Genomic DNA, 57,276 nt, shown 5'->3' with positions numbered 1-57,276 from the left:
GCCACGCCGCCGTCAGGGCTGACGAACGTCCCCCTGGCGCGCGGCACCAACACGTCACATGGGACCATTCCGCTCCAGTTCGGCAGCGACATCGTGATGGCGCAGATCACGGTCGAGCCGGGTGGGTCCTCCGGCTGGCACTCGCATCCGGGCGGCGCGATCATCGTCGTCAAGCAGGGTTCGCTCACCGTCTACTCACCGGTCGGCAAGGACTGCGAGACCACGACGTACAGCGCGGGGCAGGCGTTCGTCGAGCGGCCTGGCGAAGTTGATCAAGTCATCAACACCGGCACGGTCCCCTACATCCTCTACGTCACGTTCCCGCGCGTGCCTCTGGGCGACTCCTCGAGGACTGACCAGGCAGACCCAGGCGTCTGCGCTGGACTCTGACGACCTCACTGACGGTTGATCGTCGCGCGATGTGTGCACCGAGTGTGTGCACACCGCGCGACATCCCTGCGGCTGGCGGTACCCGCAGGTGGCCGCGAAGCAGGGCAGAGACACACACACTCTCTAGACGGCGACACCGACAGGGTCTTCTGGGGACCAGCCACGGCTCTAGACAGCCAGTTGAAGCCGTCGCGACCCACTTCACATCCGGCCGCGGAGGTGGACTCCCCACCTCCTTCCAGAACCGAGGGGCGCTCGGCACAGCCGTCGAGGACCACTCAGTCGTCGAACCGAGTGGCGAGGTGCTCGGCGATCATGATCGTGGGCAGATGGGTGTTCGCCGACGGGATGTCGGGCATCACCGACGCGTCGACCACCGACAATCCGGACACACCATGGACCCTCCCGGTAGCGTCGACGACCGCGCCCTCTGCGGCGTCCGGCCCCATCGCGCAGGTGCCGACGGGGTGGTGGTAGGTCCACACTGCCCGCCGGATCCACTCTCGCAGTGCAGCTCGGTCGCCCCGCCGAACGTTGTGACCGGGCCGCAGCTCTACCCCGCCCGAGAGGCGGGAGATGGCTCCTTGTCGGCAGGCATCCCACGCCTGCCCGAACCCGTCCGCGAGGCGGTCGAGATCCGTCGGCTCGCGAAAGTAACCGAGGTCGATGAGCGGGGCCGTCTCGGGGTCGTCGCTGGTCAGCCGGATGCTGCCCCGCGACAGCGGCTTGAGCAGTGCCGTCCCGACGAAGAAGGCCGCCGTTCCGTCGTCGAGGTACGGCCCACCGACCATGTGCTGCAGGTCGGGTGGACCGGCCGGGTCCGCGCCGTCGCTCCGGGTCGTGGCCGCGACCTGGAAGACCGGGACCGAGTCGACGGGCCCTGGATGGCGCAGGTCTACCGACACGACCGGGTGGTCAGCCAGGTTCGCGCCGACCCCCGGCAGGTCGACTCGCGGCCGGACACCCACGGCCAGCAGCTGTTCCGCCGGACCGATCCCGGACCGCATGAGCAGCACAGGCGTGCCGTAGGTGCCACCGCAGAGCACGATCCGGTCGGCGTAGACGATCTCCCCCGACAGCAGCCTGACCCCCGCGACCCGGTCGTCCTCGAACAGCACGTCGCGTGCCTCGGCGCCGCAGGTGACGGTGAGGTTGGCCCTCTCCCCTTCGCGCGGCAGGTAGGCGATCGCCGTGCTCACGCGAACCCCGTCGACGCAGTTCGTTGGAATCCTGCCCGCGCCGACGGCCCCCGGGGCGTTGAGGTCCGGGACCTGCGCGCAGCCAAGGTCCCGCAGTGCCTCCTCTCCAGCCCACGCGACGTCGGTCAGCTCGCCGTCGCTGTATCGGCGGATCGGCACAGGCCCGCGCTCCCCGTGCCAGGACTCCGAGCCGTGGTCCGAGTCGGTCTCCAGCCGGACGAAATCGGGGAGCACGTCGGCGAACGACCATCCCGGGTTGCCCGCCAGCGCCCAGGCGTCGTAGTCGCCAGGGTGACCCCGCAGGGCGAACGTCGCGTTGGTCGACGAGCACCCGCCCAGCAGCCGTCCGCGTGGGAGGCGACGAACGGCCCCGTCGGGGCCGGGCACCTCCGTGTAGCCCCAGTCGTGCCCCATCGTCGCCCGGCGGCCGTCACGGACGTCGTCGGGCGGATCCACTCGATAGTCCGGGCCAGCCTCGAGCAGCAGCACCCGCCGGGAAGAATCTTCGCTCAGGCGACCGGCGAGCACGCATCCGGCAGCGCCGCCTCCGACGACGACCACGTCCCAGCCCACCGACACGGAGACTCACCCCGTTCCCGACGTGACCAAGCCGAAACTGCCCCGGCCCGCTCGTGGAGCCCGGTAGAGGTCGACATTCTCCGCCGAACTGGCTCGCAGCAGTCGGCCGTCGGCTGTTACCACCTCCGCCGACACCTGGTGCTCTCCGGCCGTGGCAGGACGGCGATGCCGTCCCTGCCGTAGCGCGATCCCCGCCGCAAGAGCTACCTCGCAGGTGACTGCGAGGAAGACACGTGGGTTCTCGGGGTCGACGTGGGCTCCCGGCATCGCCATGACCGCGGCGACGCCGCAGAGTGCGGCGAGGGGCAAGGCGATCAGCCACCACAGGTGGACCCACGCACCCAGGAGCGCGGCCGCGACGACCATCACAAGCAGAGCCACATTGCGAGGCTTGCATCGGCGCGCCGGTTCGTCAACGCCACGGCTCCCCGCGACCTTCAGACCCCGGGACTCGAATTCCCTGCGCCACATGGGGTTCTAGTTCCGGACTCTGCGCCCCTCAGCAGCAACGATGCGCTGTCCAGACCGCCGCGCAGAGGTCCAATTCGTGTCCACCGCAAGCCAAAAGGCCGCCTCTCCGACTTGAGAAACGGCCTGTGACCTGCAACTTCGGTGGAGCTGAGGGGATTCGAACCCCTGACCCCCTGCATGCCATGCAGGTGCGCTACCAGCTGCGCCACAGCCCCGTAGCCCGCCGTGACGGGCCACCACACCCTTGCGGGCGCTCGGAGAGTTTACGACGATCGGCCGCCCAAACGCTAATCGGCGTCAGCTAGTCGGGGTCGCGGGTCTCGGTGTCTGCGTCGTGGCCCGCGTCCGGACCGGCGTTCCAGTCGGAGGACGCGTCGGTCGGGCCGAGGTTGTAGCCGACCATCCGCCACGACGGGGCGAAGTCTCCGCGCGTCGCGACCAGCTCGGTCCAGTGCGCGTTGTGCATGCCGGCGAAGCCGTGCCAGTCCTCGGGCATCCCGAGCAGGGCACCGACCGCGGAGCTGATCGCCGAACCGTGCGAGACCACCACGAGAGTGTCGTCGGGACCCAGTGCCGCGACGTGCTCGGTGATCCCTTCGAACGTGCGCTCGGCAACCGCGGCACGGGTCTCCGCGCCGACGCCCTCGGGCTGACCGCCCGCGCGCCAGACGGCGAACTCGTCGGCCCAGTCCCGGCGCAGGTCTTCCCCCGTCAACCCCTCCCAGACGCCGAAGGATCGCTCACGCAGACGCGGGTCGACCACCAGGTCGAGGCTCGACGCGCGGGCGAGGAACGACGCCGTCTCGTGGGCGCGCGACAGGTCCGACGTGACGATCGCGGTCGGCTCGTGGCGTGCCAGGAGAAGCGCGGCGGCGGTGCGGGCCTGCCAGCGACCGACGTCGTCGAGCGGGATGTCCACCTGGCCCTGCAGCCGCGCCTGCGAGTTGTAGGCGGTGCGGCCGTGCCGGACCAGGAGCAGACGACCCGCCGTCACGCGCCGGCGCCCTCGTCGGTCCCCCGCGCGTCCGCGGGAAGGTCGATCACGGGGCAGTCCTTCCAGAGGCGCTCCAGGGCGTAGTACACCCGGTCCTCGGCGTGCTGCACGTGGACGACGACGTCGCCGAAGTCGACGAGCACCCAGCGGCCCGCAGCCTTGCCCTCGCGGCGGATCGGCTTGGCGCCGAGCTTGAAGAGCGCCTCCTCGACGGCGTCGACGATCGCGCCGACCTGACGCTCGTTGGTGCCCGAGGCGATGAGGAAGACGTCGGTGAGCACGAGCTGCTCGCTGACGTCGAGAGCGATGATCTCCTCGGCCTTGATGTCGGACGCGGCGCGAGCCGCCGCAACGGCCAGCTCGATCGCACGTTCGGTCGCAGCCACAGGTCTCCTCGGGTGTTCAGTGGGTCGTTCGGGATTGCTAGACAGAGTCGACGACGACGCTCGACACGGCGTGCGCGGCAGGAGCCGACGCCGAGTCGGCCGCGAGCCCGCCGGAGCGGCTCCACAGGAGCACGATCAGGAAGCCCAGCACGAACGCGACGAGCGCGAGTGCCAGGAAGTGGAGCCAGGTGTACGGGTGGCGGGGACGCGCGTCGTCGTCCTCGTCGTCCTCGTCGTGAGAGAGCGGTGCGGTCGCGCCGGCACCCACCGGAGCGGGGAACGCGACTCCCTCGGCACCCGGGCGCTGGGCCGGCACGGTCCCGCCGGCGGCGGGCTCGGTCGGCGACCACGACAGCGGGCCTGAGGCCGCCTGCGGGGCTGGGGTGCTCGGCGTCGGCGACCATCCCTGTCCCGGCACCGCGGCGGGAGCGTCCGGGCGGCTCGTCGCCGGTGCGTCAGGACGGCTCGTCGCTGGTGCGGTGGTGCGCGCCTGGGTCGGGTTCGACTGCCAGGAGGGCGTGGACGGCGGTGCGGGCGGGGCGTCGGACGCGGCACCCCAAGCGGTCGGGGCAGCGGCGGCCGTGCCGGCGGCGATCCAGCTCGGACCGTCGCGACGAGAGGCCGCGGCGCCACCGTCGGGAGAGGCGGTGGAGGGCTGCCCGCTGAACGAAGGCTGCTGGCCGAAGCTCGGCTGCGGCGCCGAACCCGGTCGCGGTGCCGCCGCGGGCTGGCCGGGCTGAGTGGGTGCCGGGAGCGAGCTCGTCCGCGAGGGCGTGCCCGGCTGCAGCGGGACGGAGCCCGGTCGCGCGACGGGCGGCTGACCAGGCTGGGCCTGGGCACCCGGAGCAGGACGAGCCTGACCGGCCGCCTGCGCACCCGCCGCGGACGGGGCGCTCGACGCCTGGAACGAGGTCCGCTGCGGCGTAGCCGGCGACGGGGACACCGCTGAGGGCTGCGCCGGCCGGGTCTGCGCGGTCGGGGCGGGTGCCGCTCCACGCTCGCCCCAGGCCGCCTGTGCGGAGGACTGCGGCGGAGACGGTGGCCGGCTGACGCTCGACGCCGCGGCGAGCGGCGCCGCGCTGCTCGGCGACGCCGGCCGGCTCGGGGCAGGAGTGCTGGCGGCGGGCGCGCTCGAGCTCGGCGCCGACGACCAGGGGGCCGGTCGTGTGGTCGGGACCACGGGTGCCGGCGGACGCGTGCTCGTCGGGTCGAGCGCGGTGTCGCGGATGGAACGGCGGGACCGCGAGGCCGGGTCGGCGGACGGAGCGGGGGCTACGGGCGCGCCGACGGGTCCGTCGGTCGTCGTCTGCTCGCGCAGCGCCCGGCGCGACGCAGGAGCACTTCCTGAGGCGGCCGACGGTGCGGGCGTCGTCGGAGTCGGAGTCGGAGTCGATGTAGGGGTCGGCTGCGGAGCCGCGGAGCCAGCATCGGCTGCGACACCCTCGACGGAACCCGTCTCAGGCCGGTGGAGCTCGCGACGACTGCGCCGCTCTCCGTTTTCACTCATGACAACCCTCGATACAACCTGTGCTTGGCGATGTACTGAACTACCCCGTCGGGGACGAGGTACCAGACCGGTTCCCCGGCCTTCTCACGTGCGCGGACATCCGTCGACGAGATCGCCAGGGCCGGGACCTCGAGGACCTGGACGCGATCACCGGGGAGCCCGTCCACCGACAGCGCGTGCCCGGGGCGGGTGACCGCCACGAACTGCGCCATCGCGAAGAGCTCGTCCGCATCCTTCCACGTCAAGATCTGCGTGATGGCGTCCGCGCCTGTGATGAAGAAGAGTTCGGCGTCCGGACGCGACTCCTTGAGGTCCCGGAGGGTGTCGACGGTGTATGTCACACCCTCGCGGTCCACGTCCACGCGGCTCACGGTGAACCGCGGGTTCGAGGCCGTCGCGATCACGGTCATCAGATAGCGGTGCTCCGCGAGCGTGACGGCCTGGTCGAGCTTGAACGTCGGCTGGCCCGTCGGGACGAACACGACCTCGTCGAGATCGAACCGGGCGGCAACCTCGCTCGCGGCCACCAGGTGACCGTGGTGGATGGGGTCGAACGTGCCGCCCATGACCCCGAGGCGCTGCCTCTGGACGGGCGGTTGCGTCATCGGTCGATCCCTCCGTCGAACTCGCCGCCGATCCCCACTAGGGGCCGGCTCAGTGGCGAGTCCCGACGCTCCGGAAGGCATACGCGATGAGCAGCATCGCGACGAGTCCGACGAACGCGCCGATGCCGAACACGTACGGCGGGAAGGGCAGTTCGTTCACGACCTCGGCGGCCTCTGCGGCAACGTGCACGTCAATCCTCCTGGGGTGGGGCGGGGTGGGACCAGTGTCGCACGATCAGATGTGCGGATCAGGGCCGGACATGGCCGTCGCCGTGCACGATCCACTTGGTCGTCGTCAGCTCCCCGAGCCCCATCGGACCCCGCGCGTGCAGCTTCTGCGTGGAGATCCCGATCTCCGCGCCGAGGCCCAGCTGGCCTCCGTCGGTGAACCGGGTCGAGGCGTTGACCATGACCGCGGCGGAGTCCACCTCGGCGACGAACCTCTCCGAGGACGCCAGGTCCTGGGTGATGATCGCCTCGGTGTGCCCGGAGCTCCAGGTACGGATGTGCTCGAGGGCCTCGTCCAGGGAGTCGACGACCTTGACGGCCAGGTCGAGCGACAGGTACTCGGTGGCCCAGTCCTCGTCGGTCGCCGGGACGACGTCCGCCTCCTCGGGTGCGAGTGCGAGCGTCTCCTCGCAGCCGTGGATGGTGACGCCCTCGTCGGCGAGCATCGCGATCGCGACCGGCAGGAACTCGTCGGCCACGGCCTGGTGCACCAGCAACGTCTCGGCGGCGTTGCAGACACCGACCCGCTGCGTCTTGGCGTTGAGCAGGATCGGCAGGGCCATCGCCAGGTCGGCAGTCTCGTCGACGTAGACGTGCACGTTGCCGACACCCGTCTCGACGACGGGCACCGTGGACTCGCGCACGACGGTCTGGATCAGGTCGGCTCCCCCGCGCGGGACCAGGATGTCGACGAGCCCCCTCGCGTGCATGAGAGCGACCGCGCCCTCCCGGCCGTACGCGTCGATCGACTGGACGAGAGCGCCTGGCAGCCGCTTCGAGACGAGCGCACGCGAGAGGACGTCGACGATCAGCTCGTTGCTCGCCGCAGCCGCGGAGCCGCCGCGCAGGATCACCGCGTTGCCGCTCTTGAGGGCGAGCCCGGCGGCGTCCACGGTCACGTTCGGGCGGGCCTCGTAGATCATGCCGACGACGCCCATGGGGACCCGGACCTGGCGCATGCGCAGGCCGTTCGGCAGGGTCGACCCGCGGACCACCTCGCCGACCGGGTCGGGCAGCGCGGCCAGCTCACGCAGGGCGTCGGCCATCGCGACGATCCGCTCCGGGGTGAGTGCCAGGCGGTCGAGCAGCCCGGCCGACGTGCCGTTGGCGCGCCCGCGTTCCAGGTCGACCCCGTTCGCCTCGACGAGCTGCGGGGTGGCCTCGACCAGCGCGTCCGCCATGGCCCGCAGCGCGGAGTCCTTCGTGGCGCGCGTGGCGGTGGCGAGCGTGCGGGAGGCGATCTTGGCGCGCTCCGCGACGGCATGCACCGCCGCGGTCACGTCCGTGCTGCTCGGCGCGTCGGGCGCATCCGTCAGCGGCTGGTCGAGCGACGTGGTCATCTGGTCAGGGTAGTCCTGCCGCGTCCGACGGTGGACGCCATCCTTCCTCGTCCCGGATCGAGCGCATGATCCGTCGGCTGATCTCGCGCAGCTGCCGCGCCTGAGCCTGCGTCAGCGGGTCGAGAACCAGTCGTCGCACGGTCGACACGTGCCCGGGGTCGGCCTCTGCGACCTTCTGCACCCCCAGGTCGGTGAGGATCGCCAGGGTGTACCGGCCGTCGGCAGGGTCGGTCGCGCGCCGCAGCCATCCCTTCGTCTCCAGCCGCGTCGCCGCGCGGGAGAGTCGCGACAGCGAGCTGTTGGCGTAGCCGGCCAGGACGCTCATGCGGAGCGTCCGGTCGGGCGCACCGGCGAGCGCATACAGGACGCCGAACTCGAAGTGCGTCACGTCGGCGTCGCGTTGCAGCTGGGTGTCGAGCGCGGAGGGCAGCCACACGAGCACGGTGGCCAGGGCGGCCCAGGTCTCGAGGTCCTCACCGCTGAGCGTTCCGGGTGCGCTGGTCTTCGACATGACTGCAGAGTAGGGGAGATGACTTGATCAGGAAAGTCATGCCGCCTAGTGTTCACTTGACTGAGCAAATGATTGGGCGGGTGCTCGACGACCGGGCGCCACGCGACGAGACGGGGACACATGGATCTGCAGCTGTCGGGCAAGACCGCGTTCGTGAGCGGGTCGACGCAAGGGATCGGCTACGCGATCGCCGAGGCACTGCTCCGGGAGGGGGTGTCGGTCACCGTCAACGGGCGAGACGCGGACCGGGTCAGGACCGCAACGGCGAGCCTCGAGCGGGCCGTGCCGGGCGGCGTCGTCTCGGGCATCGCCGCGGACTTCGAGGACCGCGAGCAGGTGGGGCGACTGCTGGAGTCGATGGGAGCCCCCGACATCCTGGTGAACAACGTCGGCCTGTTCGAGGTCGCGCCCTTCCAGGACATCTCGGACGACGGCTGGCAGCGCTACTTCGAGGTCAACGTCATGAGCGGTGTGCGGCTCTCGCGGCACGTGCTCCCCCACATGATCGCCAGGAACTGGGGTCGCATCCTCTTCATCGGGAGCGAGTCCGGAGTGAACGTCCCGGCGGACATGACGCACTACGGCGTCACCAAGGCAGGGATGATCGCGCTCAGCAACGGGCTGGCCAAGCTCACCCGGGGCACCGACGTCACCGTGAACACGATCCTCGGCGGCCCGACGTACTCCGACGGCGTCGCCGATGCGGTCGCCCAGATCGCTCGGGCCCAGGCGGTGCCGACGGAGGCGCTGAAGCACGCCATCATCGGCGGGAACCAGACCACGCTCCTGCAGCGGTTCATCGAACCCGCCGAGATCGCCCACCTCGCGGCCTACCTGGCGAGCCCACTCTCGTCCGCGACGAACGGCGCAGCACTCCGTGCCGACGGTGGCGTCCTCACAGCCATGCTCTGAGGCGTCACCCGGTCACAGCGGCCCCGCTGCGCCGAGCGGCGTCGCGTACGGCCACCCCCGCGTGCACCAGAGGGATGACGTTCTCGCCGAACTCGACGGCGTCCGAAAGCAGGTCGTACCCACGCAGCCCGAAGATCTCGAAGCCCACGTCGACGTAGTCGAGCAGGGCGTCGGCCACGGTCCGGTACGAGCCGACGAGGGCCGTCGCACTCGTCGGCAGCCCGCCCGCTCCCGCCACGGTCGGGGTCCAGAGCGCGCGGTCGTGCCGCTCCCCCGACGCCGCCAGCGCCTCGAGGCGCAGGTTCGCCGTGTTCTCCGGCAGCCTGCCCGGCTCGCGCGGCGCTTCCGTGAGGGTGCGGACCCTCCGCGGTCCTGCCAGCTCGTCGATGCGGGCTCGGATCGCGTGCGCCTTGGCCCACGCCTCCTCGTCGGTCGGCGCCACGATCGGCCGGAACGCGATCTGGAGCCGGGGCGTCGGGCGGCCGACGGCGAAGGCTAGCGAGCGCAGGAGCGTCACCTGGTCGGTCGTGGCAGCCAGGGGCTCGCCGAAGAACGCGAAGACGTCGGCCACCCGTGCACCCACCTCGAGCGCCCGTCGTGACGCTCCGCCTGCCGAGAGCCCCGGCCTGTGCGCGGACCGCGCGCGGAGCACGAAGTCCTCCGCCCAGTAGTACGACCCGCCGTGCGTGAACGGCTCCGCCGAGGTCCACGACCGCAGGAGCACCTGTGCGTACTCCGCGAGCCGGTCGTAGCGGGCGTCCTTGTCCAGGTCGTCACCTTCGGCGCGCTGGTCGCTCGTGAGACCGCCGGCGATGAGGTGGACCGTGACGCGGCCGCCCGAGGCGAGGTCCAGCGTGGCGAACGTCTTGGCGGCGAACGTGGGTGCCGAGACGTTCGGCCGGTGCGCGACCCGCAGCTGGATACGGTCCGTGTGCGCGGCCGCCCACGCCGCGGCCTGCGCCGGGTCGGGACCGTCGGACGCGTACGGGAACAGCACGTGGTCCCAGCCGCTCGCCTCGTGGGCACGCGCGATCTCCCGCGTGTAGCCGGGGTCCCAGACCGGTCCGACGAGCGGCGTGGTCTCGGTCGACGGGTTCCCGTACCCGGCGCCGAGGAACTCGACCGGCACCTCAGACCGTCACGAGCGCGTCGATGCCCTTGGCCCGTCCGGCGTCCTTCGGACCCCAGAGGGTGGTGGACACCTCGGCCCGGACCAGCGGGACGACCTCCTCGGCGAACCGGCGCAGCACGTCCTGCTGCTGCTCGTACGGCAGCACAGGGTTGAGCGAGACCGACTGCAGGTCGTGCTGGTAGGACGCGTGGTAGTCAAGGATCTTCTCCGCGACACGCTCCGGGGAGCCGACGAGAGCCGGACCCCGCTCGACCGCGTCCTCGATGTGGGTGAACGACGACACCTTGCCCGGCCGGGTCTCGCCGACGTTCCTTGCCGCCATCCGGGCCGCGAAGCCCTCGTAGACCGCGCGGTACTCCTCGGTCGCCTGCTCGGTGGTGTCCGCGAGGAACAGACCGCCCGAGCCCGAGCCGACGTAGCCGATCGACGGGTCGAAGCCGTTCGCCGCGAGCTGCTCGCGGTACCGGTCGATGAGCACCTTGTAGTTCTCGCGCGGCTGCAGCGCGTTGGCCGACACGATGGGGTCACCGTGCTTGGCCGCCAGATCGACCGCGATCGTGCTCGTCGCCGAACCGTGCCAGATGCGGAACGGGCCGTCGTAGGGCCGCGGGAGGGTCGTCGCGTCGGTCAGCGGCGCGTGGAACGTGCCCTGCCAGTCCACGTGCTCCCGGCTGAGCAGGAGCTTGAGGAGCTCGTAGTTCTCCTCCAGGTAGTCGTACTGGTGCGCGAGCTCGAGGCCGAACAGCGGGAAGTGCTTGTCCTCGTTGCCCTTCCCGATCACGATCTCGAGGCGCCCGCGCGAGAGCACGTCGATCGTCGCGTAGTCCTCGGCGACGCGGACCGGGTCGAGCAGGCTCAGCACGGTCACGCCCGTGCTCAGCAGGATCCGGTCGGTGGCCTGCGCGAGCGCGCCGAGCAGGACGGTCGGCGACGACGACAGGAAGTCACCGGCGTGCCGCTCCCCCACCGCGAACGCGTCGAGTCCGAGCTCCTCGGCCAGCACGGCCGTCTCGACGACACGCTCCAGGCGCGTGGACGGGTCGAGCAGCTCACCGGTCACCGGGTGCGGGCCGTGGGGGACGATGTCCAGGACCTGGAACTTCACGGTCGTGCTCCTTGCGTGATGGGGGTGGTGTCGTACCCGAAGGCGAGCAACGTCCCGCTCGGGACCGTTCGCGTCTCACGTTCGGGGAGCCGGACGAAGCCGAGGCGGTGGTAGAGCGCATGAGCGCCGGTCATCTGCGGACCGGAGTTCATGACGACGCGGTCCAGTCCTCTCTGCCGGGCGAGCGAGACGACGTGCGCGGTGAGCAGCGCGCCTATCCCGCGCCTGCGCGCGGCCGGAGACACCGCGAGCAGCCGGAAGTCGAGCTCGCCGGCCCGGCCGAGCGGGGAGATGTGCCCGCCCGGGCGTGGGGTCGCGACCGTCCCGAGCAGCTCTCCGGTCGACAGGTCCTCGGCCACCCACACCTCGTGCTCGCGTGCGCGGGCCGCCACGTCGGTCAGCGAGGCCCGGTACTCGTCGCCGATGTCGTAGTCGTGGCTGTACGCGTCGACCGAGAGCTGGGCGACGCGCTCGAGCTCGTGGGGCGCGACGAGCCGGACGATGACCCCAGTCCGCGACAGGTCGTAGCCGAACACGACCAGGCCCCCGATGCTCTCGCGCTCGACCAGCCGCTCGAACCCGAGCCGGTGGTACAGCCGCTGGGACGTCACGTTGCGTGCACCGGTGTCGAGCACCAGGGCGGCGACGCCCCAGGACCGGGCTCGCTCGATCGACGCGACCATCAGGGCGGCGCCCACACCGCTGCCGCGAGCCTGCGGCGCGGTGGTCAGCAGCCGCACCTCGGCCTCGTCGGCGTGCGCCTGGCGGTTGTAGGCGGAGCCGGGCCGCAGGAGGCTCGCCGTCCCGAGGAGCTCGCCCCCGTCGGTCGCGACGAGCAGGTCGCCGGCCGCCGCCCGGCCGGCGCTGTCCCGCAGGAGTCGCAATCGGTCCGGGTCCTTCGTGGGGCCGAACGGTCCCGTCGCGAACCCGTGCTCGGTCAGCTCGGCGACCGCGTCGTACTCGTCGGTCCGGGCGACCCGTACCTCGATGCTCACGAGAAGTACCCCTCCACGTCCAGGACGCCGCCGGCGTCCTCGAAGTCCTGCCGGACGGCCGCACGCAGGGCGGGGTCCGACAGGTAGTCCAGCGCTGTCAGCGCGAGTCCGACGGCGCCGTCGATCGCGGCCGCGTCGCCACGTGGCCCACCGGCGACCTCGGCGAACTCGCGGGTGTGCAGGGCGACGTCCGGCTCGCTGACCGCGATCATCGGGTGGATGCCGGGCAGCCGGACGCTCACGTTCCCGAAGTCCGTCGAGGCAGCCAGGATCTCGGGCACGACTCCCCCGGCGAGCACGGTGCGGCCCTGGTCCGCCTGGTGCACCGCCCACCGCTCGCCGAGCGGTCCGTTCGTCCGGACCGGGAGCGTGAACGGCGCCGCGTCCCAGACGAGCTCCGCGGTCGTTCCGGTGGCGAGCGCCGCTCCTCGCGCGATGTCCTCGAGCCTCGCGGACAGGTCCCTGAGCGTCGTCGGGCTGGCGGACCGCACGTAGTACTCGACCGTGGCCCGCTCGGGCACCACGCTCGGCCGCGTGCCCCCCTCGAGCACGACGCCGTGCACGCGGTCGCTCGGCGGGATGTGCTGCCGCAGCATCGCGACGGCCTGGTAGTTCAGCGCCACCGCGTCGAGCGCGTTGCGGCCCATGAACGGGCTCGCCGACGCGTGCGCGGCGACGCCCTGGTAGGTCACGCGCAGCTGCCGCCGGCCCAGGAACGGGTGGTCGACGACGTCGAACCCGAACGGGTGGACCATGATCGCCGCGTCGACCCCCGCGAAGAACCCGTTGCGCGCCAGGATCTCCTTGCCCGAGCTGCCCTCCTCGGCCGGGGTCCCCAGGAGCAGCACACGGCCCGGCAGGACGAGTCCGTGGGCGACCGCCCGGACCAGCGCGAGGAACGCGCCGGTCGCGGCACCGGCGATCAGGTGGTGCCCGCACGCGTGCCCCACCTCGGGAAGCGCGTCGTACTCGGCGAGGATCGCGATCGTCGGCCCCGCGTCGTCGCGTGGTGCACCGTCGTCCGGACCCCGCGCGGTCAGTCCGGCGCGGAGCGCGGTCGACAGGCCGTGCGTCCCGACGACGGCGGGAACGCCGTGCGCGCGCAGGACGTCGGCGATCGCCGCGACCGACCGGACCTCACGGAACGCCTCCTCGGGATGGGAGTGGATCGCGTGCGCGACGTCCAGGACGTCAGCCTCACCCGACTTCGCCGCGACGCGCACCCTCTCCGTCGACTCGTCGTCCGCCCCAAGGAACGCGGACGTCAGCGGGACGAACGACGCGCGACGTCGCTCGGTGAGTGCGCGCAGCTCGTCGAGGAACGCGGTGGAAGGAGAGCTCATCAGGCGGTGGGCGGCTCGGCGGGCAGGCCGGCGTCCTTCCAGGCGGGGAAGCCACCGTCGACGTGGACCACGTTGGTGAAGCCCTTGGCGCGCAGCTCGGCCGCGACGGGTCCCGAACCCCGCACGGAGCCGCAGACGACCACGATCGGCGTGTCGAGCGACACCACGGGCGCGTGCCGCGTGGCGGCGGACAGGTCGAACTCCTCGTCGAGGCCGTACCGGTCGGCCAGCGTCGCGCCGGGGATCGATCCCGTCCTGGAGCGGCCGGCCTCGCTGCGCACGTCGATCAGGAACGCCCCCTGCGCGACGCGTGACGCCGCCTCGTCGGGGCTGACCGCCGGAGCGAGCGCCGCGGCCTCCTCGATACTCAGGTGCTCGGCGGGAGCGCCCGGCCGGGTCGTGGCGTTTCTCATCGTGTCTCCTCGTGACGGCTGCCGGGCGGGCGCCCGTTCGGCGTCCGACCTGGCCAGGAGGGTCGGCGGCACGCTCGCCGATGTCAACCATCGGGACCGCCTTCTCACATCTCGGGACCCGTCGATGCCCGGCATCGCACGGCGGCCCACGCCTGCCAACGCCGGGTGTTCAGGCGAGCACGGCCACGCTCAGCGGCGCTTGCGGACCAGGACGAGGTCGTCGCGGTGGACCAGCTCGCGGTCGTAGCCGGGGCCGAGCTCGGCACGCAGGTCCTGCGTGGATCGGCCCAGGAGGCCGGGCACCTCGGCGGCGTCGTACGCGACGAGCCCGCGGCCGATGAGCGCTCCGTCGGGGCCGACGAGCTCGACGGGATCCCCTTCCTCGAAGGCCCCCTCGAACCCCGTGACACCGGCGGGCAGCAGCGACGTCCCGCGCTCGACGACCGCGCGCACGGCACCCGCGTCGAGCAGGAGCCGTCCGCGCGTGTGCGCCGCGTGGGCGAGCCAGAGCCGACGGATCGAGGTCCGACGACCGGTCGCGGTGAACCAGGTGCCGACGTCCTCACCGGCAAGCGCCTGCGCCGCCTGCGCAGCGGACGTGAGCACCACGGGGACGCCCGACTGCGTCGCGATCGCCACGGACTCCAGCTTGGTCACCATGCCACCCGTGCCGACGGCGCTCCCTCGCGAGGCGACGTCGATCCCCTCGAGGTCCTCCGCCACGACCACCGAGGCGATGCGGCGCGACCCGTCGCGCGACGGCGGCCCGGTGTACAGCGAGTCGACGTCGCTGAGCAGCATCAGCGCGTCGGCGTGCACCAGGTGCGAGACCAGGGCGGCGAGGCGGTCGTTGTCGCCGAACCGGATCTCGTCGGTGGCCACGGCGTCGTTCTCGTTGATCACGGGCACGATGCCGAGGTCGAGCAGCCGAGTCAGCGCGCGGTGCGCGTTGCGGTAGTGCACGCGACGGACGGTGTCGTCCGCGGTCAGCAGCACCTGACCCACCTGGAGCCCGTGGCGTCGGAACGCCTCGGTGTAGTGCGCGACGAGGAGGCCCTGCCCGACGGAGGCGGCGGCCTGCTGCGTCGCGAGGTCCCTCGGGCGGGCCGCGAGACCGAGCGGACCGAGGCCGGCCGCGATCGCCCCCGACGACACGAGCACGACCTGCCCACCCGCCGCGCGCCGCGCCGCGAGCACGTCGACCAAGGCGTTCAGACGCTCCGGGGCGAGCCGTCCGTCCGGCGTCGTCAATGACGACGAACCGATCTTGACGACGACGCGCGACGCCGAGACCAGCTGCTGGCGGTCCTGCAGGGCGTCGACGGTCACGAACGGCATTCTGCCCCGCTACCTGCGCAGGCCATGGTCTTTATCCGCGAGGCGGACGTCAGTCCTTCGCCGCGTCGGTCCAGATCCCGGCCTCGCGCTCGGTCCACAGCTCCTCGCGCGCCTCCGTCTTGGCGTCCATGCGCTCCTTGTACTCCTGGCGCTTCTCGCCGCGCGTGGGGCGCGAGCGGTCCTCGATGCGCAGGTCGACGCCGCGCGGGCCGCCGAGGAACTCGGCACCCGTCATGAGCGTGGGCTCCCAATCGAAGATGACGGCGTTGTGCTCGGGACCGATCCGCACCTCGTCGCCGGGGACGGCACCCGCCTTGAACAGCTGGTCCTCGACGCCGAGACGGGCGAGCCGGTCGGCGAGGTAGCCGACGGCCTCGTCGTTGGAGAAGTCGGTCTGGCGGACCCAGCGCTGCGGCTTCTCGCCCTGCACCCAGAAGTAGACTCCCTGGCCCTCGACCTCGCGCCTCGTCACGGTGAAGCCGGCGTCGTCGACGGCCTTGGGCCGCAGGACGACGCGCGTGTTCTCGGCAACGGGGGCGTCCCGACGGGCCTTGTCGACGATCTCGCCCAGCGCGTAGGTCAGCAGGCGCAGGCCCTCGTGGCTCGCCGTCGACACCTCGAACACGCGCAGGCCGCGGGCCTCGAGGTCGGGCTTGACCAGCTCGGCCAGCTCGCGCGCCTCGGGGACGTCGATCTTGTTGAGCACGACGATCTGCGGGCGCTCGGTGATCGGCACCCGGCCACCCTCGATGCTCAGGTCACCCGCGTACGTCGCGAGCTCGGCCTCGATGACGTCCAGGTCGGAGATCGGGTCGCGGTCCGGCTCGAGGGTCGCGCAGTCGAGCACGTGCACGATGACCGCGCAGCGCTCGATGTGCCGCAGGAACTCGAGGCCCAGCCCACGCCCCTCGGAGGCGCCCGGGATCAGACCGGGGACGTCCGCGACCGTGTACCGGGCCGTTCCCGCCTGGACGACGCCCAGGTTCGGCACGAGCGTCGTGAACGGGTAGTCGGCGATCTTGGGGCGGGCAGCCGAGATGGCCGCGACGAGGCTGGACTTGCCGGCGCTCGGGTAGCCGACGAGCGCCACGTCCGCGATCGTCTTGAGCTCGAGCACGACGTCCTGGGCCTCGCCGGGCTCGCCCAGCAGCGCGAACCCGGGAGCCTTGCGGCGGGCCGAGGCCAGCGCGGCGTTGCCCAGTCCCCCGCGACCGCCTGGCGCGGCGACGTACTGCGCACCCATGCCGACGAGGTCCGCGAGCACGTTGCCCTCGACGTCCTTGACGACGGTGCCGTCCGGCACACCGAGCACCAGGTCGCCGCCCGTGGAGCCCGAGCGGTGGTCGCCCATGCCCTGCGTTCCCGAGGGCGCGTGCCGGTGCGGCAGGTGGTGGTAGTCGAGCAGCGTGGTGACCTGCGGGTCGACCTCGATGATCACGGAGCCACCGTTGCCACCGTTGCCGCCGTCAGGGCCGGCGAGGGGCTTGAACTTCTCTCGGTGGATGGACGCACAGCCGTGCCCACCGTCACCGCCGGTCGCGTGCAGCACGACCCGGTCGACGAATGTCACCACGGCTGAACCTCCTACCTATTCCTTGCTCGTTACCTGCTCGACGCGTTCTTCGATAGTCACACGCGAAAGGGGCGCACCGCACCGGTGCGCCCCTCCACGAATGCTCAACGCGGACCGATGCCGCGCCGCATGAAACTCAGACCTCAGCACTTACGGTCGGTCCGATCCTGCATTCCGCTCCCGGCACGTGACGCTCCGCGCCCCGTACCGTCCGGTGCATTCCGGATCAGACCTCAGCCGCCACGACGATGTCGATGACCTTGCGGCCACGGCGACGGCCGAAGGTGACCGCACCGGCGGCCAGGGCGAACAGCGTGTCGTCGCCGCCACGGCCGACGTTCACGCCGGGGTGGAAGTGCGTGCCGCGCTGGCGGACGATGATCTCGCCGGCCTTGACGACCTGGCCACCGAAGCGCTTCACGCCCAGGCGCTGGGCGTTGGAGTCGCGACCGTTGCGCGAGGAGCTCGCGCCCTTCTTGTGTGCCATGACATTCCTGCTTTCGTGCTCAGAGTGTGGGGGGCTGCGCGTGCCTGTGGCCGTATGGCCGACGGCGCGAGATCAGGAGATGCCGGTGACCTTGAGGCGGGTCAGCTTCTGGCGGTGACCCTTGCGCACGCGGTAGCCGGTCTTGTTCTTGTACTTGAGGATGTCGATCTTGGGACCCTTCTCGTCCCGCACGACCTCCGCCGTCACCTTCACCTTGGCCAGCGCCGAGGCGTCGGTCGTGACCGTCGCACCGTCGACCAGCAGCAGGGCGGGCAGCTCGATGGTCGCGCCGGCCTGAGCGGAGAGGCGGTCGACGACGACGACGTCGCCGACAGCGACCTTCTCCTGGCGGCCGCCAGCCTTCACGATCGCGTACACCACGTTGCTGCTCATCTCTGCTCGTTGAAGTGCCTGTGTCAAAACAAGTGTCCTGTGCTGTGCACCGTCCGACGCCCGCGCCCGTCCCGCACCACCGGTGTGCACCGGTTCCCGTGGGGGTTCGCGTCGACGCCGCTCAGCGGCACGCATGACCAGCGCGCACACGCGCGCCGACGTTCTAGAGTACGGACCCCGCGCCGCAGGGTCAAACCTGGACGGCTCCCCTGCGGGCGACGTGACCTATCGCACGTCGCCGCAGGAGAGGCTCAGGACTGCTCGGGCGCCTGCTCGGGCTCGTCGCCCGACTCGTCGGCCGGCTCGTCGTCGGGTGCGTCGACCGGCTCGTCGCTCGACGCGTCCTGCGACTGGTCGAACGGCTCGTCGGCGGGCTCGTCGCCCGACTCGTCGAGCGACTCGAAGACGTCGGCCGGGACCTGCGTCAGCTCGAGCTCCTCCGCGGGCGCGTCGGGCTGCTCGTCGGACCGCTCGTCGGACGGGACGTCAACCTGCTCGACGTCCCCGGCGGGCGCCGCACCGGGGTGCGAGGCTGCGAGCTCGGCGAACACGTCGAACGCCGGGGCAGGCGGCGAGACCTGCTCGGTCTCCACCTCGGACACCTCGAGGACGGGAGCCTCCTGGTCCGTCACCACCGGTGCGTCGTGCTCGTGCTCGTGCGCGTGGGCCGCGGCCGCCGCGATCGTCGCGAGGGTCGCCTTGACGGCCTCCCGCGCCTCGGGCAGGACGGGCACACCCGCGTGGGGCACGTGCGAGACGGGCTCCTTGGCGCCTCCGCGCTTGCGACGGGACCTCGTGGCCGAGCCGTCACCGTTGGCGGGCACCTGCTGCTCACCGGCGTCGGGACGCTGGTTGTTCTTCTCGATCGGCTCCTCGTGCACGATGAAGCCGCGCCCGTGGCAGTGCTCGCACGTCTCGCTGAACGCCTCGACGAGGCCCTGCCCGACGCGCTTGCGGGTCATCTGCACGAGGCCGAGCGAGGTGACCTCGGCGACCTGGTGCTTGGTGCGGTCACGCCCGAGGCACTCGACCAGGCGGCGCAGGACGAGGTCGCGGTTCGACTCGAGCACCATGTCGATGAAGTCGATGACGATGATCCCGCCGATGTCCCGCAGCCGGAGCTGGCGGACGATCTCCTCGGCGGCCTCGAGGTTGTTGCGCGTCACGGTCTCCTCGAGCGTGCCGCCCGAGCCCGTGAACTTGCCCGTGTTGACGTCGACCACGGTCATGGCCTCGGTGCGGTCGATCACGAGCGAGCCGCCCGACGGGAGCCAGACCTTGCGGTCCATGCCCTTGGCGAGCTGCTCGTCGATGCGGTGCACGGCGAAGACGTCGGTCTGCGAGGTCCAGCGCTCGACCTTCTGCGCCAGGTCCGGCGCCAGCTCGTCGATGTACGACGAGATCGTCGACCAGGCGTCGCCGCCCTCGACCACGAGCTTGCTGAAGTCGTCGTTGAAGATGTCGCGGACCACGCGGATCGCCATGTCCGGCTCGCCCTGCAGGAGCGCGGGAGCGGAGGCGGTCTTCGACTTCTTCTCGATCGCCTCCCACTGGCCCTGCAGCCGGGCGATGTCCGCACGCAGCTCGTCCTCGGAGGCGCCCTCGGCCGCGGTGCGCACGATGACGCCCGCGGTCTCGGGGACGATCTCGCGCAGGATGCGCTTCAGGCGGTTGCGCTCGGTGTCGGGCAGCTTGCGGCTGATGCCGGTCATGCCGCCGCCGGGCACGTAGACGAGGTACCGGCCGGCGAGCGTGACCTGCGAGGTCAGGCGCGCACCCTTGTGACCGATCGGGTCCTTGGTCACCTGCACGAGCACCGGGTCGCCGGACTTGAGCGCCTGCTCGATGCGGCGGGCGGACCCGCCCTCGAGGCCGGCGGCGTCCCAGTTGACCTCACCGGCGTACAGCACCGCGTTGCGGCCCTTGCCGACGTCGACGAACGCGGCCTCCATGCTCGGCAGCACGTTCTGCACGCGGCCGAGGTAGACGTTGCCGACCATCGAGGTCTGCGCCTGGTTGGACACGTAGTGCTCGACCAGCACGCCGTCCTCGAGCACCGCGATCTGCGTGCGCGCGTTCTTCTCGCGGACGATCATCGTGCGCTCGACCGACTCGCGGCGGGCCAGGAACTCGGACTCGGTGATGATCTGGCGACGACGACCGGCGTCGCGGCCGTCCCGACGGCGCTGGCGCTTGGCCTCGAGCCGGGTCGATCCCCGCAGCGCGGTGACCTCGTCGCTGGGCGTGCGCGTGCGGGGTGCACGGGCCTCGCCGCCACCGTCGCCCGAACCGCCCGAGGATCCGCGACGACGACGGCGACGACGACGGCTCGAACCGGCCTCGTCGTTCCCGTTCTCGTCGGAGTCGTCGTCGGCGCCCTCGGCGTCGTCGGCACCCGTGGCGGGCTCGTCACCCTCGGCCTCGTCGTCCTGCGACGCGCTCGATCCCGCTGGCGAGTCCGAGCGGCTGCGACGCCCCCGACCGCCGCGACGACGGCGACGACGCGGTGCGCCGTTGCCGGTCGCGGAGTCGTCGGTCTCGTCCTCGTCGTCGTCGGACTCGTCGTCAGTCTGGTCCTGGGCGTCCTCGTCGGAGCGGTCCTCGGACTGCGCGAGATCCTGCGCGAGGTCGCGTGCGAATGCCGCCTCGAGGTCGTCGACGGCTTCCTCGTCCTGGGCCTCGTCCTGAGCCTCGTCAGAACCGGCGCCCGCGCCCGCTCCCCCACCGCTGCGACCGCGGCGACCGCGGCGGCGCGAGTTGCGCGACGACGTGCCGGTCTCGCTCGGGGCAGCATCGATCTCGGTCGTCTCCGCCGCCGGTGCGTCGACCGCGAGCGCCGCAGGGGCGTCGTCGTCGGCGCGGTGAGCGGACTCGGAGATCTCCTCGGGCGAGCCCGTGCTCGCCTGGGCACGCCGACGGCGCGGGCGGGTGGCGCTCGGGTCCGGCGCCTGGAACAGGAGCGCGGTCGTCGCGAACCGGGGACCGGTCGCGGTGGTGCTCGTCGTGGTCGGCAGTGCAGGCTCAGCAGGCTGATCCGGCTCCGCCGGCACGGTCGAGGCGAACTCGGCGAGCACGTCGAGCGCGGGCGTCACGGCCTCGGGCTCGTCCACCGGCTCGTCCTCGGCCACGACCTCGGCGACCGGCTCCGGTGTCGCGACCGGACGCGAGCTCGCCCGACGGCGGCGCGGCGCCTTCGCGGGCGGCGCATCCTCGACGGGCGCCTCGACAGCGGCCTCGGCCGGGGCTGCGACCGGCTCGACGACAGGCTCGACAACCGGCGCCGCGGGCGCTGCGGGCGCGTCGGCACTCACCGGGACGACGGTGCGAGTGACCCGGCGGGACTTCTTCTTCACGGGCGCGGCAGCCTCCGGGGCGGCGTCCGCGGTGTCGCCGGCGAGCTCGACGGTCGGCTCGGCGACGGGCGCAGTCTCAGCAGCGGCGGCGGGCAGCGTCGTGACGGGCTCGACCGGGGCTTCGTTGCTGGGCGCGGCGGTCACGCGGGTGGCTCGACGGCGGCGCGGGGCGGCGGGCGGTGCCTCACCCCCGGCCGTTGCGGCTGCGTCTTCGATGGTGGGGGTGTTCTCGTCGGTCACGCGAAGTGCTCCTGGGTACCGAGCATCGCCACCCACACATCAGGCGGTACTCGGCAGGTCGGTCGTCGCACGCGTTCTGCGCGGCGACGGAAAGTCGGCGGTCGTGGCTGCTGCACCGAGTCGGCGCCATCGCCTGCGAGGCCTGGCCGGCGTTCCCGATCTGGGACGTCCGGCTGGCAGGGCGGCGGCTGGCGCGCACGACAAGCTGATGCTGCGAGCTCAAGGGTCCCGTGACGGTGTGGTCGCCCAGGGAGCCGCGGCCAGTATCGCACAGCGACCCCCTGCGTCGCGTCCCGCGCCACGAAGACGCGCCGGAGGCGCTTAGCGAATCTGACACAACGTCCGCATGTGCCGAAGGTCCCTGTACGCGGAAGCCCCTGGTGGGGGCAGGATGGGCCACGACCGCTGCACCCATGACGGAGGGCAACCGTGGACCCGCTCGACCTGGCCCGCCTGCAGTTCGGGGCGACCACCGTCTACCACTTCATCTTCGTGCCGCTCACGATCGGGCTCGCTCCCCTGGTCGCGATCATGCAGACCATCTGGGTCCGCACGGGCAACGAGCGCTGGCTCCGGCTGACCAAGTTCTTCGGCAAGCTGCTGCTGATCAACTTCGCCATCGGCGTCGCGACGGGCATCGTGCAGGAGTTCCAGTTCGGGATGAACTGGTCCGAGTACTCACGGTTCGTCGGCGACGTCTTCGGTGCACCGCTGGCCATGGAGGCCCTCGCCGCGTTCTTCGTCGAGTCCACGTTCCTGGGCCTGTGGATCTTCGGCTGGGACAAGCTGCCGAAGAAGATCCACCTGGCCACCATCTGGGCCGTGGCCCTCTCCACGAACCTGTCGGCGTTCTTCATCCTCGCGGCGAACTCGTGGATGCAGCACCCCGTCGGCGCCGTCTGGAACGAGGCGACCGGCCGCGCGGAGATGAACGACATCGGCGCGGTGCTCACCAACTCGACGCTCTGGGCCGCGTTCCCGCACACCATCACGGCTGCGTTCGTCACCGCGGGCACGTTCGTCGCGGGCATCGCCGCGTGGTGGATGGTCCGCCTGGTGCGCGCGGGGCAGGTGGACAAGGCCCGCGACGTCTACCGTCCGGCCGTCGTGCTCGGCGTGGTCGTCGTGTTCATCGCCGGGATCGGCGTCGCGCTGACAGGTGACCAGCAGGCCAAGCTCATGTTCCAGCAGCAGCCGATGAAGATGTCGTCGGCCGAGGCTCTGTGCGAGACGGTCGACGGTGCCTCGTTCTCGCTGCTGGCCATCGGCGACCTGAGCAACTCGTGCGAGGGCGTCAGCCACATCATCGAGATCCCGGGCCTGACCAGCTTCCTGGCGAGCGGCGACTGGAACGCCCCGCTGCCCGGCGTCGAGGACCTGCAGACGCAGTACGAGGAGAAGTACGGGTTCACGGACGACTCCGGCCAGCCGATCTCGTACCAGCCGAACCTGCTCATCACGTACTGGTCGTTCCGGCTCATGATCGGCTTCGGCCTGGGCTCGGCTGCGCTCGCGGTGTTCGCCTTCTGGGTGACGCGGCGCGGTCGGGTGAGCGGCAACAAGTGGATCAGCCGACTGGCGCTCGTCGCTCTCGCGACGCCCTTCCTCGCCTCGGCGTTCGGCTGGATCTTCACCGAGATGGGTCGCCAGCCCTGGGTCGTCGCGCCCAACCCCACGGGGGTCGACGGCGTCTGGATGCTCACGGAGAGAGGTGTGTCGACCGTCGTCGGAACCGGCACCGTCGTCACCTCGCTCGTGGCGTTCACGCTGCTCTACGGGGTGCTGGCCGTGTTCTGGTTCCGCCTGATGCACCGGTACGCGATCGAGGGCGTCGCCGACAGCGAGCGTGACCCGAGCCCGGACAACCCCGACAACCGCATCGACCCGGACGACCCGGACGCCGCCCAGCGCCCGCTGTCGTTCGCCTACTGAGGGGGCCCAGCCATGGATCTGACCGTCGTCTGGTTCCTGCTCATCGCGGTCCTGTGGACCGGCTACCTCGTGCTCGAGGGCTTCGACTTCGGCGTCGGCATGCTGCTCGGGCTCCTCGCCCGCGGCGACAGGGCCTCCCGCGACCGCGACCGCCGCGTCATGATCAACACGATCGGCCCGACGTGGGACGGCAACGAGGTGTGGCTGCTCACCGCGGGCGGCGCCACGTTCGCGGCCTTCCCCGAGTGGTACGCCACGATGTTCAGCGGCTTCTACCTCGCGCTCCTGCTCATCCTGCTCGCCCTGATCGTGCGCGTCGTGGCGTTCGAGTGGCGCGGCAAGATCAACGACGACCGGTGGCGCGCGCTCGCCGACGGTGCGCTGATGATCGGCTCCTGGGTGCCCTCGCTGCTCTGGGGCGTCGCGTTCGCCAACCTCGTCCGAGGTGTCGAGCTCGATGCCGACCACCAGTACGTCGGCGGCTTCTGGGCCCTGCTCAACCCGTTCGCGCTGCTCGGGGGCGCGACGACCCTGCTCCTGTTCCTGTCGCACGGCGCGGTCTTCCTCGCCCTCAAGTCCGGCGGCGACATCCGCGAGCGCGCAGGCGCGTTCGCGGCACGGTCCTCGATCCTCACGCTCGTCGTGGCCGGCTCGTGGGCGATCTGGGCACAGATCGCGTACTCGGTGGCCTGGACCTGGATCGCCGTCGCAGTTGCCGCGGTCTCGCTGATCGTCGTCGTGATGGCGGCCCGTGCTCGTCGCGAGGGCCAGGCCTTCACCGCGTCGGCGGTGGCCATCGTCGCGGCCGTGGTGCTGATCTTCGGCTCGATGTACCCCGACGTGATGCCGGCGTTCGACCCGGCCAACTCGCTCACCATCACGAACGCGTCCTCGACGCACTACACGCTCGTCGTGATGACCTGGGTGGCGGTGATCCTCACGCCCATCGTCCTGCTCTACCAGGGCTGGACGTACTGGGTGTTCCGCAAGCGGATCTCGGCCTCGAACATCCCCGGGCACACCGGCCTGACGTTCGACAAGGTTCCGCCTCTCGAACGCCAGACCACCTCGACGGAGTGAGGCCTCTCGACCCGCGCCTGCTGCGGTACGCCCGTTCTGCGCGCGGTTACGTCGTCCTGACCGCCGCGTTCGGCGTCGTGATCGCCGCGCTCGTGGTCTGCCAGGCGCTGCTGCTGGCGCACGCGCTGGGTGGCGCGGTGCACGACGGTGCCACGCTCGACGAGCTGGGTCCCACGATCGGCTGGCTCGCCGTCGTGGTCGTCGCGCGGGTCGTGGTGACCTCGGGCCAGGAACGGTTCGCCCACCGCGCGGCGACGGCGACGATCACCGAGCTGCGCGAGCAGGTGGTCGACCACGCCGTCGCGCTCGGTCCGCGCTGGCTCGCGTCGGGCGAAGGACCCGCGGTGGTCACGCTCGCCACCCGGGGGCTCGACAACCTGGCGCCGTACTTCGTCCGCTACCTGCCGCAGCTGCTGCTGACCGCGACCGTCACGCCCGCGGTCCTGCTCGTGGTCCTCGGGCTGGACTGGATCTCCGCCGCGATCCTCTTCGCCGTGCTGCCGCTCGTGCCGATCTTCATGATCCTGGTCGGCAGGCTCACGCAGGGACGCTCGGAGCGCGGTCTCGTCGCGATGCAGAGGCTCGGCGCCCAGGTCCTCGACCTGCTGGCGGGCCTACCGACGCTGCGCGCGCACGGTCGCGCTCGCGGGCAGGGCGCCCGGGTGCGTGCCCTCGGGGACGCCCACCGGGAGGCGTCCATGGGGACGCTGCGGATCGCGTTCCTGTCCGGCATGGTCCTCGAGCTGCTGACCACGCTGTCCGTCGCGCTCGTCGCCGTCGCGATCGGGCTCCGGCTGGTGAACGGCGACCTCGGTCTGACCACCGGGATCGCCGTCCTGGTCCTCGCCCCTGAGGTGTTCCTGCCGTTGCGTCAGGTAGGGGCCCAGTTCCACGCCGCGGCCGACGGGGTCGCGGCCGCGGCACAGGCGTTCGCCGTCCTCGAGACACCGGTGCCGCCGTCGGGCACGAGACCGGCGCCGGACCTGCGCACGGCCACGGTGGCACTCGCCGGCGTGAGCGTCCGCACCGCGGGCGGCCGCACCCCCGACACCCTGGACCTCGAGCTGCGTCCCGGGACCGTCGTCGCACTGCGGGGTCCCAGCGGCGTCGGCAAGACGACCGCGGTCGACGTCCTGCTCGGCCTCGTCCGTCCCGACGAGGGCGCGGTGCTGGTCGGCCCGCTCGACCTGCAGGACATCGACCTGGCCACGTTCTGGTCGCAGGTCACGTGGCTCCCCCAGCGCCCGGTCCTCGAGCCGGGAACGATCGCGTCGATCGTCGGCAGGGAGTCGGGCGAGGCTGCGTCCCTGACGGGGCTCGACGAGGTCCTCGCGACCCTGCCCGACGGCTGGCAGACGCAGATCGGGCGAGGTGGAGCGGGCCTGAGCCTCGGCCAGCGACAGCGCGTCGCGCTGACCCGTGCCCTCGTCTCCGACGCCCCGCTGGTCATCCTCGACGAACCCACGGCGCACCTCGACGCGGCAGGCGAAGCGGTCGTGCTCGAGTCGGTCCGCGTGCTGCGCGACGCCGGACGGACGGTTCTGCTCGTCGCGCACCGCCACTCCCTGCTCGCCTGCGCGGACGTCGTCGTCGAGGTCCGCAGCGGCGCGGACGACGTGGTGCCGGCGTGAGGCACGCGACGGTCGGGCCCGGAACCTTGCGGCGTGCGGTCGCCCTCCTCGACGTGGACCGACGCCGGGTCGTCCTTGCCCTCGTCCTGGGCACCCTCGCGCTCGGCTGCGCGGTCGCGCTGGCCGGGACGGCCGCGTGGTTGATCGCACGCGCCTCGCAGATGCCGCCGGTGCTCGAGCTCAGCGTCGCCACGGTCGCGGTGCGTGCGTTCGGCATCGGACGAGGAGTGCTGCGCTACCTCGAGCGGCTCGTGTCGCACGACGTCGCGCTGAGAGGCATGACGCAGCTCCGGACCACCTTGTACGAGCGGCTCGCGGTCGGCCGTCCCGACACCCTCCTGCGGCTGCGGCGGGGGGACCTGCTGGCGCGGGTCGGTGCGGACGTCGACGCGGTGGGCGACGTGGTGGTCCGCGGCCTGCTGCCGATCGGCGTCGCGGCTCTGCTGGGCGTGCTCACCTCGGTCGTGATGTGCCTCTTCTGGCCGCCGGCCGGCCTCGCCCTGGCAGCGTGCCTGGTGCTCGCCGGGGTCGTGGCCCCGTTCCTCGCGTCCCGGGGCGCCCGGATCACCGAGGAGCTGGCGGTCCAGGGACAGTCGGACATGACCGCCGCCGCGCTCGGCCTGCTCGACGACGCAGGACCGCTGCTGGTCTCCGGCCGCGTCCCGCGCGAGCTGGCCGTCCTGAAGGAGGCCGACGGACGGATCGTCGCCGCGACCGACGCGGGTGCTCCGTCCGCTGCCCTGGCCGCCGGGCTCGGTCAGCTGGCGGTCGGTCTGGCGGTGCTCGCAGCGCTCGTCACCGGGGTCCCCGCGGTGACCGCCGGGCACCTCGCCGCGGTCGACCTGGCGGTCATCGTGCTCACCCCGCTCGCGGCCTTCGAGGCGACGTCTCTGCTGCCTGCCGCGATGATCCAGGTGCACCGCTCGCGCGCCGCGGCCGCGCGCGTGCTCGCGCTGCTCGACGACGAGGCGGCGAACCCGGTGCTAGTCGACGCCGACCCGCGTCGGCCCGAACCGCTGCTGGTGGCGTCCGCCGTGACGACCGGCTGGCCGGACGGACCGCCGGTCGTCCAGGACCTCGACCTCAGGCTGCGGCCGGGACGGTCCGTCGCGATCGTCGGCCCGTCGGGCACCGGGAAGACGACGACCCTGCTCACGCTCGCGGGGCTGCTGGACCCGCGGTCGGGCACGCTGACGCTCGACGGGCTCGACCTGGGCACGTTCGGTCGCGAGGCGGTCGCGGCGACCGTCGTCGTCGGGACCGAGGATGCTCACGTGTTCGGCACGACCGTCCTGGAGAACCTGCGGGTCGGGCGCGGAGACGTGACCCGAGAGGAAGCCACCGCCGTGCTGGAGCGCGTGGCCCTCGGCGGCTGGCTCGCCGGCCTGCCCGACGGTCTGGACACCGCGATCGGCCCCGACGCACGGACGGTCTCCGGCGGCGAGCGCCGACGGCTGCTCGTGGCCCGCGCGCTGCTCTCGTCGGCACCGCTGCTGCTGCTCGACGAACCGGCGGAGCACCTCGATCCGGCCGCCGCGGATGCGCTCGTGACCGACCTGCTGCAGGATCCCCGTGGGATCGTCGTCGTGACGCACCGGCTCAGTCCCCTGGCGGCTGCGGGTGACGTGATCTGGCTCGACGCCGGTCGGGTGCGCGCCCGTGGCACGCACGCCGACCTGCGCGTCCGCGTTCCCGACTACGGTGTGGCGCTCGACCAGGAGGCCGACGGTGAGTGGTGACGGTGCGCCCGAGCCTGCTGGTGGATCGCTCACCCCGGACGCCCTCGACCACCTGCTCGACGCCATGCTGGCTGTGGCGGGCGAGCTCGACCTCGACGCGGTGCTCGAACGGTTCGTGAAGGTCAGCGCACGGCTCACGGGTGCCCGGTACGGCGCGATCGACGTGCGGGACTCGCACGGCCGGTCCATCACGTTCGTGCGGACGGGACGACCCGGCGAGCTGGCACAGGCCCTGCGGAACGGTCCGCAGCGCCCGGCCCTGCTCGACCAGCTGCCCATCGACGGCGCCCTGAGCTTCGCGGACCTGCGTCGCCATCCGACGTTCGACGGCTTCTCGGAGCTGACGGCACCCGGCTCCTTCCTGGGCGCGACCATCCACCTCGGTCAGCGCGTGTTCGGGCACCTGTACCTCTCGGACAAGCCCGAGCCGTTCACCCCTGCCGACGAGAAGGTCGCGGCCGCACTGGCGGCCGCCGCCGGCGTCGCCGTCTCCAACGCGCAGCAGTACGCCGAGGCGGAGCACCGCACGCGATGGCTGCGGGCGGAGCGGGCCATCACGACGATGCTCCTCGAGGGCGTCGGGGCCGAGGACGCCCTCGCCCACATCGCCTCGACAGCGCGCGAGGTGGGGGGTGCCGACACAGTGGCGCTCGCACTGCCGGGCGTCGACGGTGAGCTCGTCATCGAGCTGGTCGACGGCCTGGCCGGCGACGACCTGATCGGCACGACGATGGCTGCCGGCAGCCGCGCGCACGACGTCCTCACGGCCGGCAAGGGCTTGAACGTGCCGTCGCTGCAGGCCGCGCGCGAGGTGGCCGATCCGGCGCTGCGGCAGCTCGGGCCGGCCCTGTTCGCGCCGTTCCGGTCGCCCGGTCGGGGACTCGGGGTCCTGATCCTGTCCCGCCGCGTCGGCGCGCCGCGCTTCGACGACTCGGACCTTGCCACGGCGGTGTCGTTCGCGGAGCAGGCCGCTCTCGCGTTCGTGCTCGCCGAGGCCCGTACCGCTCAGGACGCCGCCACCCTGCTCGACGAGCGCGAGCGCATCGCCCGCGACCTGCACGACCTCGCGATCCAGCAGCTCTTCGCGACGGGGATGCACCTCGAGACCGTCCGGCGGCGCGCGGCACGCGGGGTGGACGCCGCCGAGCTCGCCGAGGTCGTGGACGACGCGCTCGAGAACGTCGACGGCTCGGTCCGGGAGATCCGGCACATCGTGCACGAGCTGCGTGACCCCGACGGGGGCGTCGGCGTCGTCGCGCGCCTGCTCCGTGAGGTCGACCTCGCCCGCACAGGACTCGGGTTCGACCCGAGCTTCGTCGCGACGCTCGACGGCGACGTGGTCGCCGTGGGCGACCTCGACGCCGACCGGCTGGACGAACGCGTGCACGGGTCGCTCGCCTCCGACGTCGTCGCCGTCGTCCGTGAGGCGCTCGCCAACGCCGCACGCCACGCGGAGGCGCACGCGGTCGCCGTGCGACTCACCGCCACGACGTCACAGGTGCTGCTGGAGGTCCAGGACGACGGCAGGGGCATCCGCCCGGGACCCTCCCGTCAGTCCGGGACGACGAACCTCGCCGCGCGGGCGCGCGCCCGCGGTGGGACGTTCAGCGTGGAGCCTCCCCGCGAGGGTGGGGGCACGCTGCTCTCCTGGTCGGTGCCGCTGGGCTGACCTGCGGGGGTCAGGAGGGCAGGGGGCCGACGAGCCGACCTCGACACCCTGGTCGAGCGGCTCTGGCGGGACGACCCGGCCCGGCAGAGTCCTGCTCTAGGAACCCGGCTCGCTGCGCCAGCCCGAGTGCTTGCGCGACGCGACCCAGGCGGCGACCTGCGTCCTGCGCTGCAGGCCCATTTTGGCGAGCACCGCCGTGATGTGGTTCTTCACGGTCTTCTCCACGACGCCGAGGCGGTCCGCGATCTCCCGGTTGGACAGCCCCTCGCCGATGAGGTCGACGATGCGCGCCTCGCTCGGCGTGAGCTCCTTGGTCAGGTCCGTCGCCCCCGAGTAGTGCTGGGTGACCACCTTGGCGTCGAGCAGGACCCGACCGTCCGCGACCGCACGGATGGCATCGGAGATCTCCTTGCCGCGTGCCGACTTGAGCACGTACGCGGCCGCACCTGCCTCGAGTGCGGCGTCCATCGCGTCCTCGTCGTCGAACGAGGTCAGGACGATCGCGCGCGTCTCGGGCAGCGTCTCCCGAAGGGCGTTCAGCAGGTCGATGCCCGTGCCGTCGGGTAGCTGCAGGTCCACCAGGACGACGCGCGGGCGCAGGAGCTCCGCCCGCTGCACGCCCTCCGCCACCGAGCTGGCTTCCGCCACGACCCGCATGTCACCTGCGCCGTCGACCACCTCGGCGATCCCTCGTCGCACCACCTCGTGATCGTCGACGATCAACACGGTGATGAGACCGGCCTCGGCTGCGGGAGCGCTTGTGGCGGGCACGATGGCATCGTAGCGAGGTGACCATCCTCCTGCTCCCCTCCACGATGTCCGACACCCCCGCCGTCCCGACCCACGTGCGGGTGGTGCGCTACGACGTCACCCAGCCCCTGCCGGACGACGTCCTCGACGCCGAGGCCCTCGTCATCTGGGGGAACGGGCACCGACAGCTGTCCGACGCGGCCCGCCGGCTGACCCGGCTGCGCTGGGTGCAGACGCTCGCCGCCGGCCCCGACTCGGCGCTGGCCGCCGGCTTCGCTCCCGACGTCGTCCTCACCTCCGGCCGCGGGCTGCACGACGTGCCGGTCGCCGAGCACACGCTCGCGCTGCTGCTCGCGCTCGCCCGCCGGCTGCCCGACTGCGTGCGCGCGCAGGACGAGCACCGCTGGGCGGACGACCTCGGCGGCATGCAGGACTTCCGGCCCGGGCTCGAGTTCCGCAGCCTGGCCGACGCGCGCGTGCTCATCTGGGGCTTCGGCTCGATCGCTGCGCGGCTGTCTCCGATGCTCAGCGCACTGGGTGCCGACGTGCGTGGCGTCGCCCAGACCGCGGGGATCCGGCACGGCTACCCGGTGATCTCGGCGTTCGACCTGCCCGAGGCGCTCCCCCGCACCGACGTGCTGGTCTCGCTCCTGCCCGCGACCCCGCAGACGGCCCGTGTGATCGACGAGGCGGTGTTCGACCTGCTCCCCGCACACGCCTTCGTGGTCAACGTCGGACGCGGCTCGGTGCTCGACGAGGTCGCGCTGCTCGACGCCGTGCGCTCCGGTCGCATCGCCGGTGCCGCCCTCGACGTGTTCGAGACGGAGCCGCTGCCGGCCGACTCGCCGCTGTGGGACGAGCCGCGCATCCTCCTCACACCGCACGCCGCGGGCGGGCGGCCGCTCGGCGCGGGCGAGCTCGTGGCCCAGAACCTGCTCGCCTTCCTGTCAGGCGGCGAGCTGACGAACGTGGTGCACCGCCCCGGGCACAGCTAGAAGCGCCCGTTGCGTGGCCGCGGCTGGCAGTGGGGGCAGCTGTACGACGAGCGGTTCATGAACTGGTCGCGACGGATGGCCGTGCCGCACCGGGCGCAGGGCCGGCCCTCCTGTCCGTACACCTTGAGCGACCGGTCGAAGTAGCCCGAGCTGCCGTTGACGTTCACGTACAGGGCGTCGAAGCTCGTCCCGCCCTGCTCCAGCGCCTCGGTCATGACCTCGCAGGCGCCGTCCAGGGCACGTTCGACCTCGGCGACCCGCAGGGTCTCGGTGGGGCGCGCGTAGTGCAGCTGCGCACGCCAGAGGCCCTCGTCGGCATAGATGTTCCCGATGCCGGACACGAGGGACTGGTCGAGCAGCGCCCGCTTGAGGCCGGTCTTCCTGCGCCGGACGGCCCTGACCAGGGCGTCCCGGTCCAACGCGGGGTCGAGCAGGTCGCGGGCGATGTGGGCCACGGGCTCGGGTACGACGTGCCGGTCCGAGCCGAGGCCCCCCGGCAGGTCGTCACCGGTCGGCACCAGGTCCGGCACGCTGAGGTGCCCGAACGTGCGCTGGTCGACGAAGTCCAGGTAGCCGTCGTCGAGCGTGAGCCGTACCCGCAGGTGGGGGTGGTCGACGGGCTCGGTGCGGACCAGGAGCTGGCCGCTCATCCCGAGGTGGGCCATGAGGGCGTCGTCCTCGTCGTCCAGCAGCAGCCAGAGGAACTTGCCGCGGCGGACGGCAGCGTCCAGCCGGCGGCCCGTGAGACGCCCCGCGAAGTCGAGCGGTCCGCCCTCGTGGCGCCGCACGCTGTAGTCGCGGCTGACCGCTACGGACGTGATCGTCCGGCCCAGCACGTGCCGCGCCAGGCCGTCCCGGACGGTCTCGACCTCGGGCAGCTCGGGCATCGTCAGGCCTCCGCCGCGCGCAACTCCTCGAGCACGCGGTATGCATCCGCGGCGGCATCCTGCTCGGCGACCTTCTTGGCACGGCCGACGCCGATGCCGCGAGGCTGACCGGCGATCACGGCACGGGCGGTGAACGTCCGCGCGTGGTCCGGACCCTCGCCGTCGACGTCGTACACCGGCGAGCCCAGGCCCATGGCCGCGGACAGCTCCTGCAGGGACGTCTTCCAGTCGAGGCCGGCACCCAGGTCCGCCGCCGCCTCCAGGGACGGGCCGACGAGGCGCTCGACCAGGCCGCGCGCCGTCTCGAGCCCGTGCGAGAGGTACACCGCGCCGAACACGGCCTCGAGGGTGTCCGACAGGATCGAGTCCTTCTGGGCTCCTCCCGTGGACAGCTCGCCCTTGCCCAGCAGCACGTAGCTGCCCAGGTCGAGGTCGCGGGCGACGACGGCCAGCGCGCGCTGCGAGACGGTGGCGGCCCGCATCTTCGCGAGCGAGCCCTCGGACAGGTCCGGGTGCGTCCGGAACAGCGCCTCGGTGACGACGAGGCCGAGCACCGTGTCGCCCAGGAACTCCAGGCGTTCGTTGGTGGGCAGCCCGCCCGCCTCGTGCGCGAACGACCGGTGCGTCAGGGCAAGCACGAGAAGCTGGTCAGCCGTGGCACTCACGCCGGTCCTCCGGTCATCGGGTGCAGCACGGCCCACAAGCGTCTGACTCAGCGAACCTCGAACTCGGTACGCACGGCCTCGGCGTACGCACGGTCCTTGTACGTGCCGCACGACGGGCAAGCCGTGTGGGGCATCTTGTTCGCCTTGCACTTCGGGCAGGTGTGGAGCGTCGTGGCAGTGGTCTTCCACTGCGACCGACGCGCACGGGTGTTGCTGCGCGACATCTTGCGCTTCGGAACAGCCACGGCTAGCTCTCTTTCGTCTCGTCGTTCGAGCTCACGAGGCCGCCCAGAGCGGCCCAGCGAGGATCAAGCGTCTCATGCGAATGGTCAGGGTCGTCCGCCAGACGTGCGCCACACTCGGAGCACAGACCTGGGCAGTCGGGGGCGCACAACGGCTGGAACGGCAGAGCCGGCACGACCGCGTCTCGCAGCGCAGGCTCGAGGTCGATCAGATCACCCTCGAGCTCACGCACGTCCTCCTCGTCGTCCCCGTCTTCCGCCGCGACGGCCGCACGCTCGGGATACACGTAGAGCTCCGTGAGCTGGACATCGACATCCTCGATGACCTCACCCAGGCAGCGCACGCACTCCCCGATCGCCCGACCACGGACGGATCCGGTGACCAGGACCCCCTCCATGACCGCCTCGAGCCGAAGATCCAGCTCGACGTCGTTCCCGGTGGGGACGCCGATCACGTCAGTACCGAGATCCTCCGGGGCAGCCACGGTGCGCTGCACGGTCCGCGTCGATCCTGGACGTCGACCGAGCTCGTGCGAATCGAGCACGAACGGCGAACGAGGATCGAGGTGAACAGGGCGCTGCACGGCCAGGGTCCCCTCGTTGATCTCGGTCCGTGCCATGAGCGGCAGAACCAACGGACAACTCTACGGCACAGGTGACGGGCCACCCAAATCCTGCGCGGGTGGCGCAAGTCTCATTCGGCGCCGTCGCGAGCCGGGCCCATGCTCACTCGGAGCCGAGCCGACCCGCCAGCTTGGCCCGCCCCGCCTGCACCTGTCCGAGCACCTTGCCCAGGTCGATCTCGAAGTCGGCGAGCCGGCGGTCGCAGTAGTCGTCGGCGTCGCGCTGCAACCGCTCGACGGTCTCCTGCGCCTCGGCGAGCAGCTCGGCCGCGTGCTCGCGCGCCGCGACCACCACGGCCTCCTCGTCGACGAGCGCGGCCGCCTCGCGACGGGCGCGCGCGAGGATCTCGTCCGCACCTGCCTGGGCCTGCTCGCGAGCCGCGGCGGCGTCGGCGAGCACCTGGTCCGCGCGCGTCAGCTGGGTGGGAAGCACGTCTCGCGCCTGCTCGACCAGGTCCAGCAGCTCGGCGCGGTTGACCAGCACCGAGGAGGACATCGGCATGGCGCGGGCCCCCTCGACCACCGCCGAGATCGCGTCCAGCACGCCCGTGAGCCCCTCGGGGCGCGTCGTCGGGTCCTGCTCCGTCATGAGTCGTCCTTTCCTCGCAGCGCCTCGTGCACCGCGTCTGCGACACCCGCCGGGACGAGGTCGTCGATGGTTCCGCCGTACCGGGCCACGTCCTTGACCAGCGACGACGCGATGTGGGCCAGCGCCGGGTCACCCACCACGAACACGGTCTCGACACCGGCCAGGTGCCGGTTCATGAGCGCCATCGGCAGCTCGGCATCGAAGTCCGCCCCGCCGCGCAGGCCCTTGACCACCGCGCTCGCTCCGACCTCCTGCACGAAGTCGGCGAGCAGGCCGTCCACCGGGGCCACCCGGACACCGTCGAGCCCCTCGATCGCGCCGCGGACCAGCGCGACGCGCACCTCGACGGAGAGCAGCGAGGACTTGGCTGAGTTGGTCGCGACGCCGACGACGACCTCGTCGAACATCGACCGTGCGCGGCGGACCACGTCGAGGTGCCCGAGGGTGATCGGGTCGAACGACCCGGGACAGACGGCGATGGTCACCTCGTCAGGGTAGGCCAGCGGGTCCGTCGGGTCGCGCCCTACACGCGGCGCCTAGCATCGGGCCTCATGGGCCCAGCCGACCGTCGGGACCGCCACGTGGGCGGACTCTCCCGCCATCCGGACCGTCCTGGCCCGCGCCTATCGGGACAACCCGCTCATGGTCTGGGCGCTGCCCGACGCGGCCACGCGCGAGGACGCCTGCGCCGCGTGGCTCGGCCCGTCGGTCGACCGCTACCTCGCCGTCGGGCGCGTCCATGTCGCCCGCCACGACGGCTCGGTGATCGGCGTCGCCGCCTGGCGCCTGCCCGGCGCCCAGGCGGTGCCCGAGTCGCTCCCGTCGCCCGCAGCCGCCCTCGCGCTTCTCGTCGGCCCCGAGCGCGCCCACGACATCCTCACCGCGCTGAGCCGCGCGGCACCCTTCGCGCCCGAGGTCCCCTCGGCGTACCTGAACTACCTCGCCGTCGAACCCGCGCACCAGGGCCGAGGAACCGGACGGCTCCTGCTCGACGCCGGGGTCGCCGCGGCCCGTCGGGACGGGCTGGGGACCTACCTGGGAACGACCGACCCGCGCAACCTGCCGTTCTACGAGCGCGCGGGGTTCCGCCCGGCCGGCGTGCTGGACCTCGGCGGGCCACGCCTCACCGTGCTGCACGGCTCAGGGCTCTGAGCGCTCCGCGAACCACATGACCGTGTCGCCGTAGGCCCGGCGGTCCAGCTGCACCAGCCCGTCCGGCCACGTGGGCTCGGGCGAGCGGCGGCCTCGCTCGACCACCAGGACCCCGTGCGCGGAGAGCTGCAGGGGCGCGAGGACGGCGCTCAGGTCGGCCTCGGTGACGTCGTACGGGGGGTCGACGAGCACCAGGTCCCACGTCGCCGGACGCTGCACGAACGTGACGGCCTTCTCGGCCGCGACCGTGACGCGCTCCACCAGGCCGAGGGACGCGACGTTGCGGCGGCACGCGTCGGCCGCGTCCCGGGCGGAGTCGACGAGCGTCACGTGGCTCGCGCCCCGGCTGGCCGCCTCGATGCCGAGCGCGCCCGACCCCGCGTAGAGGTCGAGGACGCGGGCCTCGTCCACCACGTCGAGGTGCTCGAGCCGCGAGAACAGCGCCTCGCGGACACGTTCGCTGGTCGGGCGCGTCCCCGCCTTGGGCACCTCGAGGATGCGGCCACCGACCGAGCCGGCGACGATGCGCGTCACCGGACCGACCCCTCCTTGGCCTGCTCCTGAGCCTCCATCATCCGCTCCATGAGCGAGCCCTTCTTGATCGAGGACGCGATGGCCACGGCGATGGCCGACAGCGCGATCTGCGTCCCCATGAGCGGCGTGTTGACGGTGCGCAGCAGGATCGCGATCCACACGGGCAGCAGGCAGAGGACGACGAGGTCCGGCCCGCGCGCCAGGACGGTGGCGACGCCGGTCGGCAGCGCACCCATGGGGGTCGAGACCAGCGCCCCACCCCAGTCCGGCGCGGGTCGGTAGGAGGACCGGACGGCCGCGGCCGCCCAGACGGGCGTCGAGACTACCCCGAGGGCGATCCAGTCCGGCACGTTGGAGGCCCAGCGGCCCACGGCTGCGAACGCGACGACCGACCACAGCAGCATCGCCGCGGCGGGCACGATCATCCGCAGGCGTCGCACCGTCTGCGCGTCGATCGGCAGGAGCCGGTCGAGGATCGGTGCCATCTCGGCGCGGCGAGCGCCCTCACCCGTGGCGCTCATCGCGACGTACCCGGCGACGAGCACCGAGAGCAGCACCCCGAACGGGCTCGCCAGCTCCGGGACCGTGCTGACGAGAACCGGGACGAGTGCTGCCACGACCAGCTGCACCACGTGCCGGGCCGAGCGCCGCAGGACCGCGAGGTCCGCGGTGACCAGGGCGGTCGCCGGTCCCCGCGCGGTACGCAGCCGCGACGTCCACCGGCGCACGGGCGCAGCAGCACCGTCCGTCAGCGCACGACCGAGCTCACGCGAGTCCATCGAGACGACCGCGCCGGCGGCCTGTGTGGCCACGGACCCGCTCTCGCGCAGCGTCTTCTCGGGCATCCGGCCGAGCCGGGTGTCCACCAGGAACGCCAGGCCCACGACGACGAGGAGGAGGACGACGACGAGCCACCACGGCGGTCCAGGCACCCGGTCGACGGACCAGCCGAGCGAGGCGAGGACCACGGCGGCCACCGGTGCGAGGAAGAGCAGGACGTCACCGACGAAGGCGATCGCGCGCCGCGACACGCTGGCCGACTGCCCGACGGCGGCGAGCAGCACGATGCCCGCCGCGACCAGGGCCGACGCCGACGCGACGCGCGCGACCCGGGAGCCCTCGTCCGCGAGCAGCCCCGCGTCGAGCAGCGCGACGATGACCGCGCCGACGAACCCGGCGAGCAGCGGCAGACGCCGCGAGGACGGGCGCAGGAGCCCGCGCCGGTCGACCGGCAGCCCGAGCCACCAGGCGGCCTCCGCGCCCCCGGCACCGACCGGCCCGAGGCGGCCGGCGAGGGAGAGCACGGTTCCGCCCAGCGCGATGAGGATGACGACGACCAGGCTCGCCAGGCTGAGGCTCAGAGGGCTGCTGATGTCGGGCTCGGGCGGCAGCGCGACCCGCATCGCCTGCGACGCCCCGAGCGCCACGCCGATGCTGATCGCGATGCTGATGACCGCGTAGTAGACGTCACCGAGCAGCGAGCCGATCGTGGCGTCGCTGCGGGCGCTCGCGGCCTGCGCCGTGTACCGGCGGATGCTGCGCGCCCCCGGGACCGCGCCCAGCTCGTAGGGCTGGACGGCAGGCTCGTCGTCCGTGCCGTCGACCGTGCCGTCGTCCATGCCAGGGTCCGTGCTCACGGGTTCTCCCGCGAGATCAGGTCGGCCGCCTGGTCCGCGGGCAGCAGCCTGGACACCTCGTCCGAGACGTGCACCGCCCGGTCCGCGACCGCACGGAGCAGGTCCGGGTCGTGCGTCGCGACGAGCACCGCACCGCCGGACTTCTTCTCCGCGTTGATGCGGTCGGCCAGCCGGCCACGCATGGCCCGGTCGAGGCGCTGCTCGGGCTCGTCGAGCACGAGCAGCGAGCGCGGCCGCACGAACCCGGCCGCGAGCAGCAGTCGGCGGCGCTGGCCCGACGAGAGCGCGACCGGCAGCGACTTCGCGTGGTCGGCCAGCCCGAACTCCGCGAGCAGCTCGGCGACGACCGTCTCCGCACCCCGGACGCCGTGCCCACGGGCCGTCAGGTACAGGTGCTCCGAGACGGTGAGGGCCGGGAAGTAGGCGTCGTCGTCGAGCACGCTGGCCACCTTCGTGCGGAAGCCGACCTCGCGCTCGTCGACCTTCGCGCCGAACACCTGGAGCGTGCCGCCGGACGGTTCCAGCAGGCCGATCACGGCACGCAGCACGGTGGACTTGCCGGACCCGTTGGCGCCGACGAGCGCGATGACCTTCCCGGGCGCGAGCGTGAACGTGACCGGGGCGCAGACGGGGGCGCCGCCATAGCCGACGAGGAGGTCCTTGGCGCTGATGACGGGCTTCGACACGTTCGCCAGGGTAGCCGTGCGGAATGTGCCGCCGTGCCGCGGTCGCTACGCGTCACGTCTGGCCGAGGAACTCCTCGCGACCGTCGGCCAGCTGCGTGTCGATCGCCCCGCGCAGCGCGGGCCACCGGGTCAGCTCGGGGTCGGCGTCGACGAGCCTGCGCGCGTCCTCGCGGGCCCGGTCGATCACGGCACCGTCGCTGGTGACGCGCAGGAACCGCAGGGCGCCGCGGCGGCCGGACTGTGCGGCGCCGAGCACGTCGCCCTCGCGCCGCAGCAGCAGGTCGACGTGGGCGAGCTCGAACCCGTCGGTGGTCGCTGCGAGCGCCTCGAGCCGCCTCGCCGCGGTGCTGCCGTCGGCCACGTCCGCGACGAGCAGGCAGATGCCGGGCTCGCTGCCGCGCCCGATGCGGCCGCGCAGCTGGTGCAGCTGCGAGAGGCCGAACACGTGCGCGTCGAGCACCACCATCACGGTCGCGGCCGGCACGTCGACGCCCACCTCGATCACGGTCGTCGAGACGAGCACGGGGGTCTTCCCCGACGCGAAGTCGGCGATCGCCTGGTCCTTCTCCTCACCGGACATCCGGCCGTGCAGGAGCCCGACGGCAGCGCCGCCCAGCCGGTCGTCGTGCCGGAGCGTCTCCACGACCTCGAGCACCGCCCGCAGGGGGCGCTTGGCGGGTCGGGCGCTCGGTCCCGTGGCCTCGCCGACCGTCGTCGGCTCGTCGTCGAGGTAGAGGTCGTCGCCGTCGTCCTCGTGCGCGAAGTCGTCGTCGTCCGGGTCGATGCGCGCACACACGACGAACGCGCGCCCGCCGCGCGCCACCTCCTCGCCGACGCGCCGCCAGGACCGGTCCATCCACGCCGGGTTGCCGACCGGGACGACGTGCGTCGTGATCCCGCTTCGCCCCGCGGGGACCTCGCGCAGCTCGGAGATCTCCAGCTCGCCGAACACGGTCATCGCGACCGTGCGCGGGATCGGTGTCGCCGTGGTGACCAGGAGGTGGGGAGCGTTCTTCGCCTTGGCCAGCAGCGCGCCACGCTGCTCGACGCCGAACTTGTGCTGCTCGTCGATCACGACGAGCCCGAGGTCGGCGAACTGCACCGGGCTCGACAGGAGCGCGTGCGTGCCGACGACGATCCCCGCCTGCCCGCTGGCGGCGTCGAGCAGGTTGACCTTGCGCTCGGCCGCCCCCTGCGCACCGGTGAGCAGGGCGACCCGCGTACCGATCTCGGAGCCGCCGAGCATGCCCCCCTCGGCCAGGTCGCCGAGCAGGTTGCGCAGCGTGCGGACGTGCTGAGCGGCCAGGACCGACGTCGGGGCGAGCATGGCGGCCTGCCCGCCCGCGTCGATCACCTGGAGCATCGCCCGCAGGGCCACGACCGTCTTGCCCGAGCCGACCTCACCCTGGAGCAGCCGCTGCATCGGCCGGTCGAGGGCCAGGTCGGCGCTGATGTCCGCGCCTGCCACGAGCTGGCCGGGCGTGAGGTCGAAGGGCAGGCGCGCATCGAACGCCTCGAGCAGCCCGCCGGGCCGCGGCGGGCGCGCAGTGGACGCCTCCCGCTGGGCCCGCGCGCGCCGCCGGGCGAGCTCGGTCTGCAGGACGAACGCCTCCTCGTAGCGCAGGCGCGCCTGCCCGCGGTGCACGTCCGCGTCCTCGCGGGGGACGTGCACGTCCCGCAGCGCTCGCAGGCGCGACCCGAGCCCGCGCTGCTCGCGGATCTCCTGCGGCACCGGGTCGGGCACGTCGTCCTCGGTCAGCGGGTCCAGCACCCGACGCAGCGCGGCGCGGATGGACTCCGAGTCGAGGCCCTTGGTGGCGGGGTAGATCGGGATCGGCCACTCGGCCTCTTCCATCGCCCGCGCCTCGTCCTCGACGGACCCGAGGATCTGGTAGACCGGGTTGGCCAGCTGCAGGCGGCCGTTGAACACGTTGATCTCGCCGGAGAACAGCCCGAGCTCCCCGACGACGAGCCTGGCCAGGTGCCACTTCGCGACGCCCTCGTTGGCCGTGAAGATGACCAGGCTGAGGGATCGCGTGCCGTCCGTGATCGTCGCCTCGACCCGCGGCCTGCCGGTACGCGCGGCGTGCTTCATCTGCGCACCACGGACCCGGGCGACGAGCGCGACGTTGAGCCCGATCGCGAGGCTCGCGATGTCGGTGACCTCGCGCGAGTCGGCGTACCGCCACGGGTAGTGCACCAGCAGGTCGGCCTGGGTCTCGAGGCCGAACGCGACGAACTTCTTGGCCTCGGTCGGGCTCTTGGCCGGGACGGGCTGCTGCAACGGGTCGACGACCGTGTGCACGCCGTCCTCGTAGACCAGGCCGCTCGGCGGAGTGCGGACCTTGCGCGATCCGGCCACGGCTCAGTCCAGCCCGATCAGGACGGCAGGCCCCCGACCGGTCGGCCCGACGACCGTGGGCTCGACGCCGAGCTGGTGCTCGGCCAGGAAGGCCGCGAGCTCGTCGAGCAGCTCGCCCGGGTCACGCAGCAGCACGGTCAGGCTCTCGACAGGCTCGGTCGCGGATCGCAGCAGAGCACCGGCGGCGTCCCGGACGGCCAGCGGCGTCACCGGCCCGTCGAGCTCGACCGCGCGGAGCCGACCGAGGGCCTGGTGGGCTGCGGACAACCCGGCGTCCGACGTCGTCGCGAGTGCGAGGGTCGCGACGGCGACCCGGAGCTCGTCCCCGGCGTCGAGCACCTCGACCTCCGGGTGCGCGGCGACGAGCCGGGCGACCTCGTCGTCGGCGACGGCATCCCCCGCCAGGACGGCGACGCGGGAGGTGCCGGCGTCGGTGACCGCCCGCTCGAGATGGTGCGCCGTGACGGCGGCCTCCGCGCAGCGCACGACCGTGACCGCCCCCGCGGACGCGTACCAGCCGGCGAGGTCGGGCGAGCTCGTGCAGACCACGACACCACAGCGGGGGTCGTCGGCGCGCGCCGCAGCCCCGTGCGCGGCGACGACTAGGCGCACGAGCACCTGCTCACGCACACCGATGCCGGCCGCGGCGATGGCGGCCGCCGGGTCGTCGGTGTGGACATGCACGTGCCAGGTCCCGTCGCCGCCGACGACCGCGACGGAGTCGCCGAGCGCCGCCATGGCGGTCCGGAGCGTCGGACCGAGGTCGCCGTCGGCGCTGACCAGCAGCATGACCTCGTAGGCGCCGCCCACCGGGTCGATGGGCCACCTCTCGTCGCGTGCCGCGGGCAGCCACGCGAGCGCGTCCGTGCTCGCGGGCTGCTCCCCGACCACGCGCGCCAGGGCGTCCAGCATCACGAGCAGCGCGCACGCCCCGGCGTCCACGACGTGGGCTGCGCGCAGCACAGGGTGCTCGGCGCTGATCGCGGCCAGTGCCCGGTGCGCATCGGCCACGACCGAGCCGAGCATCGACGCCAGGTCCGCGCCCGCGTCGGCTGCCGTAGCGGCACTGCGGGCGACCGCGTCGGCGAGCGTCAGGATCGTGCCCTCCTGAGGCTCCTGCATCGACCCGCGCGCGGCACGTGCCGCGGCAGCGAGGCACCGGGCGACGTCGACGGTGTCTGGATACGCGGGCAGGCCCTGCGCGAACCCGGTCAGGTACTGGCTGATGATCACGCCGGAGTTCCCGCGGGCTGAACGCATGGCACCCCGGGCGAGCAGACGCATGGCGTCCCGCACGTCCTCGGCCTCGGCGGCCGGACCGACGTCCAGCGCCTCGACCCCGCCGGTCACGGTGAGGAGCACGTTCGTCCCGGTGTCGGAGTCCGGTACCGGGAACACGTTGACCGCGTCGATCCGGTCGCGGGACCCCGCGAGCGCCGCACGGGACGCGTACGCCCAGGCGCGCACCGCCGCTGCATCGAGCCGCTCCACCGCACCTCCGTGGTCTCCGTCGTGAGCCAGTCGTGGGCCAGTCGTGGGCCACAGTCTTCCGTCCGTACGGGTCCCCACCTTGCAGCATCGGACCCACATTTGGGTCGACGTGCCGGATGGGCTAGTCTTGACCGGTTGCCCGGCCACGTCGGGCACTGGTGGTGTGCCCCGCAGCGGCCCCCGGATCTATCTGATCTCCCAACAGAGACGGTACAGAGACGGTTCGCTCGTGCGCTCTCACCCACGAAGGACCCCATTGACTTAGCCGCGAACCAGCGGCACATCCGCAAGAGCAACAGGAGAAGACCGTGGCTGCCAACTGCGACGTCTGCGCCAAGGGCCCGAGCTTCGGGCACAGCATCTCGCACTCGCACGTGCGCACGAAGCGGCGCTGGAACCCGAACATCCAGCGCGTCCGTGCCGTCGTCGCGGGGACGCCCAAGCGTCTCAACGTGTGCACGTCGTGCCTCAAGGCCGGCAAGGTGCAGCGCGCAGTCTGACGTCATGTCGGCGTCCTTCGGGACGCACCGCCAAGGCCCACGAGGTTGTCACCTCGTGGGCCTTCGCCATGTCCGGTTGGTGTGGCAGGGTGACGTCATGGTCGAGCAGCTGGACGACGTGACGATTCGCCCCGCCGCCGAGAGCGACGCGGCCGACATCGCCTCGGTGCACGTGCGGTCGTGGCAGGAGGCGTACGCCGGGATCGTTCCCGAGGCGTACCTCAACGCCATGGACGCCACCGAGCGGGCCGGCCAGTGGGCCTCGTACCTGCGCGAGGGCCCCTCCGACCAGGTGCTCACGTGGGTGGCACTGGCCGGGAACCAGGTGGTCGGGTTCGCGACCGTCGGCCCCAGCCGAGACGAGGACGCCGGCCGTGGCGACCGGGAGATCTACTCGATCTACCTCGACCCGGGCACGTGGGGGCACGGGGTCGCCCGCGACCTCATGCGCACGCTGATCTCCTCCGTCGGCGACAAGACGCCCATCTCCCTGTGGGTGCTCGCCGACAACGAGCGGGCCCGACACTTCTACCGTCGGCACGGCTTCCAGGCGGACGGCGTGGACCGGTACGACGACGTCGGCGGCGCGAGCCTGCTCGAGGTCCGCTACCGCCGCCGCTGACGCGGCCCGAGTCCGGCGGCTCGGAGGCGGCCGGCTCACGCGTGCGGTTGCGCGCCCCCGAAGTGGTCCCACCCCGACGTCCGCGAATGCTCTGCCCCCGCGACGAGCACCGTCGGGGCACCCTCGCGGACGCGGCCGACGACCCGGAACGGCGGCGGCAGCACCGCGTCCGGCGGGAAGGTCGCCAGCAGACCGTGGTCCTCTCCCCCGTCGAGCACCCAGCCGCGCGCCGACGCCCCGAGCAGCACCGCGGCAGCACCGAGCCTGGCGACGTCCGCGGCGAACGAGTCCGCCGGGTCGTCGAGGTCCAGCACGACCCCGCTCGCACGAGCGATCCGCCGTGCGTCGCGGACGAGACCGTCGGACACGTCCATCATCGCGGTCGCACCCGCGACCGCTGCCGCCGGCCCGGCCTCCAGGGGGGACCTCGGGTGCAGGTAGGCACCCACGAGCTTGTCGTCCGCCCCGCGGGAGGCAGCGTCGAGCAGCGCCAGCCCGGCCGCCGACCACCCCGCGACGCCCGCGTGCGCGACCACGTCACCCGGCCGCGCGCCGGAGCGGAGCACGGGCGCCCGACCCTCCAGGTCCCCGTGCGCGGTCACGGAGACGACGAGCACCGGCCCGCCCGACAGGTCCCCGCCGACGACGCCCACACCGAGCGGCCCGCACTCCTGTGCCAGACCGCGCGCGAGCCCCTCGACCCAGGACACGGGCAGGTCCGCCGGGATCACCAGCGCGACGACCACGCTGGTCGGCCGGGCCCCCATGGAGGCGACGTCCGCGAGGTTCTGCACCGCCGCCCGTCGGCCGACGTCCTGGCCGCTCGACCAGGCCCGGCGAAAGTGCCGGTCCTCGACGAGGACGTCCGTGGTCACGACGAACCGCCCGTCGGGGGCTGCGACGACGGCGGCATCGTCCCCGGGTGGCAGGAGGGTGTGGGCACCCGCGGGCAGCAGCGGGAAGATGCGGGCGAGGAGCGCCTCCTCGGACAGCTCCGAGACGAGGGGGCCGTCGCTGGTGGTCACCCGGACACGGTAGAGGGTCGCGGGCTCGGCGGGGTTACCGTGACCCCGTGCGGAACCGACGACTGAGGACTCCGATGGCCGTCGTCGGAACCGTGACCGTGCTGGCCGGCTGCACGGGCGCCGTCTCGGCCGACGTCGCACCGCACGCCACCGACCCGGTCTGCGCGAGCGTGGTCCTCGCGATGCCCGACTCCCTCGGCGAGGGTCTGCCGCAGCGGGACACCACAGCTCAGGCGACCACCGCGTGGGGCGACCCGACGCACCCGATCGTCCTGCGCTGCGGCGTCGAGCCGCTCGGCCCGACGACGGAGCACTGCCAGACGGTCGAGACGCCCGACGGTCCGAGCATCGACTGGGTGGCGGTGCAGAACGACGACGAGAGCTGGACGCTGACGACCTACGGGCGTGTGCCGGCCGTCGAGGTGCACGTACCGGCATCCGTCGCGACCGCTACGGGCACGTCGTACGTCGACCAGCTCGGCCCCGCGGTCGCCCTGACCGCGCAGGAGCGTTCCTGCCTGTAGCGGGAGCTCAGCGGCCGTACTGTGCGGCGACGGGGCAGTCGAACGCCCCACGGTCGGCCAGGCCGACGTTGTTGAGGTACTTGACGATGATCCGGTACGACGCGAAGAAGCCGACCTCGGTGTACTTCACGCCGAGACGCTCGCAGTACTCGCGCACCACGGGCTGGACCTTCTTCAGGTTCGGGCGCGGCATGCTCGGGAACAGGTGGTGCTCGACCTGGTAGTTCAGGCCGCCCATCGCGAAGTCGACGGCCGTGCCACCGCGGATGTTGCGCGACGTGATGACCTGGCGCCGCAGGAAGTCGACCTTCATCCCGGCGGGGATGATCGGCATGCCCTTGTGGTTCGGCGCGAAAGAGCCACCGAGGAACACCCCGAAGAGGGCCATCTGCAGGAAGAAGAACGCGACCGCCTTGCCGGGCGGGAGGAGCACCAGCAGGAGCGCGACGTAGACCACGAGCCGGCCGCCGACGATGGCGAGGTCGACCTTCCGGTTGGCCACGGGTCCCTTGGCGGTCAGCGCGCGGATGCTCGAGATGTGCAGGCTCATGCCCTCGAGCGTGAGCAGCGGGAAGAAGAACCAGCCCTGGTTGCGACCGAACCAGCCGCGCAGACCGGGACGCTGGTCGACGACGTCGGACGTCCACGCGACGACGCCGGGAGCGATGTCCGGGTCGGAGCCCTGCTGGTTGGGGCTGGCGTGGTGCCGGTTGTGCTTGTTGCGCCACCAGGACGCCGAGAGCCCGACGAAGCCGCCGGCGATGATCCGCGCGGTCCAGTCGTTCCAGGCGCCCGAGGTGAAGATCTGCCGGTGAGCGCTGTCGTGGCCGAGGAACGCGAGCTGGGTGAGCACGATCGCAAGCACGGCGGCGACCGCGAGCTGCCACCAGGAGTCACCGATGAGGACGACCGCGACCCAGACGCCGGCGAACGCGGTCGCGGCCAGGATCATGCGGGTCCAGTAGTACCCGTAGCGGCGCGCCATCAGGCCGGACTCGCGGATCTGCGCGGCGAGGGCCGAGTAGTCGCTGGCGTTGCGGGCTTCGACCGTCGCGGCCGCGCCGTCGGGGCTCATGCGAGACGCTCCGAAACGTTGCGGCGGGCGGGCGTTGCGAGATGCACGACGCTCAAGTCAGTCACAACCGATCCGGGGCCGGGCCGCCCGATGCTGGGCGGTCAGTACGGTGCACGGGCCGCGTGGCCTGTGCGGAAGACGCTGGTGGGCGTCCCGACGGTGATGGGACACGCGCCGATCCGCGACGTCCCTGTCGCGGGTCGGTCCACCACGAATGCCCAGACAGTACGTCACGCACCTGTACTCGTGGGGACTTTCGTTGCCTCGGGAATACAACTCGTGGGGCTGCCCGAGGGCGATCCGGGGGTCCGCCGCCGGGTCGTCACGTCGCGGCTCGTGCCGTCGACCTCAGCGCAGTCCGGTCGGACGCTCCAGAGCGAGGCAGATCAGCTCGTCGACGAGCTCCTGGTACGACACCCCCGACGCCTGCCACATGCGCGGGTACATCGAGAACGGCGTGAAGCCCGGCATCGTGTTGATCTCGTTCACCACGACCTCGCCGTCCGGCATCACGAACACGTCGACCCGCGCCAGGCCCTCGCACCCGACGGCCTCGAACGTGCGCACGGCGACGTCCCGCACCGCCGCCGTCTCCGCGTCGGTCAGGTCGGCCGGGCAGGCCAGCGTGACGCCCGCCTCGTCGAGGTACTTGGCCTCGAAGTCGTAGAAGGTGTGGCGCTCGTCCGTGACGACGATCTCGCCCGGCAGCGAGGCGCGCGCGCGTTCGCCGTCGCGGCCGCCCAGCACGCCGCACTCGATCTCGCGCCCGACGATCGCCGCCTCGACGATGACCTTGGGGTCGTGCTCCTGCGCCGTGCGGATCGCCGCCGCGAGGTCCGCCAGGTCGGTCACGCGCGTGATGCCCAGGCTGGACCCGGCCCGGGCGGGCTTGACGAAGAGCGGGAGCCCGAGCCGGGCGATGCGCTCGGCGACGCCGGCCGGATCGCGGTCCAGCTGGCCAGGAAGGACAACCTCGAACGGTCCGACGGTGAGCCCGTGCCCCGCCAGGACGAGCTTCATCATGTGCTTGTCCATGCCGACGGCGGACGCCAGCACGCCCGCGCCGACGTACCGGACGTCGGCGAGCTCGAGCATGCCCTGCAGCGTGCCGTCCTCACCGAACGGGCCGTGCAGCAGCGGGAACACGACGTCGACCTCGCCCAGGACGCGCGGCAGCTGCCCGCTCTCGAGCACCTGGACGTCGCGGTCGTCGACCGCCTGCGGCAGCAGGACGTGTGCCGCTGTGTCCTCCACCTGCGGCAGCCGACCGTCGGTGATGGCCCACCGGTCGGGGTCGTCCTCGGCGAGGACCCACCGCCCGGACGGCGTGATGCCGACGGCAAGCACGTCGTAGCGTTCCCGGTCGATCGCGCGCAGCACGCCGCCCGCCGTCGCGCAGCTGATCGCGTGCTCACCGGAGCGGCCGCCGAACAGCACCATCACCCGGGGTCGGCGGGTCGGGAGGTCTGGGGAGGTGTCCATCGGCCCGAACCTTACCCGGCCGTCGGGTCGCGGAGCGTGGCAGCGTCGTGGGCCCTGGCACGACCGCTCCCGGTAACCTGCGGCTGTGACCTCAGAGCAGCCCGGCGACCTCTTTCCCGCGGCCCTCGCTGTGAGCGGGCGTCCCGCGGCAGCCGAGGGTGCAGGCGACCTGTCCCCAGCGACCCTCGCCGTGAGCGCGGGTCGTCCGGCGCGGTCCCAGGGCGCGTCGTTCAACCCTCCGATCGTGCTCTCGTCGACGAACGTCTCGCAGGGCGTACCCGCGGCGGGAGAGCTGCTCTACGGACGCATGGACACCGACGCCTGGCACCCGTTCGAGGAGGCGCTCGGACTGCTCGAGCGCTCGAGGCACGCAGCGCTCGTCTTCAGCTCGGGCATGGCGTCCGTCGCGGCCGCGTTCTCTTTGGTCCCCGACGGAGGCCGGCTCGTCCTGCCCCGCCATGCGTACCAGGTGACCATCGGCTTCGCGCAGGACCTCGCGGCCCGGCACGGCGTCGACGTCGTCCTCGTCGACATCGACGACACCGACGCCGTGGTCGCGGCGCTGCCGGGTGCGTCGATGCTCTGGATCGAGTCGCCGACCAACCCGATGCTCGAGGTGGCCGACCTGCCGGCCCTCGTCGAGGCAGCGCACGCCGTCGGCGCGCTCGTGGGCGTCGACAACACGTTCGCGACGCCCCTCGTGCAGCGCCCGTTCGAGCACGGCGCCGACATCGTCATCCACTCCGTCACCAAGTACCTGGCCGGCCACAGCGACGTCGTGATGGGCGCCGCGCTGGCCGACGACGACGACCTCCATGCCCGGCTGCACGCGCACCGCACGTTGCACGGCTCGATCGCCGGGCCGTTCGAGGTGTGGCTCGCCCTGCGCGGCCTACGCACGCTGGCGCTGCGGGTCGAGCGCGCCCAGGCCAACGCCGTCGAGATCGCCCGTCGCCTGTCCGAGCACCCCGCCGTGGCCGAGGTCCGGCACCCTGGCCTGCCCACCGATCCCGGGCACGACCGGGCGAGCCGTCTGATGAACGGGTACGGGTCGATCATCGGCATGCGCCCGCACGGCGGAGCCGCCGCCGCCGACGCGGTCGTCGCTCGCCTGGAGCTCTGGGTCCCGGCGACGAGCCTCGGGGGGGTCGAGTCCAGCCTGGAACGCCGCCGTCGCTTCGCCACCGAGTCCGTGACCGTCCCCGAGGACCTCCTGCGCATGTCGGTCGGCATCGAGGACGTCGAGGACCTCTGGACCGACCTGGACCGCGCGCTGCGGACCTCGTGACCGGCTCGGCGAGCGAAGCGGTCTAGACGCCCTCGGCCTTGTGCGGGCGGGCGAGCAGCAGCGCGGCGAGCTGCTCGACCGGCAGCCCCTCGTGCAGGACGCGGACCACGGCGGACGTGATCGGCATCTCGACGCCGAGCGAGGTGGCCAGCTCGAGGACGGAGCGCGACGACTTCACGCCCTCGGCGGTCCCCCCGGTGGCGGCGACAGCCTCGTCGAGGGTCATGCCGCGGCCGATGTGCCCGCCGAGGGTGTGGTTGCGGCTCGCGGGCGAGGCGCAGGTCGCCATGAGGTCGCCGAGGCCGGCGAGGCCCGCGAACGTGTCGGCATCCGCTCCGAGGGCGAGACCGAGGCGCGTCATCTCGACCAGGCCGCGCGTGATGACGGTGGCCATCGTGTTGTAGCCGAGGCCGCGGCCCTGCGAGATGCCGACCGCGAGCGCGATGACGTTCTTCACGGCGCCGCACAGCTCGACACCGACGACGTCGTCGTTCGTGTACGGCCGGAAGTACGCGGACGCGCAGGCGTTCGCCACGAGCTGCGCGGTCGCCTGGCTGCTCGACGCCACGACGGTGGCGGTCGGCTGGCGCTGCGCGATCTCGAGGGCCAGGTTCGGCCCGGAGACGACGGCGATCCGGTCGGCGGGGATGTCGAGGGCCTCCGCCACGACCTCGCTCATCCGCCGGTCGGTGGACAGCTCGACGCCCTTCATGAGCGACACGGCGACGGCGTGCGGGGCGACGGACGAGCGCAGCGGGGTGAGCAGCGCCCGGGCGGACTGCGACGGGATCGCGATCGCGATCAGGTCGGCGCCGTCGAGGACCGCACGGGCATCGGTCGAGGCAGCGATCGACGCGGGCAGCGAGATCCCCGGGAGGTACGCCTCGTTGCGGTGCTCGTCGTTGATCTGCCGGCACGTCTTCTCGTCGCGACCCCAGATCGTGACCTCGCACCCGGCGTCGGCGAGCACCGTGGCGAACGTGGTACCCCAGGAACCCGCGCCGAGAACGGCGGCACGCAGCCCCGTCACGGGGTCTCCGGCCTGGTCGCGCGGTCTCCGCCGACGCGCTTCTCGCCCGGTGCGAGGGGCTTGCGCATGTCGTACCGCTCCGCGGGCGGCTGCTCCCCGCGGATGTCCACGAGCAGCGCCGTGACGGCGGCCATCACGCGCTCGGTGGCCTCGCGCAGCGTCGCGGTGTCCTGCGGCTTGTCGTAGAGGTCGCTCAGGTCCACGGGAGGACCGGCGACGATCGTGAGCGTCTTGCGCGGGAACGGGCGCAGGAGCTTGCCGTACCGATGCAGCAGGAGCTGGGGGCCCCACTGCGCGACCGGGACGACCGGCGCCCGCGTGGTCAGGGCGAGGCGGGCCACACCCGTCTTGCCGACCATCGGCCACAGGTCCGGGTCGCGCGTCAGCGTCCCCTCGGGGAACACGGCCACGCAGTCACCGTCGTCGATAGCCGTGACCGCTGCGGACAACGACTCCGCCGCCGAGACCGTGTTGCGGTAGACGGGGATCTGCCCGGTCGCGTGCAGCACGTTGCGCATCACGGGGACCTTGAACAGCGACGCCTTGGCCAGGATCTTCGGGGCGAACCCGTTCTCCCACAGGAAGTACGCGAACGTCAGCGGGTCGATGTTCGTCATGTGGTTCGACGCAGCGATGAATCCGCCCTCGGTCGGCAGGTGCTCGACGCCGTGCCAGTCCTTGCGGCTCATCGCCCGCAGCAGCGGACGGACGAGGTGCGCGACGGTTCGATACGCGCGATTGGACCTGGCGGGGGGATGCACGGGAGCAGATGCTACCGGGCTCAGACCGGCGACAGCTCGCGACTGAACTCCGCGCCGAGCGCCTCGAGCTTCTCGGTGAACCGCTCGTAGCCGCGGTCGATCAGGCTGATCCCGCGCACCGACGACGTGCCCTTGGCGGTCAGGGCCGCGATGAGGTGGCTGAAGCCGCCCCGCAGGTCCGGCACCTCGATGTCCCCGGCGCTCAGCGGCGTCGGGCCCGAGATGACGGCCGAGTGGTAGAAGTTGCGCTGCCCGAACCGGCACGGCCGCCCGCCCAGGCACTCCTTGTAGACCTGGATGGTGGCGCCCATGCCGACGAGCGCGTCGACGAACCCGAACCGGTTCTCGTAGACCGTCTCGTGGACGATCGACAGTCCCCTGGCCTGCGTCAGCGCGACGACGAGCGGCTGCTGCCAGTCGGTCATGAACCCCGGGTGTACGTCCGTCTCGAGCTGGATCGAGCGCAGGTCGCCGCCCGGGTGGAAGAACCGGATGCCGTCGTCGTCGACTGCGAACTCGCCGCCGACCTTGCGGAAGGTGTTGAGGAACGTCGTCATCTCCGGCTGGGTGGCACCCCGGACGTACACGTCGCCGCGCGTCGCCAGAGCCGCTGCCGCCCACGACGCCGCCTCGATCCGGTCGGACAGCGCGGTGTGCTGGTACCCGACGAGCCGGTCGACGCCCTCGATCCGGATCACGCGGTCGGTGTCGACCGAGATGATCGCGCCCATCTTCTGCAGGACGTTGATGAGGTCCATGATCTCGGGCTCGATCGCGGCGTTGGCCAGCTCCGTGATGCCCTCGGCGCGGACGGCGGTCAGCAGCAGCTGCTCGGTGGCGCCCACGCTCGGGTACGGCAGCGCGATCTTGGTGCCCTGCAGTCGTCGGGGGGCACGGATGTGGATGCCGTTGTCGGTCTTCTCCACCACGGCGCCGAACTGCCGCAGGATGTCGAGGTGGTAGTTGATCGGCCGGTCGCCGATCATGCAGCCGCCCAGGTCCGGGATGAACGCCTCGCCCAGCCGGTGCAGAAGCGGCCCGCAGAACAGGATCGGGATGCGGCTCGACCCGGCGTGCGTGTCGATGTCCGCGACGTGCGCCGACTCGACGTCCGTCGGGTCCAGGTGCAGCGTGCCCGCCTCGGGGTCCGCGTCGACCTTCACGCCGTGCAGCTCGAGCAGACCGGTGACGACGGCGACGTCACGGATCTGCGGCACGTTGCGCAGCACGCTCGGGGTCTCCCCGAGCAGCGCGGCCACCATCGCCTTCGAGACGAAGTTCTTGGCCCCGCGGACCTTGATCTCTCCCGACAGCGGGTTGCCCCCGTCGACGTACAGCAGATCGCTCATTGCCACATCGTCTCCCACCCGCGGACGTGCCCCCGACCGCATCGCGTCTGGCGCGCCGCAGCCGTGCAGAACCTTCACACGTCGGCGCCGAGGCCTACTTCTTCTTCTTGGTGTGCTTGGAGCTGGCCTTGCCGTCGGACTTCGCCTTCTTCTTGGCGGTGGTCTTGGCCTTGGCCGACTTCTCGGCCTTCTTCGCGGCGGCCTTCAGGTCGGCCTTCTTCGCGGCCGCCTTCTTCAGGTCCGCCTTGACCGGCTTGGTCTTCGCGCTCGTGGACTTCGTGGCGGCCTTGCCGGCTGCGGCCTTCTCAGGCACCGCCGCGGCGGTGGTCGCACCGGGTGCCGGGGCTTTCGCCGCCTTCGGTGCGGACGACGTCACCGAGGCCTTCGCCGCCGGTGTCAGGCTACCGACCGGGGCGGCACCGAGGGTCGCGGCTGGCACAGCCACTCCGGCGGCGACACGCGACCGCAGCGCCGTGCCCGGGTGGAACCGGGCGACCGTGACGGCAGGGACGTCGATGGACACGCCCGTCCGTGGGTTGCGCGCCGTACGGGCGGCTCGGGTCGCGGCCTCGAACGTCCCGAAACCCGTGAGCGTCACGCGCTCACCCGCGGCCAGTGCCGCGGTGATCTCGTCGAGGACGGCGTCCACGGCGCTCGACGACGCGGCGCGGCTCCAGCCGCGCGCGGCGATCCGGTCGGCGATCTCAGACTTGCCTGGCATGCTCGTCCCTTCCCCGGCCGACGCATCCGCGTCGAGGCCCGGGTTCACCGTAGCCATATGCGGCGGATCCGGCTGTGGACCCGCCGCAGACGGGCGTCAGGGCTTACGGCCGATCTCGACCGGGACACCCACGGGACGGGCCGCGACGATCTCCACGGGCGGCAGGTGCTTGGCCGGCAGGGTGGCGGGACGCCACGGCTCGCGGGTCGCCTCGAACGCCGAGATCTCGTCGGCGTGCTCGAGCGTCAGGCCGATGTCGTCGAGGCCCTCCATGAGGCGCCAGCGCGTGTAGTCGTCGACCTGGAACGGCACGACGACGTCGTCGCACGTGATCGTCTTCGACTCGAGGTCGACCGTGACCTCGGTGCCCGGGCGGGTCTCGAGGATCTTCCAGATGAGCTCGATGTCCTCCTGCGACGCCTGAGCGGCGAGCAGACCCTGCTTGCCGGAGTTGCCGCGGAAGATGTCCGCGAAGCGGTTCGAGATGACGACCTTGAACCCGTAGTCCTTGAGCGCCCAGACGGCGTGCTCGCGCGACGAGCCGGTGCCGAAGTCCGGACCGGCGACGAGCACGGAGCCGGGCTTGTAGGCGTCCTGGTTGAGGATGAACTCGGGGTCACCACGCCAGGCGGCGAACAGCGCGTCCTCGAAACCCGTGCGCGTCACGCGCTTGAGGTAGACCGCGGGGATGATCTGGTCGGTGTCCACGTTGCTGCGCCGCAGCGGGACGCCGACGCCGGTGTGCTGGCTGAACTTCTCCATGACGAATCTCTCGCTTTCCTGTGGTTCAGACCGTCTGGAGGTCGGTCAGCGGGCTGCCGTCGGGCGTGGGCGCCCCGGTGTCGAGGTCCGAGTAGGACGACAGCGTGCCGCGGATGGCGGTCGCGGCGGCGACGAGCGGCGAGACCAGGTGCGTCCGGCCGCCCTTGCCCTGCCGGCCCTCGAAGTTGCGGTTCGACGTGGACGCCGACCGCTCCCCCGGAGCCAGCTGGTCCGGGTTCATGCCCAGGCACATCGAGCAGCCGGCGTTGCGCCACTCGGCACCGAAGTCGAGGAAGATCTTGTCGAGCCCCTCGGCCTCGGCCTGCAGGCGCACGCGAGCGGAGGCCGGGACCACCAGGACGCGGACGTCGTCGGCCTTGTGCTTGCCCTGGACCACCTTCGCGACGGAGCGCAGGTCCTCGATGCGGCCGTTGGTGCACGAGCCGATGAAGACCGTGTCGACCTTGATCTCGCGCAGCGGCTGGCCGGGCGTCAGGCCCATGTACTCGATGGCCCGCTCGGCCGCCACGCGCTCGTTGGCGTCGGCGATCTCCTCGGGGACCGGGACCGCGCCGGACAGCGGCAGGCCCTGGCCGGGGTTGGTTCCCCAGGTGACGAACGGCTCGAGGTCCTCGGCCAACAGGTCGACCTCGACGTCGAACTCGGCGTCGTCGTCGCTCTTCAGCGTGCTCCAGTACTCGACGGCCGCGTCCCAGTCGGCGCCCTCGGGTGCGTGCGGGCGGCCCTTCAGGTACTCGAACGTGGTCTCGTCGGGCGCGATCATGCCCGCGCGGGCACCCGCCTCGATCGACATGTTGCAGACCGTCATGCGGGCTTCCATCGAGAGCGCGCGGATGGCCTCGCCGCGGTACTCGAGCACGTAGCCCTGACCGCCGCCGGTGCCGATCTTCGCGATGATCGCCAGGATGATGTCCTTGCTCGTGGCACCGGCCGGCAGCGCGCCGTCGACCGTGATCGCCATGGTCTTGAACGGCGCGAGGGGCAGCGTCTGGGTGGCGAGCACGTGCTCGACCTCGCTGGTGCCGATGCCGAACGCGAGCGCACCGAACGCGCCGTGGGTCGACGTGTGCGAGTCGCCGCAGACGACCGTGAGGCCGGGCTGCGTGAGCCCGAGCTGCGGACCGACCTGGTGGACGATGCCCTGGTCCGCGTCGCCGAGCGAGTGGATGCGCACACCGAACTCGGCCGCGTTGTTGCGCAGCGTCTGGATCTGCGTGCGGCTCGTCGTGTCGGCGATCGGCAGGTCGATGTCGAGCGTCGGGGTGTTGTGGTCCTCCGTCGCCAGGGTGAGGTCGGGGCGGCGGACCGTGCGACCCGCGAGCCGGAGACCTTCGAACGCCTGCGGGCTCGTGACCTCGTGCACCAGGTGCAGGTCGATGTAGAGCAGGTCGGGTGCACCGTCGGTGCCCTGCCGCACGACGTGCGCGTCCCAGACCTTCTCTGCCAACGTGCCGGCCATCTTCTCGGTCCGTTCTCTCGTCGTTCTCTCATCCGGGAGTGTGGATTTTCCCGGCTCACCGTTCGTCGTACTTGCATCTCAGTCAGCGAGACGCCAATATCGACCTATGGACAACTCTAGCGGAGTCGGCGTGCTGGACAAGGCCGCATCCGTTCTCAGCGCCCTCGAGGCCGGTCCGGCCACGCTGGCGCAGCTCGTCACCGCCACCCATCTTGCTCGCCCGACGGCACATCGCCTCGCCGTGGCCCTCGAGCACCACCGACTCGTCGCTCGCGACATGCAGGGTCGGTTCGTGCTGGGACCGCGTCTCTCGGAGCTCGCGACGGCCGCCGGCGAGGACCGTCTGCTCGCCGCAGCCGGCCCCGTGCTGGCTGCCCTGCGCGACCATACGGGGGAGAGCGCACAGCTGTACCGCCGTCAGGGTGACCAGCGCATCTGTGTCGCCGCCGCCGAGCGCCCGATCGGCCTGCGCGACTCGATCCCGGTCGGCGCCACCCTGACGATGCACGCCGGGTCCGCCGCGCAGATCCTGCTCGCGTGGGAGGAGCCCGACCGCCTGCACCGCGGTCTGCAGGGTGCCAAGTTCACCGCCACGATCCTGTCCGGCGTGCGTCGCCGCGGCTGGGCCCAGTCGGTGTCCGAGCGCGAGGTCGGCGTCGCGTCGGTCTCCGCCCCGGTGCGTGGGCCGTCCGGCCGGATCGTCGCGGCCGTCTCGGTCTCCGGCCCGCTCGAGCGCCTGTCCCGCCAGCCCGGCCGCCTGCATGCCGCAGCGGTCGTCTCGGCGGCCAACCGGCTGACCGAGGTCCTGCGCCGCACGGCGGACTGACCGTGGCCGTCCGCGGTCCGGCCGCGGCTCGGCGTCGGCAGCGTCGACGAGCGGCCCTGTGGTCGTTCGTCGGTGGCTTCGTCGTCGGCGGCGCACTCAGCGCCCTTGGCGGTGGTGACCTGATCGGCATGCTCGTCGTGGGCGTCTTCCTCGGCGGGTTCTGCGCCGCGGTCGCCGCACTCGTCGTCAGCCTCCTGCCGACGACGTCGGGCGGTCCGCGCGGGCAGCACTGAGCCGTCCCGCAGGGTGAGACGAGTTGGTCCAGGCCTGGTCACCCCCGAACGGGTGCTCCACACTCCCCCGCGTGAACCTCACCCTCGACATCGGTCCGCTGCGCAGCCTCGTGGCTGTGGCGGACTGTGGTGGGTTCCACCGGGCCGCGGCCGCGCTGCACCTCACGCAGAGCGCCGTCAGCCAGCACGTCCGACGCCTCGAGAAGACCGTCGGGCGGCCGCTCGTCGAGAAGGACGGTCGCGGCTCGCGGTTCACGGTCGCCGGTGAGGTCCTCGTCGCCGAGTCCCGTCGGGTCCTGGCAGCCCACGACGCCGCGCTGCGCAGCCTCGGCGTGCGCGTGCCGGTCGCGGAGCTCGTGTTCGGGTCGACCGAGCACGGTGCCGACGACCTGCTGCCCGCGGTCAGCAGTGCGCTCGGGAACCTGCACGGCGGAACGCTGCGCTTCCGGCTCGACCGGACGACCGCGCTCACGCAGGCGGTCGACGGTGGCAGCATCGACGCGGCGCTCGTCCTCGGCAGCACCACGCCGACCGGACACTCGGCCGGGTCGATCCCGCTGCTCTGGGTGTCGGCGCCCGGCTGGCAGGCCGGCCCGATCACGTCGTTCGTCGCCTTCGACGAGCCGTGCGCGATCCGGCGCCGCGCCGTCCAGGTGCTCTCGACGGCGGGGCTGCGCCCGCACGTGGCCGCCGAGTCTCCGCATCTCGCGGGCGTGCACGCGGCCGTCCGCGCCGGGCTCGGCATCACGCTGCTCCCGCTGATCGGTGAGGCGCCTCCCGGGCTCGTCGTCCGGCACGACCTGCCGGTTGTGGAGCCGCTCGACCTCGAGGTTCGCGTCCGTCGCGGCGCCGACCCCGAGATCGGCCGCGTCGCCGCCGCGGCGGTGCGCCGCCTCGTCGACGACCGGGCGCTCGTCGCCGCCTGACGGCTCCCGTCACTGACAGCACCGTCCGCACTCGTGGGCGCACCCACGAGTGCGGACGTCGGTGTCAGACCAGAGCCGGTACCTTCGCGTTCCGGCCCACCAGCGGGAAGACCTGCTCGGCGATCCGCTCGAGCTCGCTGTCCAGGGGCGACGCCTGCAGGAGCACGAGCCCCAGTCCGGCGTCCTCGTAGGCCAGCAGCCTCTCGGCCACCTGCTCGGCGGTCCCGACGAGCCCCGGACGCAGCCCCCGGGTACCGACCGAGTACTCCTGCAGGCTCACCGACCGCTCGAGCTGCGAGTGCTGCACGAACTCCTGGTACGACGCGTAGCTCGCGCCGGCCCCGTCGACGGGCACGGTCGTGATCCGTTCGAGCTCGGCCTGCGCCTCGCGCTCGGTGTCGCGGACGATGACGTAGGCGGCCATCCCCGTCTCGACGAACGGGTCCTTGCCGATCGCCTCACGGCGCCGCGCCATCTCGGCGATCTTGCCGCCGACCTCGTCGACCGTTCCTCC

Annotated in this window: 56 protein-coding genes and 1 tRNA gene (2 of these 57 running past the window's edge); 16 read left to right on the top strand and 41 right to left on the bottom strand. The window is 72.3% G+C overall.

Annotated elements, in window-relative coordinates:
- On the top strand, positions 1-390 hold the 3' portion of the coding sequence (locus tag AC1DPN_RS05455) for a cupin domain-containing protein (protein WP_477083672.1). 48 nt of this gene lie to the left of the window's left edge; only the last 390 of its 438 coding nucleotides appear in the window; its start codon lies beyond the left edge, outside the window; it ends in the stop codon at positions 388-390.
- 278 nt (positions 391-668) lie between these two features.
- Here AC1DPN_RS05455 and AC1DPN_RS05450 read toward each other — a convergent pair whose 3' ends face one another.
- The 9 genes from AC1DPN_RS05450 to AC1DPN_RS05410 all read right to left on the bottom strand — a co-directional run bounded on the left by AC1DPN_RS05450 (position 669) and on the right by AC1DPN_RS05410 (position 8,210).
- The gene (locus tag AC1DPN_RS05450) at positions 669-2,168 is read right to left on the bottom strand and encodes a GMC family oxidoreductase (RefSeq protein WP_477083671.1); all 1,500 of its coding nucleotides are present in this window, start codon (positions 2,166-2,168) and stop codon (positions 669-671) included.
- Positions 2,169-2,781: 613 nt separating this feature from the next.
- Positions 2,782-2,854 (bottom strand) — tRNA-Ala (locus AC1DPN_RS05445).
- A gap of 86 nt (positions 2,855-2,940) precedes the next feature.
- Positions 2,941-3,633, bottom strand: a complete 693-nt coding sequence (locus AC1DPN_RS05440) for a histidine phosphatase family protein (protein ID WP_477083670.1) — start codon at positions 3,631-3,633, stop codon at positions 2,941-2,943.
- Positions 3,630-4,019, bottom strand: a complete 390-nt coding sequence (gene rsfS, locus AC1DPN_RS05435) for a ribosome silencing factor (protein WP_477083669.1) — start codon at positions 4,017-4,019, stop codon at positions 3,630-3,632. Before rsfS ends, AC1DPN_RS05440 begins: the two co-directional genes overlap by 4 nt.
- 37 nt (positions 4,020-4,056) lie before the next feature.
- Positions 4,057-4,962, bottom strand: a complete 906-nt coding sequence (locus AC1DPN_RS05430) for a hypothetical protein (protein ID WP_477083668.1) — start codon at positions 4,960-4,962, stop codon at positions 4,057-4,059.
- A 560-nt stretch (positions 4,963-5,522) separates the two neighbouring features.
- A complete protein-coding gene (gene nadD, locus AC1DPN_RS05425) occupies positions 5,523-6,131 on the bottom strand; it encodes a nicotinate-nucleotide adenylyltransferase (protein ID WP_477083667.1) in 609 nt (202 codons plus the stop codon).
- 49 nt (positions 6,132-6,180) lie between these two features.
- Positions 6,181-6,321, bottom strand: a complete 141-nt coding sequence (locus tag AC1DPN_RS05420; protein WP_477083666.1) for a hypothetical protein — start codon at positions 6,319-6,321, stop codon at positions 6,181-6,183.
- A 58-nt stretch (positions 6,322-6,379) separates the two neighbouring features.
- Positions 6,380-7,699 (bottom strand): glutamate-5-semialdehyde dehydrogenase, encoded by a 1,320-nt coding sequence (locus AC1DPN_RS05415; RefSeq protein ID WP_477083665.1) that lies wholly within the window; start codon positions 7,697-7,699, stop codon positions 6,380-6,382.
- A 4-nt stretch (positions 7,700-7,703) separates the two neighbouring features.
- Positions 7,704-8,210 carry a MarR family winged helix-turn-helix transcriptional regulator gene (locus tag AC1DPN_RS05410; protein ID WP_477083664.1) on the bottom strand — a complete coding sequence of 169 codons (507 nt, stop codon included), beginning with the start codon at positions 8,208-8,210 and terminating at the stop codon, positions 7,704-7,706.
- A gap of 120 nt (positions 8,211-8,330) precedes the next feature.
- Between AC1DPN_RS05410 and AC1DPN_RS05405 the strand changes: the two genes are divergently transcribed.
- Complete coding sequence (locus AC1DPN_RS05405) at positions 8,331-9,122, top strand: SDR family NAD(P)-dependent oxidoreductase (RefSeq protein WP_477083663.1); 792 nt, start codon at positions 8,331-8,333, stop codon at positions 9,120-9,122.
- Between the two features lie 4 nt (positions 9,123-9,126).
- Here the strand turns inward: AC1DPN_RS05405 and AC1DPN_RS05400 are convergent, their stop codons facing one another.
- From AC1DPN_RS05400 to AC1DPN_RS05355, 10 genes are all read right to left on the bottom strand, one after another.
- On the bottom strand, positions 9,127-10,251 hold the full coding sequence (locus tag AC1DPN_RS05400; RefSeq protein ID WP_477083662.1) for an LLM class flavin-dependent oxidoreductase: 1,125 nt from the start codon (positions 10,249-10,251) through the stop codon (positions 9,127-9,129).
- Position 10,252: 1 nt separating this feature from the next.
- Entirely contained in the window at positions 10,253-11,359 is a 1,107-nt protein-coding gene (locus AC1DPN_RS05395; RefSeq protein WP_477083661.1) for an LLM class flavin-dependent oxidoreductase, read from the bottom strand.
- Positions 11,356-12,354: a GNAT family N-acetyltransferase gene (locus AC1DPN_RS05390; protein WP_477083660.1), complete on the bottom strand. Its 999-nt coding sequence runs from the start codon at positions 12,352-12,354 to the stop codon at positions 11,356-11,358. The genes AC1DPN_RS05395 and AC1DPN_RS05390 overlap by 4 nt, the downstream gene beginning before the upstream one ends.
- Entirely contained in the window at positions 12,351-13,697 is a 1,347-nt protein-coding gene (locus tag AC1DPN_RS05385; protein WP_477083659.1) for a M20 family metallopeptidase, read from the bottom strand. Before AC1DPN_RS05385 ends, AC1DPN_RS05390 begins: the two co-directional genes overlap by 4 nt.
- On the bottom strand, positions 13,697-14,110 hold the full coding sequence (locus AC1DPN_RS05380; RefSeq protein ID WP_477083658.1) for a rhodanese-like domain-containing protein: 414 nt from the start codon (positions 14,108-14,110) through the stop codon (positions 13,697-13,699). The genes AC1DPN_RS05385 and AC1DPN_RS05380 overlap by 1 nt, the downstream gene beginning before the upstream one ends.
- A 189-nt stretch (positions 14,111-14,299) precedes the next feature.
- Positions 14,300-15,448, bottom strand: coding sequence for a glutamate 5-kinase (proB, locus tag AC1DPN_RS05375; RefSeq protein WP_477083657.1), 1,149 nt, complete (start codon positions 15,446-15,448; stop codon positions 14,300-14,302).
- Positions 15,449-15,497: 49 nt separating this feature from the next.
- Entirely contained in the window at positions 15,498-17,021 is a 1,524-nt protein-coding gene (gene obgE, locus AC1DPN_RS05370) for a GTPase ObgE (RefSeq protein ID WP_477083656.1), read from the bottom strand.
- 226 nt (positions 17,022-17,247) lie between these two features.
- Positions 17,248-17,508 (bottom strand): 50S ribosomal protein L27, encoded by a 261-nt coding sequence (gene rpmA, locus AC1DPN_RS05365; RefSeq protein WP_477083655.1) that lies wholly within the window; start codon positions 17,506-17,508, stop codon positions 17,248-17,250.
- Positions 17,509-17,580: 72 nt separating this feature from the next.
- Positions 17,581-17,889 (bottom strand): 50S ribosomal protein L21, encoded by a 309-nt coding sequence (gene rplU / locus AC1DPN_RS05360; protein ID WP_477083864.1) that lies wholly within the window; start codon positions 17,887-17,889, stop codon positions 17,581-17,583.
- A 263-nt stretch (positions 17,890-18,152) separates the two neighbouring features.
- Entirely contained in the window at positions 18,153-21,494 is a 3,342-nt protein-coding gene (locus AC1DPN_RS05355) for an Rne/Rng family ribonuclease (protein WP_477083654.1), read from the bottom strand.
- 429 nt (positions 21,495-21,923) lie between these two features.
- On the opposite strand from AC1DPN_RS05355, the gene AC1DPN_RS05350 reads away from it, so the two are divergent.
- The 5 genes from AC1DPN_RS05350 to AC1DPN_RS05330 are packed head-to-tail and all read left to right on the top strand — an operon-like array spanning position 21,924 to position 29,545.
- Positions 21,924-23,426, top strand: a complete 1,503-nt coding sequence (locus tag AC1DPN_RS05350; protein WP_477083653.1) for a cytochrome ubiquinol oxidase subunit I — start codon at positions 21,924-21,926, stop codon at positions 23,424-23,426.
- A gap of 12 nt (positions 23,427-23,438) precedes the next feature.
- Positions 23,439-24,506 carry a cytochrome d ubiquinol oxidase subunit II gene (cydB, locus tag AC1DPN_RS05345; RefSeq protein ID WP_477083652.1) on the top strand — a complete coding sequence of 356 codons (1,068 nt, stop codon included), beginning with the start codon at positions 23,439-23,441 and terminating at the stop codon, positions 24,504-24,506.
- Positions 24,503-26,137, top strand: coding sequence for a thiol reductant ABC exporter subunit CydD (gene cydD / locus AC1DPN_RS05340; RefSeq protein WP_477083651.1), 1,635 nt, complete (start codon positions 24,503-24,505; stop codon positions 26,135-26,137). Before cydB ends, cydD begins: the two co-directional genes overlap by 4 nt.
- Entirely contained in the window at positions 26,134-27,876 is a 1,743-nt protein-coding gene (gene cydC, locus AC1DPN_RS05335) for a thiol reductant ABC exporter subunit CydC (protein ID WP_477083650.1), read from the top strand. The genes cydD and cydC overlap by 4 nt, the downstream gene beginning before the upstream one ends.
- Positions 27,866-29,545 carry a GAF domain-containing sensor histidine kinase gene (locus tag AC1DPN_RS05330; RefSeq protein ID WP_477083649.1) on the top strand — a complete coding sequence of 560 codons (1,680 nt, stop codon included), beginning with the start codon at positions 27,866-27,868 and terminating at the stop codon, positions 29,543-29,545. The genes cydC and AC1DPN_RS05330 overlap by 11 nt, the downstream gene beginning before the upstream one ends.
- A 96-nt stretch (positions 29,546-29,641) precedes the next feature.
- On the opposite strand, the gene AC1DPN_RS05325 is transcribed toward AC1DPN_RS05330, so the two are convergent.
- Complete coding sequence (locus tag AC1DPN_RS05325; RefSeq protein ID WP_477083648.1) at positions 29,642-30,316, bottom strand: response regulator; 675 nt, start codon at positions 30,314-30,316, stop codon at positions 29,642-29,644.
- Between the two features lie 17 nt (positions 30,317-30,333).
- Between AC1DPN_RS05325 and AC1DPN_RS05320 the strand changes: the two genes are divergently transcribed.
- The gene (locus tag AC1DPN_RS05320) at positions 30,334-31,290 is read left to right on the top strand and encodes an NAD(P)-dependent oxidoreductase (protein WP_477083647.1); all 957 of its coding nucleotides are present in this window, start codon (positions 30,334-30,336) and stop codon (positions 31,288-31,290) included.
- Here the strand turns inward: AC1DPN_RS05320 and mutM are convergent.
- From mutM to coaD, 6 genes are all read right to left on the bottom strand, one after another.
- Positions 31,287-32,177 (bottom strand): bifunctional DNA-formamidopyrimidine glycosylase/DNA-(apurinic or apyrimidinic site) lyase, encoded by an 891-nt coding sequence (gene mutM / locus AC1DPN_RS05315; RefSeq protein WP_477083646.1) that lies wholly within the window; start codon positions 32,175-32,177, stop codon positions 31,287-31,289. The two genes, AC1DPN_RS05320 and mutM, sit on opposite strands and share 4 nt — an antisense overlap.
- A 2-nt stretch (positions 32,178-32,179) precedes the next feature.
- A complete protein-coding gene (gene rnc, locus AC1DPN_RS05310) occupies positions 32,180-32,842 on the bottom strand; it encodes a ribonuclease III (protein WP_477083645.1) in 663 nt (220 codons plus the stop codon).
- A 47-nt stretch (positions 32,843-32,889) separates the two neighbouring features.
- The gene (rpmF, locus tag AC1DPN_RS05305; protein ID WP_426592685.1) at positions 32,890-33,087 is read right to left on the bottom strand and encodes a 50S ribosomal protein L32; all 198 of its coding nucleotides are present in this window, start codon (positions 33,085-33,087) and stop codon (positions 32,890-32,892) included.
- A gap of 2 nt (positions 33,088-33,089) precedes the next feature.
- Positions 33,090-33,668, bottom strand: a complete 579-nt coding sequence (locus AC1DPN_RS05300) for a YceD family protein (protein ID WP_477083863.1) — start codon at positions 33,666-33,668, stop codon at positions 33,090-33,092.
- A 142-nt stretch (positions 33,669-33,810) separates the two neighbouring features.
- Positions 33,811-34,296, bottom strand: a complete 486-nt coding sequence (locus AC1DPN_RS05295; protein ID WP_477083644.1) for a hypothetical protein — start codon at positions 34,294-34,296, stop codon at positions 33,811-33,813.
- Positions 34,293-34,781, bottom strand: a complete 489-nt coding sequence (gene coaD, locus AC1DPN_RS05290; RefSeq protein WP_477083643.1) for a pantetheine-phosphate adenylyltransferase — start codon at positions 34,779-34,781, stop codon at positions 34,293-34,295. The genes AC1DPN_RS05295 and coaD overlap by 4 nt, the downstream gene beginning before the upstream one ends.
- Before the next feature lie 157 nt (positions 34,782-34,938).
- Here coaD and AC1DPN_RS05285 point away from each other — a divergent pair, with 157 nt between their 5' ends.
- The gene (locus tag AC1DPN_RS05285) at positions 34,939-35,448 is read left to right on the top strand and encodes a GNAT family N-acetyltransferase (protein WP_477083642.1); all 510 of its coding nucleotides are present in this window, start codon (positions 34,939-34,941) and stop codon (positions 35,446-35,448) included.
- Here the strand turns inward: AC1DPN_RS05285 and rsmD are convergent.
- The 5 genes from rsmD to AC1DPN_RS05260 are packed head-to-tail and all read right to left on the bottom strand — an operon-like array spanning position 35,437 to position 42,158.
- Entirely contained in the window at positions 35,437-35,982 is a 546-nt protein-coding gene (gene rsmD, locus AC1DPN_RS05280) for a 16S rRNA (guanine(966)-N(2))-methyltransferase RsmD (protein WP_477083641.1), read from the bottom strand. The genes AC1DPN_RS05285 and rsmD overlap by 12 nt on opposite strands.
- The gene (locus tag AC1DPN_RS05275; protein WP_477083640.1) at positions 35,979-37,619 is read right to left on the bottom strand and encodes a DUF6297 family protein; all 1,641 of its coding nucleotides are present in this window, start codon (positions 37,617-37,619) and stop codon (positions 35,979-35,981) included. Before AC1DPN_RS05275 ends, rsmD begins: the two co-directional genes overlap by 4 nt.
- Complete coding sequence (locus AC1DPN_RS05270) at positions 37,616-38,305, bottom strand: ABC transporter ATP-binding protein (RefSeq protein ID WP_477083639.1); 690 nt, start codon at positions 38,303-38,305, stop codon at positions 37,616-37,618. The genes AC1DPN_RS05275 and AC1DPN_RS05270 overlap by 4 nt, the downstream gene beginning before the upstream one ends.
- A 52-nt stretch (positions 38,306-38,357) precedes the next feature.
- Entirely contained in the window at positions 38,358-40,667 is a 2,310-nt protein-coding gene (locus tag AC1DPN_RS05265; RefSeq protein WP_477083638.1) for an ATP-dependent DNA helicase RecG, read from the bottom strand.
- A gap of 3 nt (positions 40,668-40,670) precedes the next feature.
- A complete protein-coding gene (locus tag AC1DPN_RS05260) occupies positions 40,671-42,158 on the bottom strand; it encodes a DAK2 domain-containing protein (protein WP_477083637.1) in 1,488 nt (495 codons plus the stop codon).
- A gap of 308 nt (positions 42,159-42,466) precedes the next feature.
- Here AC1DPN_RS05260 and rpmB point away from each other — a divergent pair, with 308 nt between their 5' ends.
- Both rpmB and AC1DPN_RS05250 read left to right on the top strand, forming a co-directional pair.
- The gene (gene rpmB / locus AC1DPN_RS05255) at positions 42,467-42,658 is read left to right on the top strand and encodes a 50S ribosomal protein L28 (protein WP_029289091.1); all 192 of its coding nucleotides are present in this window, start codon (positions 42,467-42,469) and stop codon (positions 42,656-42,658) included.
- Between the two features lie 97 nt (positions 42,659-42,755).
- Positions 42,756-43,280 carry an N-acetyltransferase family protein gene (locus AC1DPN_RS05250; protein WP_477083636.1) on the top strand — a complete coding sequence of 175 codons (525 nt, stop codon included), beginning with the start codon at positions 42,756-42,758 and terminating at the stop codon, positions 43,278-43,280.
- A gap of 35 nt (positions 43,281-43,315) precedes the next feature.
- Here AC1DPN_RS05250 and AC1DPN_RS05245 read toward each other — a convergent pair whose 3' ends face one another.
- Positions 43,316-44,305, bottom strand: a complete 990-nt coding sequence (locus AC1DPN_RS05245) for a thiamine-phosphate kinase (protein ID WP_477083635.1) — start codon at positions 44,303-44,305, stop codon at positions 43,316-43,318.
- Positions 44,306-44,379: 74 nt separating this feature from the next.
- Between AC1DPN_RS05245 and AC1DPN_RS05240 the strand changes: the two genes are divergently transcribed.
- Complete coding sequence (locus tag AC1DPN_RS05240; RefSeq protein WP_477083634.1) at positions 44,380-44,829, top strand: DUF3515 family protein; 450 nt, start codon at positions 44,380-44,382, stop codon at positions 44,827-44,829.
- A gap of 7 nt (positions 44,830-44,836) precedes the next feature.
- On the opposite strand, the gene AC1DPN_RS05235 is transcribed toward AC1DPN_RS05240, so the two are convergent.
- Positions 44,837-45,904, bottom strand: coding sequence for a fatty acid desaturase family protein (locus AC1DPN_RS05235; protein ID WP_477083633.1), 1,068 nt, complete (start codon positions 45,902-45,904; stop codon positions 44,837-44,839).
- 348 nt (positions 45,905-46,252) lie between these two features.
- Positions 46,253-47,386: a D-alanine--D-alanine ligase family protein gene (locus tag AC1DPN_RS05230; RefSeq protein WP_477083632.1), complete on the bottom strand. Its 1,134-nt coding sequence runs from the start codon at positions 47,384-47,386 to the stop codon at positions 46,253-46,255.
- A 169-nt stretch (positions 47,387-47,555) separates the two neighbouring features.
- Here AC1DPN_RS05230 and AC1DPN_RS05225 point away from each other — a divergent pair, with 169 nt between their 5' ends.
- Positions 47,556-48,674: a trans-sulfuration enzyme family protein gene (locus tag AC1DPN_RS05225; protein WP_477083862.1), complete on the top strand. Its 1,119-nt coding sequence runs from the start codon at positions 47,556-47,558 to the stop codon at positions 48,672-48,674.
- A 22-nt stretch (positions 48,675-48,696) separates the two neighbouring features.
- Here AC1DPN_RS05225 and AC1DPN_RS05220 read toward each other — a convergent pair whose 3' ends face one another.
- From AC1DPN_RS05220 to leuC, 6 genes are all read right to left on the bottom strand, one after another.
- Entirely contained in the window at positions 48,697-49,695 is a 999-nt protein-coding gene (locus AC1DPN_RS05220; protein WP_477083861.1) for an NAD(P)H-dependent glycerol-3-phosphate dehydrogenase, read from the bottom strand.
- Between the two features lie 5 nt (positions 49,696-49,700).
- The gene (locus tag AC1DPN_RS05215) at positions 49,701-50,465 is read right to left on the bottom strand and encodes a lysophospholipid acyltransferase family protein (protein ID WP_477083631.1); all 765 of its coding nucleotides are present in this window, start codon (positions 50,463-50,465) and stop codon (positions 49,701-49,703) included.
- 20 nt (positions 50,466-50,485) lie between these two features.
- Positions 50,486-51,814 carry a UDP-N-acetylglucosamine 1-carboxyvinyltransferase gene (murA, locus tag AC1DPN_RS05210; RefSeq protein ID WP_477083630.1) on the bottom strand — a complete coding sequence of 443 codons (1,329 nt, stop codon included), beginning with the start codon at positions 51,812-51,814 and terminating at the stop codon, positions 50,486-50,488.
- A 94-nt stretch (positions 51,815-51,908) separates the two neighbouring features.
- Positions 51,909-52,535, bottom strand: coding sequence for an HU family DNA-binding protein (locus AC1DPN_RS05205; RefSeq protein ID WP_477083629.1), 627 nt, complete (start codon positions 52,533-52,535; stop codon positions 51,909-51,911).
- A gap of 96 nt (positions 52,536-52,631) precedes the next feature.
- Positions 52,632-53,297, bottom strand: coding sequence for a 3-isopropylmalate dehydratase small subunit (gene leuD / locus AC1DPN_RS05200; protein WP_477083628.1), 666 nt, complete (start codon positions 53,295-53,297; stop codon positions 52,632-52,634).
- Positions 53,298-53,322: 25 nt separating this feature from the next.
- Positions 53,323-54,777 carry a 3-isopropylmalate dehydratase large subunit gene (leuC, locus tag AC1DPN_RS05195; RefSeq protein WP_477083627.1) on the bottom strand — a complete coding sequence of 485 codons (1,455 nt, stop codon included), beginning with the start codon at positions 54,775-54,777 and terminating at the stop codon, positions 53,323-53,325.
- 106 nt (positions 54,778-54,883) lie between these two features.
- Here leuC and AC1DPN_RS05190 point away from each other — a divergent pair, with 106 nt between their 5' ends.
- The 3 genes from AC1DPN_RS05190 to AC1DPN_RS05180 all read left to right on the top strand — a co-directional run bounded on the left by AC1DPN_RS05190 (position 54,884) and on the right by AC1DPN_RS05180 (position 56,762).
- Positions 54,884-55,603, top strand: coding sequence for an IclR family transcriptional regulator (locus tag AC1DPN_RS05190; protein WP_028046824.1), 720 nt, complete (start codon positions 54,884-54,886; stop codon positions 55,601-55,603).
- Between the two features lie 2 nt (positions 55,604-55,605).
- Positions 55,606-55,836: a hypothetical protein gene (locus AC1DPN_RS05185; RefSeq protein WP_477083626.1), complete on the top strand. Its 231-nt coding sequence runs from the start codon at positions 55,606-55,608 to the stop codon at positions 55,834-55,836.
- 71 nt (positions 55,837-55,907) lie between these two features.
- The gene (locus tag AC1DPN_RS05180) at positions 55,908-56,762 is read left to right on the top strand and encodes a LysR family transcriptional regulator (RefSeq protein WP_477083625.1); all 855 of its coding nucleotides are present in this window, start codon (positions 55,908-55,910) and stop codon (positions 56,760-56,762) included.
- A gap of 64 nt (positions 56,763-56,826) precedes the next feature.
- On the opposite strand, the gene AC1DPN_RS05175 is transcribed toward AC1DPN_RS05180, so the two are convergent.
- A protein-coding gene (locus AC1DPN_RS05175) for an LLM class flavin-dependent oxidoreductase (RefSeq protein WP_477083624.1) crosses the window boundary here: on the bottom strand, positions 56,827-57,276 show its final stretch. The gene runs 606 nt beyond the window's last position; the window shows 450 of its 1,056 coding nt (coding positions 607-1,056); the start codon falls outside the window, past its right edge; it ends in the stop codon at positions 56,827-56,829.

The organism is Cellulomonas sp. P4_H4 (assembly GCF_056400865.1).
Note: the sequence above shows the minus strand (reverse complement) of the source record. Positions and strands in the feature narration are given on the sequence as shown.

Coding starts and splice junctions, on each gene's coding strand:
- nadD (WP_477083667.1), bottom strand. CDS start 6,131: ATGACGCAACCGCCCGTCCAGAGGCAGCGCCTCGGGGTCATGGGCGGC.
- AC1DPN_RS05415 (WP_477083665.1), bottom strand. CDS start 7,699: ATGACCACGTCGCTCGACCAGCCGCTGACGGATGCGCCCGACGCGCCG.
- AC1DPN_RS05410 (WP_477083664.1), bottom strand. CDS start 8,210: ATGTCGAAGACCAGCGCACCCGGAACGCTCAGCGGTGAGGACCTCGAG.
- AC1DPN_RS05405 (WP_477083663.1), top strand. CDS start 8,331: ATGGATCTGCAGCTGTCGGGCAAGACCGCGTTCGTGAGCGGGTCGACG.
- AC1DPN_RS05385 (WP_477083659.1), bottom strand. CDS start 13,697: ATGAGCTCTCCTTCCACCGCGTTCCTCGACGAGCTGCGCGCACTCACC.
- AC1DPN_RS05380 (WP_477083658.1), bottom strand. CDS start 14,110: ATGAGAAACGCCACGACCCGGCCGGGCGCTCCCGCCGAGCACCTGAGT.
- proB (WP_477083657.1), bottom strand. CDS start 15,448: ATGCCGTTCGTGACCGTCGACGCCCTGCAGGACCGCCAGCAGCTGGTC.
- rpmA (WP_477083655.1), bottom strand. CDS start 17,508: ATGGCACACAAGAAGGGCGCGAGCTCCTCGCGCAACGGTCGCGACTCC.
- cydB (WP_477083652.1), top strand. CDS start 23,439: ATGGATCTGACCGTCGTCTGGTTCCTGCTCATCGCGGTCCTGTGGACC.
- mutM (WP_477083646.1), bottom strand. CDS start 32,177: ATGCCCGAGCTGCCCGAGGTCGAGACCGTCCGGGACGGCCTGGCGCGG.
- AC1DPN_RS05295 (WP_477083644.1), bottom strand. CDS start 34,296: ATGACGGAGCAGGACCCGACGACGCGCCCCGAGGGGCTCACGGGCGTG.
- AC1DPN_RS05285 (WP_477083642.1), top strand. CDS start 34,939: ATGGTCTGGGCGCTGCCCGACGCGGCCACGCGCGAGGACGCCTGCGCC.
- AC1DPN_RS05250 (WP_477083636.1), top strand. CDS start 42,756: ATGGTCGAGCAGCTGGACGACGTGACGATTCGCCCCGCCGCCGAGAGC.
- AC1DPN_RS05240 (WP_477083634.1), top strand. CDS start 44,380: ATGGCCGTCGTCGGAACCGTGACCGTGCTGGCCGGCTGCACGGGCGCC.
- AC1DPN_RS05235 (WP_477083633.1), bottom strand. CDS start 45,904: ATGAGCCCCGACGGCGCGGCCGCGACGGTCGAAGCCCGCAACGCCAGC.
- AC1DPN_RS05230 (WP_477083632.1), bottom strand. CDS start 47,386: ATGGACACCTCCCCAGACCTCCCGACCCGCCGACCCCGGGTGATGGTG.
- murA (WP_477083630.1), bottom strand. CDS start 51,814: ATGAGCGATCTGCTGTACGTCGACGGGGGCAACCCGCTGTCGGGAGAG.
- AC1DPN_RS05205 (WP_477083629.1), bottom strand. CDS start 52,535: ATGCCAGGCAAGTCTGAGATCGCCGACCGGATCGCCGCGCGCGGCTGG.
- leuD (WP_477083628.1), bottom strand. CDS start 53,297: ATGGAGAAGTTCAGCCAGCACACCGGCGTCGGCGTCCCGCTGCGGCGC.
- leuC (WP_477083627.1), bottom strand. CDS start 54,777: ATGGCCGGCACGTTGGCAGAGAAGGTCTGGGACGCGCACGTCGTGCGG.
- AC1DPN_RS05190 (WP_028046824.1), top strand. CDS start 54,884: ATGGACAACTCTAGCGGAGTCGGCGTGCTGGACAAGGCCGCATCCGTT.